Source organism: Pseudomonas cremoricolorata DSM 17059 = NBRC 16634 (genome assembly GCF_000425745.1).
GTDB classification, from domain to species: Bacteria; Pseudomonadota; Gammaproteobacteria; order Pseudomonadales; family Pseudomonadaceae; genus Aquipseudomonas; species Aquipseudomonas cremoricolorata.
In genome coordinates this window covers 1-56,427 of record NZ_AUEA01000010.1, presented here as the reverse complement: position 1 = coordinate 56,427, position 56,427 = coordinate 1, and the positions used below count along the sequence as shown (strand labels likewise).

61 protein-coding genes, 4 tRNA genes and 1 rRNA gene (1 of these 66 only partly in view) are annotated in these 56,427 nt (G+C 56.4%); 3 read left to right on the top strand and 63 right to left on the bottom strand.

Annotated features, from left to right (window positions below; translation table 11 throughout):
• The 7 genes from H618_RS0112815 to H618_RS0112775 form a co-directional block, all read right to left on the bottom strand.
• Positions 1-1,214, bottom strand: partial view of a 3'-5' exonuclease gene (locus H618_RS0112815; RefSeq protein ID WP_028695433.1) — the 5' portion only. 1,075 nt of this gene lie to the left of the window's left edge; the window shows 1,214 of its 2,289 coding nt (coding positions 1-1,214); its start codon is at positions 1,212-1,214; its stop codon lies beyond the left edge, outside the window.
• Between the two features lie 873 nt (positions 1,215-2,087).
• Entirely contained in the window at positions 2,088-3,962 is a 1,875-nt protein-coding gene (locus tag H618_RS0112800; protein WP_028695431.1) for a UvrD-helicase domain-containing protein, read from the bottom strand.
• Complete coding sequence (locus tag H618_RS0112795) at positions 3,959-6,268, bottom strand: AAA family ATPase (protein ID WP_028695430.1); 2,310 nt, start codon at positions 6,266-6,268, stop codon at positions 3,959-3,961. The genes H618_RS0112800 and H618_RS0112795 overlap by 4 nt, the downstream gene beginning before the upstream one ends.
• 353 nt (positions 6,269-6,621) lie before the next feature.
• A complete protein-coding gene (locus H618_RS0112790; protein WP_028695429.1) occupies positions 6,622-7,041 on the bottom strand; it encodes a DUF6957 family protein in 420 nt (139 codons plus the stop codon).
• A gap of 8 nt (positions 7,042-7,049) precedes the next feature.
• Positions 7,050-7,352 carry a hypothetical protein gene (locus tag H618_RS21670; protein ID WP_050577308.1) on the bottom strand — a complete coding sequence of 101 codons (303 nt, stop codon included), beginning with the start codon at positions 7,350-7,352 and terminating at the stop codon, positions 7,050-7,052.
• Complete coding sequence (locus tag H618_RS21665) at positions 7,345-7,677, bottom strand: hypothetical protein (RefSeq protein ID WP_050577307.1); 333 nt, start codon at positions 7,675-7,677, stop codon at positions 7,345-7,347. The genes H618_RS21670 and H618_RS21665 overlap by 8 nt, the downstream gene beginning before the upstream one ends.
• The gene (locus tag H618_RS0112775; protein WP_028695428.1) at positions 7,664-8,404 is read right to left on the bottom strand and encodes a metallophosphoesterase; all 741 of its coding nucleotides are present in this window, start codon (positions 8,402-8,404) and stop codon (positions 7,664-7,666) included. The genes H618_RS21665 and H618_RS0112775 overlap by 14 nt, the downstream gene beginning before the upstream one ends.
• A 200-nt stretch (positions 8,405-8,604) precedes the next feature.
• Between H618_RS0112775 and H618_RS21660 the strand changes: the two genes are divergently transcribed.
• Both H618_RS21660 and H618_RS23205 read left to right on the top strand, forming a co-directional pair.
• Entirely contained in the window at positions 8,605-9,123 is a 519-nt protein-coding gene (locus H618_RS21660; RefSeq protein WP_050577306.1) for a helix-turn-helix domain-containing protein, read from the top strand.
• A 14-nt stretch (positions 9,124-9,137) separates the two neighbouring features.
• On the top strand, positions 9,138-9,920 hold the full coding sequence (locus H618_RS23205) for a hypothetical protein (RefSeq protein WP_245586779.1): 783 nt from the start codon (positions 9,138-9,140) through the stop codon (positions 9,918-9,920).
• Positions 9,921-10,057: 137 nt separating this feature from the next.
• Here the strand turns inward: H618_RS23205 and H618_RS0112760 are convergent, their stop codons facing one another.
• The 6 genes from H618_RS0112760 to H618_RS0112730 all read right to left on the bottom strand — a co-directional run bounded on the left by H618_RS0112760 (position 10,058) and on the right by H618_RS0112730 (position 17,614).
• Positions 10,058-10,543 (bottom strand): hypothetical protein, encoded by a 486-nt coding sequence (locus tag H618_RS0112760; RefSeq protein ID WP_028695426.1) that lies wholly within the window; start codon positions 10,541-10,543, stop codon positions 10,058-10,060.
• Entirely contained in the window at positions 10,521-12,686 is a 2,166-nt protein-coding gene (locus H618_RS22775) for a hypothetical protein (protein WP_154660659.1), read from the bottom strand. Before H618_RS22775 ends, H618_RS0112760 begins: the two co-directional genes overlap by 23 nt.
• Entirely contained in the window at positions 12,683-14,284 is a 1,602-nt protein-coding gene (locus H618_RS0112745; protein ID WP_154660658.1) for a hypothetical protein, read from the bottom strand. The genes H618_RS22775 and H618_RS0112745 overlap by 4 nt, the downstream gene beginning before the upstream one ends.
• Positions 14,271-15,464, bottom strand: coding sequence for a site-specific integrase (locus H618_RS21655; protein WP_050577304.1), 1,194 nt, complete (start codon positions 15,462-15,464; stop codon positions 14,271-14,273). Before H618_RS21655 ends, H618_RS0112745 begins: the two co-directional genes overlap by 14 nt.
• A gap of 203 nt (positions 15,465-15,667) precedes the next feature.
• Entirely contained in the window at positions 15,668-16,210 is a 543-nt protein-coding gene (ssb, locus tag H618_RS0112735) for a single-stranded DNA-binding protein (protein ID WP_028695422.1), read from the bottom strand.
• Positions 16,211-16,219: 9 nt separating this feature from the next.
• A complete protein-coding gene (locus tag H618_RS0112730; RefSeq protein WP_028695421.1) occupies positions 16,220-17,614 on the bottom strand; it encodes an MFS transporter in 1,395 nt (464 codons plus the stop codon).
• A gap of 129 nt (positions 17,615-17,743) precedes the next feature.
• Between H618_RS0112730 and uvrA the strand changes: the two genes are divergently transcribed.
• Positions 17,744-20,578: an excinuclease ABC subunit UvrA gene (gene uvrA / locus H618_RS0112725; protein WP_028695420.1), complete on the top strand. Its 2,835-nt coding sequence runs from the start codon at positions 17,744-17,746 to the stop codon at positions 20,576-20,578.
• A 68-nt stretch (positions 20,579-20,646) separates the two neighbouring features.
• Here the strand turns inward: uvrA and bfr are convergent, their stop codons facing one another.
• The 50 genes from bfr to rrf form a co-directional block, all read right to left on the bottom strand.
• On the bottom strand, positions 20,647-21,111 hold the full coding sequence (gene bfr, locus H618_RS0112720) for a bacterioferritin (RefSeq protein ID WP_028695419.1): 465 nt from the start codon (positions 21,109-21,111) through the stop codon (positions 20,647-20,649).
• Between the two features lie 163 nt (positions 21,112-21,274).
• Complete coding sequence (locus H618_RS0112715) at positions 21,275-22,714, bottom strand: catalase (RefSeq protein WP_028695418.1); 1,440 nt, start codon at positions 22,712-22,714, stop codon at positions 21,275-21,277.
• Between the two features lie 171 nt (positions 22,715-22,885).
• On the bottom strand, positions 22,886-23,272 hold the full coding sequence (gene rplQ, locus H618_RS0112710) for a 50S ribosomal protein L17 (RefSeq protein WP_028695417.1): 387 nt from the start codon (positions 23,270-23,272) through the stop codon (positions 22,886-22,888).
• A gap of 42 nt (positions 23,273-23,314) precedes the next feature.
• A complete protein-coding gene (locus H618_RS0112705; protein ID WP_028695416.1) occupies positions 23,315-24,316 on the bottom strand; it encodes a DNA-directed RNA polymerase subunit alpha in 1,002 nt (333 codons plus the stop codon).
• A gap of 22 nt (positions 24,317-24,338) precedes the next feature.
• Positions 24,339-24,959, bottom strand: coding sequence for a 30S ribosomal protein S4 (gene rpsD / locus H618_RS0112700; protein ID WP_028695415.1), 621 nt, complete (start codon positions 24,957-24,959; stop codon positions 24,339-24,341).
• 15 nt (positions 24,960-24,974) lie between these two features.
• Entirely contained in the window at positions 24,975-25,364 is a 390-nt protein-coding gene (gene rpsK, locus H618_RS0112695) for a 30S ribosomal protein S11 (RefSeq protein ID WP_003255454.1), read from the bottom strand.
• 18 nt (positions 25,365-25,382) lie between these two features.
• Complete coding sequence (gene rpsM / locus H618_RS0112690) at positions 25,383-25,739, bottom strand: 30S ribosomal protein S13 (RefSeq protein ID WP_028695414.1); 357 nt, start codon at positions 25,737-25,739, stop codon at positions 25,383-25,385.
• A 130-nt stretch (positions 25,740-25,869) separates the two neighbouring features.
• Complete coding sequence (gene rpmJ / locus H618_RS0112685) at positions 25,870-25,986, bottom strand: 50S ribosomal protein L36 (RefSeq protein WP_002555468.1); 117 nt, start codon at positions 25,984-25,986, stop codon at positions 25,870-25,872.
• A gap of 27 nt (positions 25,987-26,013) precedes the next feature.
• Complete coding sequence (gene secY / locus H618_RS0112680; RefSeq protein ID WP_028695413.1) at positions 26,014-27,345, bottom strand: preprotein translocase subunit SecY; 1,332 nt, start codon at positions 27,343-27,345, stop codon at positions 26,014-26,016.
• Positions 27,346-27,780, bottom strand: coding sequence for a 50S ribosomal protein L15 (gene rplO / locus H618_RS0112675; protein WP_028695412.1), 435 nt, complete (start codon positions 27,778-27,780; stop codon positions 27,346-27,348).
• Positions 27,781-27,783: 3 nt separating this feature from the next.
• On the bottom strand, positions 27,784-27,960 hold the full coding sequence (gene rpmD / locus H618_RS0112670; protein WP_028690238.1) for a 50S ribosomal protein L30: 177 nt from the start codon (positions 27,958-27,960) through the stop codon (positions 27,784-27,786).
• Between the two features lie 2 nt (positions 27,961-27,962).
• Entirely contained in the window at positions 27,963-28,463 is a 501-nt protein-coding gene (rpsE, locus tag H618_RS0112665) for a 30S ribosomal protein S5 (protein ID WP_023382626.1), read from the bottom strand.
• Positions 28,464-28,466: 3 nt separating this feature from the next.
• Complete coding sequence (gene rplR, locus H618_RS0112660) at positions 28,467-28,817, bottom strand: 50S ribosomal protein L18 (protein ID WP_003255467.1); 351 nt, start codon at positions 28,815-28,817, stop codon at positions 28,467-28,469.
• Positions 28,818-28,827: 10 nt separating this feature from the next.
• Entirely contained in the window at positions 28,828-29,361 is a 534-nt protein-coding gene (rplF, locus tag H618_RS0112655) for a 50S ribosomal protein L6 (protein ID WP_003255469.1), read from the bottom strand.
• A 12-nt stretch (positions 29,362-29,373) separates the two neighbouring features.
• On the bottom strand, positions 29,374-29,766 hold the full coding sequence (gene rpsH, locus H618_RS0112650) for a 30S ribosomal protein S8 (RefSeq protein ID WP_028695411.1): 393 nt from the start codon (positions 29,764-29,766) through the stop codon (positions 29,374-29,376).
• Between the two features lie 209 nt (positions 29,767-29,975).
• Positions 29,976-30,281, bottom strand: a complete 306-nt coding sequence (gene rpsN / locus H618_RS0112645) for a 30S ribosomal protein S14 (protein ID WP_028695410.1) — start codon at positions 30,279-30,281, stop codon at positions 29,976-29,978.
• A gap of 13 nt (positions 30,282-30,294) precedes the next feature.
• Positions 30,295-30,834, bottom strand: a complete 540-nt coding sequence (gene rplE / locus H618_RS0112640) for a 50S ribosomal protein L5 (RefSeq protein WP_023535025.1) — start codon at positions 30,832-30,834, stop codon at positions 30,295-30,297.
• A gap of 20 nt (positions 30,835-30,854) precedes the next feature.
• The gene (gene rplX, locus H618_RS0112635; RefSeq protein WP_028695409.1) at positions 30,855-31,169 is read right to left on the bottom strand and encodes a 50S ribosomal protein L24; all 315 of its coding nucleotides are present in this window, start codon (positions 31,167-31,169) and stop codon (positions 30,855-30,857) included.
• Positions 31,170-31,180: 11 nt separating this feature from the next.
• Positions 31,181-31,549, bottom strand: coding sequence for a 50S ribosomal protein L14 (gene rplN / locus H618_RS0112630; protein ID WP_008089810.1), 369 nt, complete (start codon positions 31,547-31,549; stop codon positions 31,181-31,183).
• 23 nt (positions 31,550-31,572) lie between these two features.
• Positions 31,573-31,839: a 30S ribosomal protein S17 gene (rpsQ, locus tag H618_RS0112625; protein ID WP_023534981.1), complete on the bottom strand. Its 267-nt coding sequence runs from the start codon at positions 31,837-31,839 to the stop codon at positions 31,573-31,575.
• Positions 31,840-31,841: 2 nt separating this feature from the next.
• Positions 31,842-32,033, bottom strand: a complete 192-nt coding sequence (rpmC, locus tag H618_RS0112620) for a 50S ribosomal protein L29 (RefSeq protein WP_002555481.1) — start codon at positions 32,031-32,033, stop codon at positions 31,842-31,844.
• Positions 32,033-32,446, bottom strand: a complete 414-nt coding sequence (gene rplP / locus H618_RS0112615) for a 50S ribosomal protein L16 (RefSeq protein WP_009397508.1) — start codon at positions 32,444-32,446, stop codon at positions 32,033-32,035. The genes rpmC and rplP overlap by 1 nt, the downstream gene beginning before the upstream one ends.
• A gap of 12 nt (positions 32,447-32,458) precedes the next feature.
• Entirely contained in the window at positions 32,459-33,145 is a 687-nt protein-coding gene (gene rpsC, locus H618_RS0112610; protein ID WP_003255481.1) for a 30S ribosomal protein S3, read from the bottom strand.
• Positions 33,146-33,158: 13 nt separating this feature from the next.
• On the bottom strand, positions 33,159-33,491 hold the full coding sequence (rplV, locus tag H618_RS0112605) for a 50S ribosomal protein L22 (protein ID WP_003103908.1): 333 nt from the start codon (positions 33,489-33,491) through the stop codon (positions 33,159-33,161).
• Positions 33,492-33,502: 11 nt separating this feature from the next.
• On the bottom strand, positions 33,503-33,778 hold the full coding sequence (gene rpsS, locus H618_RS0112600; protein WP_003255482.1) for a 30S ribosomal protein S19: 276 nt from the start codon (positions 33,776-33,778) through the stop codon (positions 33,503-33,505).
• A 16-nt stretch (positions 33,779-33,794) separates the two neighbouring features.
• Positions 33,795-34,619, bottom strand: coding sequence for a 50S ribosomal protein L2 (gene rplB / locus H618_RS0112595; protein ID WP_028695408.1), 825 nt, complete (start codon positions 34,617-34,619; stop codon positions 33,795-33,797).
• Between the two features lie 14 nt (positions 34,620-34,633).
• Positions 34,634-34,933, bottom strand: a complete 300-nt coding sequence (gene rplW, locus H618_RS0112590; RefSeq protein WP_003255484.1) for a 50S ribosomal protein L23 — start codon at positions 34,931-34,933, stop codon at positions 34,634-34,636.
• Positions 34,930-35,532, bottom strand: coding sequence for a 50S ribosomal protein L4 (gene rplD, locus H618_RS0112585; protein ID WP_009397517.1), 603 nt, complete (start codon positions 35,530-35,532; stop codon positions 34,930-34,932). The genes rplW and rplD overlap by 4 nt, the downstream gene beginning before the upstream one ends.
• A gap of 12 nt (positions 35,533-35,544) precedes the next feature.
• Positions 35,545-36,180: a 50S ribosomal protein L3 gene (gene rplC / locus H618_RS0112580; protein ID WP_028695407.1), complete on the bottom strand. Its 636-nt coding sequence runs from the start codon at positions 36,178-36,180 to the stop codon at positions 35,545-35,547.
• Between the two features lie 80 nt (positions 36,181-36,260).
• Positions 36,261-36,572, bottom strand: coding sequence for a 30S ribosomal protein S10 (gene rpsJ / locus H618_RS0112575; protein WP_003186070.1), 312 nt, complete (start codon positions 36,570-36,572; stop codon positions 36,261-36,263).
• Between the two features lie 141 nt (positions 36,573-36,713).
• Positions 36,714-37,907 (bottom strand): elongation factor Tu, encoded by a 1,194-nt coding sequence (tuf, locus tag H618_RS0112570; protein ID WP_016484647.1) that lies wholly within the window; start codon positions 37,905-37,907, stop codon positions 36,714-36,716.
• 27 nt (positions 37,908-37,934) lie between these two features.
• Positions 37,935-40,079: an elongation factor G gene (gene fusA, locus H618_RS0112565; protein WP_028695406.1), complete on the bottom strand. Its 2,145-nt coding sequence runs from the start codon at positions 40,077-40,079 to the stop codon at positions 37,935-37,937.
• 30 nt (positions 40,080-40,109) lie between these two features.
• Entirely contained in the window at positions 40,110-40,580 is a 471-nt protein-coding gene (gene rpsG / locus H618_RS0112560; RefSeq protein ID WP_003246741.1) for a 30S ribosomal protein S7, read from the bottom strand.
• Between the two features lie 106 nt (positions 40,581-40,686).
• Complete coding sequence (gene rpsL / locus H618_RS0112555) at positions 40,687-41,058, bottom strand: 30S ribosomal protein S12 (RefSeq protein WP_003257088.1); 372 nt, start codon at positions 41,056-41,058, stop codon at positions 40,687-40,689.
• Positions 41,059-41,267: 209 nt separating this feature from the next.
• Positions 41,268-45,467, bottom strand: coding sequence for a DNA-directed RNA polymerase subunit beta' (gene rpoC, locus H618_RS0112550; RefSeq protein ID WP_028695405.1), 4,200 nt, complete (start codon positions 45,465-45,467; stop codon positions 41,268-41,270).
• 64 nt (positions 45,468-45,531) lie between these two features.
• Positions 45,532-49,605: a DNA-directed RNA polymerase subunit beta gene (gene rpoB / locus H618_RS0112545; protein ID WP_028695404.1), complete on the bottom strand. Its 4,074-nt coding sequence runs from the start codon at positions 49,603-49,605 to the stop codon at positions 45,532-45,534.
• 220 nt (positions 49,606-49,825) lie between these two features.
• Complete coding sequence (gene rplL, locus H618_RS0112540) at positions 49,826-50,191, bottom strand: 50S ribosomal protein L7/L12 (protein WP_028695403.1); 366 nt, start codon at positions 50,189-50,191, stop codon at positions 49,826-49,828.
• Positions 50,192-50,269: 78 nt separating this feature from the next.
• On the bottom strand, positions 50,270-50,770 hold the full coding sequence (rplJ, locus tag H618_RS0112535; RefSeq protein WP_028695402.1) for a 50S ribosomal protein L10: 501 nt from the start codon (positions 50,768-50,770) through the stop codon (positions 50,270-50,272).
• 201 nt (positions 50,771-50,971) lie between these two features.
• Positions 50,972-51,667: a 50S ribosomal protein L1 gene (gene rplA / locus H618_RS0112530; RefSeq protein ID WP_028695401.1), complete on the bottom strand. Its 696-nt coding sequence runs from the start codon at positions 51,665-51,667 to the stop codon at positions 50,972-50,974.
• Positions 51,667-52,098 carry a 50S ribosomal protein L11 gene (rplK, locus tag H618_RS0112525; RefSeq protein ID WP_028633698.1) on the bottom strand — a complete coding sequence of 144 codons (432 nt, stop codon included), beginning with the start codon at positions 52,096-52,098 and terminating at the stop codon, positions 51,667-51,669. The genes rplA and rplK overlap by 1 nt, the downstream gene beginning before the upstream one ends.
• Before the next feature lie 117 nt (positions 52,099-52,215).
• Positions 52,216-52,749, bottom strand: a complete 534-nt coding sequence (gene nusG, locus H618_RS0112520) for a transcription termination/antitermination protein NusG (RefSeq protein ID WP_028695400.1) — start codon at positions 52,747-52,749, stop codon at positions 52,216-52,218.
• A gap of 9 nt (positions 52,750-52,758) precedes the next feature.
• Positions 52,759-53,127: a preprotein translocase subunit SecE gene (gene secE / locus H618_RS0112515; protein ID WP_028695399.1), complete on the bottom strand. Its 369-nt coding sequence runs from the start codon at positions 53,125-53,127 to the stop codon at positions 52,759-52,761.
• 44 nt (positions 53,128-53,171) lie between these two features.
• A tRNA-Trp gene (locus H618_RS0112510) sits at positions 53,172-53,247 on the bottom strand.
• 191 nt (positions 53,248-53,438) lie between these two features.
• A tRNA-Thr gene (locus tag H618_RS0112500) sits at positions 53,439-53,514 on the bottom strand.
• A gap of 24 nt (positions 53,515-53,538) precedes the next feature.
• Positions 53,539-53,612, bottom strand: a tRNA-Gly gene (locus H618_RS0112495).
• A gap of 22 nt (positions 53,613-53,634) precedes the next feature.
• Positions 53,635-53,719: transfer RNA gene (locus H618_RS0112490), tRNA-Tyr, on the bottom strand.
• A gap of 143 nt (positions 53,720-53,862) precedes the next feature.
• Positions 53,863-54,288 carry a hypothetical protein gene (locus H618_RS0112485; protein ID WP_028695398.1) on the bottom strand — a complete coding sequence of 142 codons (426 nt, stop codon included), beginning with the start codon at positions 54,286-54,288 and terminating at the stop codon, positions 53,863-53,865.
• Between the two features lie 7 nt (positions 54,289-54,295).
• Positions 54,296-55,045, bottom strand: a complete 750-nt coding sequence (locus H618_RS0112480; RefSeq protein WP_028695397.1) for a pantothenate kinase — start codon at positions 55,043-55,045, stop codon at positions 54,296-54,298.
• Complete coding sequence (gene birA, locus H618_RS0112475) at positions 55,035-55,994, bottom strand: bifunctional biotin--[acetyl-CoA-carboxylase] ligase/biotin operon repressor BirA (RefSeq protein ID WP_028695396.1); 960 nt, start codon at positions 55,992-55,994, stop codon at positions 55,035-55,037. Before birA ends, H618_RS0112480 begins: the two co-directional genes overlap by 11 nt.
• 156 nt (positions 55,995-56,150) lie before the next feature.
• A 5S ribosomal RNA gene (rrf, locus tag H618_RS0112470) occupies positions 56,151-56,266 on the bottom strand.
• Positions 56,267-56,427: the final 161 nt, after the last annotated feature.

Here is a 56,427-nt window from a genome sequence, read left to right as displayed (position 1 = left end):
TCCCGCAGGAAATGCCTGAGATCATGTGCCGAAAGTCGACCAAGTGCAGAAACACCAGTATTGAACTCAGGTACGGCCTTGATAACAGCAGCCAGCGCAGCGTCGGTGTAAGACTCAACTGGCCTGCGGGTTGGATCTGGTTTCAAATCATTGACAAGATCACGCGCCAACGCCTGGATAGTCGTGACATGGATCAGCGAACGCTCCGGGCCGCACAGGGATGTGACAAGCGAGTTCAGAAGCTTGCGCATGCTGTCAGTCAGCGTCACCACCAGCACGTATTCGCCATATTTCTTGGCCAAGTACTGAGCACGGTGCACCAAGACGCAGGTTTTGCCACTCCCGGATACCCCCCTAAGGCGCGAAGGGCCAGCAAGGTCTGCGATTGCGATCTTTCGCTGTTCAGGATGCAGGTACAGCATCCACTCTTCCCGGTTGGAGGGCTCAGGCATGCCCTCTTCTTCCTTCCACGTATAGAAGGTTTCAGCATTAACCGGCGAACTGACACCTTCGAGCAGGTCAGCAGCACTGACCTCATGGGCTTGCTTAGCGTCCAGGCGCAACCGCTGCCGAGCCCCTTCGTGATCGCCATGATCAGCCATGCCCAGCACATCCGCAGCCAGCACAGCAGACTCGAAATCCTGCTGCTTTTCCACTTTTTCGAGAATGCTGTTTGCAGCCTCACCCCAGTCACCTTTGGTCACACCCAGCAGAATCTGAATGGTCTCACTCTGAAGCGTCGAGCCTTTGAAATCCTCGCTGGTAAAAGTCGACAGCAACGGCTCATCCAGGACGTGCTCAGGTGTGTCCATGGCAACGTCGATGATCGGTGGACGGATCGGCTCTTCCGCGCTGGACACCTGGATGAATTCGATCTTGCCGTCAGAATCCTTCCGCACCCATTTGTATTTGCGGTGCAGTTCCAGCCAGATATCAGATTCTGCATGGGATCCGACAAACAACATGATCAAGAAGTCTTCCGTACCGACCTTGTTCCGCTGAAGCACCAAACGGTAACCGTCACCGAGTTCGTACTTCTCGCAATCTAGGCGCGATTCACCGTTCTTCGTTCGTTCCAAGCGAATTTGGTCGCTTAGGCTTGCTTGGGTGCAAGCGGCTTCAGCACGTTGGGCTGCACTCTTGCCCACTTTGTCAGATTTGCTGAGGTCTCGAAGCATTTTCCGAAAGGAACGCGGGATGATGACTTGAGGCATAACCGTCCTTGATTAGAAGCTTGGATGCTAGGTTGTCCGGGCCTTCGCACGGGTCGCCAAACCGAGATAATGGCACATTGGAATGACGACTTCGAGCTTCATATCAACTTGGCGCTTTTGGAAAGTTCGCGGTCATTCTGTCCGGTCTACAGAGTGAATTTCTCAGAGCTAGCAGAGATGTCTAGAGGCCGTTGCAGCCCTTTAAAATACTGATTTAAAGTATGCGTCCGGCCCACCCGTCTTGCACGACTAAAGGCGTGTTTGCCGGCCCCTTACAGTTGATCGCAAGAGAGAGGCGTACCCTGGGTCAAGACACAGAGGACTCGGGCACGCAGCTCGACCAGCCCAAGCGGCACTCAGACTCTGCACCGACGCCAGAATCCACCTCAGCCCAACGACAAGTGTGATCCAACCTGCATGCTCGAACGCGTCCTCAGCTGCGGCCAAGAAGACCAGCGTTCAACTATCCTCGTCATCCTCCTCGGGCGTACATGTGATCGCACTGGGCCGCAAGCAGTGGGCATTCAAGGCTTTCTCTTGAACCGTACCCAGGGTCAGGACTTCACTGATCTCACGGGGTTCGCAGAGCACGTGCTGGCGTACAACCGACGCTGAGGTTGCCGGGCAAGCCGGGCTGGATGCCCGCAGCCACGAAACTAGAAAGGCCGATCACACCGGCACGATGGACACGAGCTCGAAATACCGAAACTTGCGTTTCTTCGCAGCCGCTCGCGCCTCCTGCTCGGCCAGAAAGGTGCTCAACGTGTCCCCATCGTGGGTGAAGACCTCGAAGGCCACGGTGAGTAGGCATGGCGGCCAATCGGCGGCGTTGCAAGGCTGAGCGCCTGTGTGCCGGCCCCCTCAAGAGCTGCTTTAAAGCACCACGATCTCTTCGGCTGTTAACCAGCCAGCGTCAATGACTGTAGCTTTCGCAATCTCAGGCTGTGCGCTGTAGACGACGATGGCCAAGCTCTGCTCTGCACGACTGCAGGTGACGTAAAGAAGCCTTTGCGTACGTGATAGCGAATTGTCGAGTCCCTCGCGCTCATTCTTCACGTCGCTCGGCGAAGCGGGTTTAACACCGAGCAATTTTTCATAGCTGAACAGAAAACCACCTGCTTCTTCGTCGTTTAGGATGACCATCACCCGAGGAAACTCTAAGCCTTTGACCCCCTGGTGGGTGCCGTAGGGCGAGAGGCCATTCGCGTAGCCACCAAAGGCCGCGATTTCGGAGTAACGACGCCCCAGAACAACCCGATAAGCATGGATTTCAAGTGCCTCACGATCCGTTGTTTCGGGTGCAGGGTCTGAAGTGGCACCTTGAGCCACTGCGGCAACGAGTCGATCGGGCAGCGTAAGCAAACCTGTGCTCTGGAGGATGTGGATCACCTCCTCAATCAACGGGTCGTTGCCTTCCAGCAGCCCGCAGAGAGAGTGGGTCGCCGCGCCAACAGATTCCAACAGTTTGAATTGCCCCTCTCCAGCCGCCTCCAGGTGCTTAGGATCAAGCAAAGGAGAGCGTAGCCGCACCGCCTCCATGAGCGTGAAATCATCTGAACGGGCTGCGGCGACGATTGGAGCGACCCCATCAAAGAAAACCCTGAGGATGGGTAACGTACCGTCCAACAGTGCAGTATTCAGATGTTCAACGGCATAGAGTGGCGCGAATACCCCTTCAAAACCCATGCGGCGGGCAGCCATCTTGTGCTCCAAGATCAGCGTCTTGCGGCCTTCCATGCCATTCGACCACTGAGCATCGCCCGTGATAGCTGCCATTTGATTAGCGATCCGGTCTTCCAAGCTGAAATCTTGCCCCGGTGCCTGCCGGATGCAGAACATACGCACAGCACCTTGGGCCGCTCCCTGCTTTGGTATCTGTTGATGATCATCCGCTCCCGCTCGGATTTTGTTGATCAAATCGACAACTCGGATCGGGCAACGACGATTGATACGTTTTTCGGGCCTGGCCCAGTCGCGCGGTATCGCCTCATAGAGCTTTGGCTTCCCGTCGTTGTAAATTCGCTGCATCGTGTCGCCGAGCAGGCCTAAGCAAAATCTTCCAGGAATCGCTGCCTGCGCTTCAAGAAATGCATCCATGAGCGGGCCGTACGTATCCTGGCTCTCATCGATGAGCAGCACCGGGTGCCGATCCGCCAAAACATCGAGCAAAGGTGGCTGGGGTAGAAACGCTGCGGCCATCTGAATGACTTCACTGTGGTTCAGCGATTGCCTACTTCGGTTATCTCCTGACGGGCTATAGGTGAATTCGTAAATTTCATCCAACGCCGCCAAGCGACGGGCTTTGCTATCCCGGCTCGCCTTGTTAGCCAGGTAGGTCTTGTTCACTGATTTCGCCCGACCGAGCTTGTCGTCCAACTCAGCGATATCGTCCGCAAGCTTGATACGTAACCATTCACGAATATCGTCGTTGAAGCCCTTGATCATCTTCCAAGAGAAAGCATGAATGGTTGAAACCTCAACCAGCGGATCGTGCTCAAGTCGGCGCGCGATCTCCTCACAGGCTGCGTTGGTGTACGTGATGATCGCGATTTGGCGGCCTTCAAAGGTGAGGCGCTGACGTTCGCGTTCCTTGAGTGATTTCACCGCTACGACGAGGGAGTGGGTCTTACCTGAGCCGGCGCCGGCATATAGGAAAAAGCTGCGTGGCGTCTCAAGATTCAAGCATTGCTTGATAATGTCATCCGCAGTGGGCGTGACTTCATCGGTGGTATCCTTTATGGCACTCATTCGGGCGTTACCTCGACACTGGCCGTCGGGATAATCAAGAGCTCCTTGCTCTTCTTCTTCAGCTTTTCCTCTAACCAGACGAGCCCTTCCCGGATGTACTCTGGAATAGCCACCTCGGCGAAGTCGGGATCCCCAAGCACCTGTAGTGCAAACTCCGCTTTGTCACCCGTCCTGAGCGCTTCAAACAAAGCCTTACCTAGGTCGTCTACCGTGGCAGACTCACGGAGCGCTTTGGCGAAAGACTTGGTCAGACCACGGCCTTTCTTGACTGCAAAGTGCTGCACATTGCTCAGCACCAGGCTGTCTTCAAACGTGTTGGGCAGCGCCTGGGCCTCAATTTCAGCCTTGGGGAGAACGACGCTGATGGGTGTCTGATACGCAATGCGGATCGCAAACAAGTCGTCTATCTGCTGCGATTTTTTCTCCGCATCGAGATCCAGCAAGGTGTCGACATCGTGCCCTATTCCCAGGGCGGTGACCCAGCCGCGCAGGGTGGGGTTATTGGTTTCTTGTTCGGCTTTGCGCTTGACGGGTACCGCTGATTTTTTCAGTCCGGCATCCAGATCCGTGATAACCAGCGTCACGATTCCCAATGCATCGACTAGTGGCCTGAGGCGATGTGCGTGACTGCCACCAATATCCAGAATGGTGATGTAGCAACGGTCAAGGAACGAAAATTGACTGCGTAGGAAATGCGGCAACATCATTCGCTCCGCAGCGCCTTCAACCAAGATCACTGCGTCAGCAAAGAAGAGATCGGCATGCTGCGCCCGCAGGTAACGAGTCACGAACTCCTTGGTTTGCCTGTGACGGTTTTTGTCGCCAAACACTGTGCTCAAGTTAGAGACGGTGGACACCGGGATAGGCACACCGGCCATTCCTGCGGGTAGCCTTCGGAAATACCGAAGGTTTGCATAGTCCGTCTCATGAGCAACATGGCTGGAGTGAGAGCTGACCACCAGTTGTGTTTTGAGCCTCGGGTATTTCTTGAGAAGCGGGTCATTACATAGGACGTGATACGCGTGCTTGATAAAGGCCTGCTGCACTTGAACATGAAGATGAGCCTCTGGCTCCTCAACCAGCACGAGGTGGATCGGCTCAATGCCGGCGTCGGACTGCTCCTCGGTATTTTTGTACTTCCTCAGCCACTCATCCCGAAATGCCATCAGCTGGAAAATCATCGAGATCAGGTTTTGGTAACCGAGACCATTGGATGTTTCGGGCAGACGCATGGGAGGAGCACCAGGTGCGCCTGCGACTGAATCCAACTCGAACAGCACCGCAGCTTCATGGTTCATGCCGTCCGTAGGGGAAAGCCTGGTTTCCACCCTGATCGCAGGGTCAGTAGTGTTCGGATAGCCCAGACCTGCGACCTCTACAAGGGCGGGAGCGAAACTGGAGGTTAGTCGGGAATCGAACGCCGACTGCGCAGCTTGAATGGCTGTCAGCGCTTCCAAATCTGAAATGTCAGGGCTGTCTCCGGGATCGAGATGCCGACTGTAGTAAGCACGCAGTTGCTCAGTTAGTTTTTTCCCTGAGCCACCTCGCCCCTCAGTGACGGACTCCTCGGCGCTATCACCGAAGCCACGCTGCGCATTGATCTCGTGCACGCGTATGAGATCGGTCAGCGGGTTGCTCTCCAGCGGAAGTGCATTAGCAGACAGTCCTTGCAGGCTGGCGTGACGAGTCTCGGGATCTGGGTCGCAGAGCTGCGCCGGGTCTAGACGGTACCAGCGTATGGTAAACATCGCCCCCAAGCGACGGTTAAGGTAGTCATGCAGGCTTTGCGGCCAAAGTGACAGCGTGGGCGGAGTTTTTCCTTTCTCGGTCTTGTTCGAGATCTCCTGCAACAGGGTTTTGACCCGGTTACGCTCTTTCCGGTAATCGGTAAAGAGTTTGGCCATGTCCTTGGGCTCAAGTCGAAAACGCATCCCGACACAGCCACCTTTCCAGGAAAAATTGGGAATCAAATCCTTGATGTAGTGCAGCTCCCCTTTCGAGGCTTCCACCCATAGATCGAGAGTGGGCAACCAATGCTTCCAATCGTTCGCAACTGGTGTCGCAAAGGTTTCGTCAACCTTTTCCCACTCGACACCAATCTCATTGATGGCCGTGAGGTGAGCAAGTGTCAAATCTTGGAGGCGGAAAGCGCTAGCTTTCGAGAGCAGGAATTTTCGCAACGCCAACATTGCAGAGGATTTACCACTGTTGTTAGCGCCGACCAACAGGGTGGTGGTGCTGGCCAGGTCGATTCGAACGGACAGGAGCTTGCGGAAATTCGCGATCTCTAGGTACTGGATCTGCATAGCCTCTTCCTTGTGACGGCTTAAGGTATTTCACCGGGCTGATAGATCCTGAAACTCTAGCCCAGCACCTGCTGCGCTCCAATAGACGTAGTCAGTTTTTGCCACTACGTTCTGGACAAGCGTCCCATCATCGCGTTTGCGGGCGGTGATAGAAAAACTCCGGCCATCCTGGCGGATCTTCGTGGCAGGTGGATCCCAGGCTTTGGGAGGGAATGTGCACAGAGATCCGTCCAAGTAAGCGATGCCAATCTGAACGTCTCGTTGAGCCGGGATCAGGTTTCCGTTGAGAGAATCTCAAGGATCCTGAGAGCAGGGGGTCAGTCTAGAAGTCAGTGGCGGCTAGGCGCACCCACTTATTCAATCGATCCCATTCCGGTTGGAAGTCTGATAATTGAGGAAAGTGTGGCGCGCCGACGCTGGCCCGGGCCAATGAGGACATAGACAGAGTCTTTGGTCTCAAAAAAACGCTCTTCTACGAAGGAATGCAGGGGTGCAGTCCGGGCCCAGCCACCAACGGGGTACCGCCCAAGGGTGTCGTGCACCATGTCGAGAAACACGAGCATAATGGGCTTTTGCCCCATACCGGCCATGCCGTCACGTACCAGATCGGGCATCTCTAGATCGAAGAGCACCCAGTCCTGAACCACGCAGTACGGTTTCCCGGGGAACCTCTCGGCTACTTGTGCTGCGGCCTCCTCGGGGGATACATCCAGCCCTTGCATAGCCAGAGCCGGCCCGCGCAGCATCTCTGCCAATAGCTTCAGCTTTTCCATGTGCACCTTCAATGTTCAATCCGTTGGGCGAGATCCAGAGGGAGCTCTTCAGGGCTTTGCGGCACCAGGACGTAAGCGCTACCAGTTGAGGTAAGCGCGACGGAGTACCCACCTTGGTCGACAAACTCAACGATCATGGAAGTACGAATGCGCCGGCCATCCTTGAAGCGGTTTTTCTGATCGAAGTAGACGATCCCCGTCAGCATGAAACCCTCGACCTCAGGACAGAACAAAAACGCAGTTATCCCGATATTGAAATGCGCACGTTTGGCATCCGTGACTTGAATGGGGACTCGGTCTCTATCAGGCATCAGCTTCGTTCTCTGCGCTGGAATCATCAGCGTCGATTGAGGATACGAGGACGTAGTAGTCACCCCCGCTCTCGCTTTGCAAAAGGGAGAAACCTTGCGCTCGGCGGATGGGTCGGACGGGCGGAGTGAGGACAGTCTCACCATCTCTAATCTGGCCAGAGCAATCGAAGTAAGCATGCGCCGAGTAGTGGCCGCCGATCCGGCCTGCTCCGCAAAGGTAGGCGTCGATCGCGACACCCCAGTCAACGGCTTTCGCATCCAAAACCGCCTGAGGCACAGTAGTTGAGGCCCCCTGTTTCACATCAAACTTTTCAGCGACGCTCATCTAAATCCAACACCTTGTAGGGGTCAAAACCTGTCTGTTCATCCGGGTAGCCGAGCGGGTTGGAAACCAGCCTGCAGCCGCCTAACTCAACATCGATCGCGTGGTGCGTATGCCCGAAAATCCACACGTCACTGCGCGCGACAAGTGAGTGCCAGTTGTTGCAATACGAGGCAGTGATTGGCCCTTCGTTCTCATGTCCACCGACTTCAACGAGCGGCGCGTGATGAGTGATCACCACTGTTTGCCCATTGAATGGTTTCTCCAGTTCGGCAGCTAGCCATGCGTGGGATTGACGACTGCGGCCAGCGACTTCGTCGGTGCGCAGCTTGTGGAAATTCGAACCGGCGCGGATCACTCGGAAGTCGTTCATCGTGTTCCTGGCAGCAGCGCTAGCCGCCGATACATCACCCACGGCGCTGAAGTCTGTCCATCCCGTACAAGCCAAGAATCGAATGCCGCCCTTGATGAAAACATCGTTCTCCACCACATGCACATGGCTCTCAGCCGCCTGCCGCGCTTTCTCCAACGCCCGATCAAAATGGCCGCCGTAGAATTCATGGTTGCCCAAGACGTAGAGCACCTCGCCGGAAAACGCCTGGTTCGCCCATTTTACGCCCCGCTCGCGCGTGTGAATGTCCCCTGCAAGCACGACAAGATCAGCGTCCGAAACCGCCGGCTCGAATGGCTTGAATTCGAGGTGCAGATCAGACAAGACGCTAATCTTCATTCCAAGCTCCAGTCTCTATTTAGCTATAAATTGATGTATCCAACACTCGCTGACGCAAGGCGGCACCGGCCTGCCTGGTGGTCATGCGATAGTGGGCACATCGTGCGGGTGAGCATCTTAGCTGAACCAGACCGTTAATGTCAGCATGCACCGTTTATCGGCCTAGCTGGCTGTGGCTCTATCCTCGCTTTTGGACGCTTATGTCACTCAAGATCGAGATAGCAGCAGCGCTTCGCGGTATTCGCCAGGAGCGGCAACTGAGCTATGAAAATTTGGCCGGTGGCTCGCTGCGCACGACCATCGGTGCCCTTGAACGCGCCAAGGCTGGCGTGACACTCGACAAGCTCCATGAGATTGCCGCAGTACTCGATTTCGACCTCGTGACGCTTGTGGCTCTGTGCGTGGGCCTAAAGGACGGCAAGGAGCCTAAGACTGTATTAGAGGCGGCCATGCAGGAGCTTCAGGCGTTCGAGGCATCAGGTGGTGCTGTCCTCGTCCACGATCAGCTCAAGGACGGCCAACTGTCTTCTCGATCGGTCGGCAAGCCGAAGAAGGTGCGTAATCAGGATGCTGTACTGGCACTGAAGGCGCAGGGGAAAACGCCTGCTGAGGTTGTGGAGATTCTGGGGTTGTCGCGTACGACGGTGAGCAGGTACTGGCGCTCCGAAGGTTCGGCAGGTTCGTCAGTCTTGGGGGAAAAGGCAGGCAGCCAGCCATAGTCAGGAGAGTCACGGTGACGGATTCAGATCAGTACATGTCTGAGAACGAGTTTAGGGACATGATGCTGGGTCAAGTGCACCCGGTGATCCTGAGCAGTGAGCACCTTGACGAGCACTATTCTCATGGAGGCATTGGGACTGCCTTTGTACTGGAATACTGCGGCGAGCTCTTTGTCGTAACAGCTCTTCACGTTCTCAAGAACCAGTTCGCCGCCCATGACGAATTGCGGATCTTGCTGCGCAACGCCCCGCTCTCCATCCTGTTCGACCTCCGCGCAGTATTCCGGGATGAGTCAGATCCCGACCCGGATTCAGACCTGGTGATTTTGCGAATCGTGAAATCTCAGCACACCGAGTTGTATGCGGCAGGGCTCGTCAGTCTTAACGCTGCTGAGTGCGCTTTTATCGAGGATTACAGCCGCGCTGAAAGCTTTGACGTGTTTGGCTACCCAGAGGCCGGACGATCTTACGACTACGAAGCGAACGTTCTGGGAGCCCAGTTACATTGGCTAAAGGGGGAACTGACAGCGCCTGCGGTACAAGGCCTTTGTACCCTCCAAATCAGAGGCCATCGCCCGAACGATTTCAACGGCATGAGTGGTTCGGTGGTGATCGCCGACGTTGATGGCCTCATGAGGTTCGCTGGCCTGGTCACGCTGGCAAGTAATGAGCGTGGGATATTGAACTTCATTCCTGCAGAGAAAATAACGCACCATTTAGATGAAATGATACGCATGGAACTGGCGGAAATTATAGTGCCTGACGATTCGGGCTCTGTGGATGAGGGACGCCCCTAGGAGAATGCGGGAGTCAGGCATTTGATCACCTAGGGTTCGGTGGACTTGAGTGAAATGCTGGACGGATCAGGTGTCAGCGGCAAAGATCTCCACAGATGCCCAACGGGCTGAACAGTGCTGGTAGAAACTGACTGGTATTACTCCTCCCTACGTGAAGCCACAGGAGGTATTACGCCCTCAAACGGGCGTAACAAATTGTCGACCTGTCTGGAGGTCATGCCTTTGCTCTCCAAAGGGATTACCTTATCAACATCTACCATTTGAATCCCTCGCTGACGAATATTATAAGCAATTCGATACCACCGACGATTCCACAGGGCTTCTTGGCTTTCTAATTGTTTTACTCGCTCACGCAATGCCAATAACTCGTCCCTCAGAGACTCGTCAGTATTTTCTGGCAAAGGTATCTCTTGCCCAGAAGAACGATAACCCTTGCCCTGCCGAACTATTTTTTTGGCAACATCATATGCCCCTTTGATGTCGTCTCTCGCCTGCAGTGCCTGGCGAGTGAAACCGGAAAACTCCTCAACGTCTCGCCAAGTCAGTTTCGCGTCAGAAGTCACGGAAGACAGGAACTGCAACACCCGCTCGACGTCCGACTCACTCATTTTCCGGTACTTCATTAGAGACCTCCTTCACCGGAATGTATTTAACCTCAGACCTATCCCTGTAACACGCCTCAGGGAGTGCACCGTAAAGCTCAACCACATAGTCATGAAACTTCACGCGATTTTCAATGTAATGACTATAGCCGACACGTACGCCTTTCTGTATTTCTTCGAACGCAACACCATCCAGCTGGCCGGTATTAATAAAATCTTCAATATCCTCATCTTCGAAAGAGACCCCCATCTCTGCAAGCTGCATTTGCTGCAAATGAAGCTTGGAATAAACATGTTTCTGCCATTGCCCATAAATTGAAACACCTTCAGAAACGGCTACAAACAACGTGAAGAAACTGTGAGCCATCTGGTGCTTTATCTCGCGAACAACCGAATCAGACGCCCCAACATCTTTTTCATCTGCACTAGGAATCACATAGATATATTTTTCGCACCCAGTGTCGCAGTCGAGATGCCGCGGACAGCCGCCTTGGTTCCACTGGTGCACGCAATGCCCGTTGCCGAGATCATGAACTGCCTTCACAGCTGATTTGAGAAAGGCCTCTCGCCTTTCAACAGGGACACGCATAGCCCGCTCAGCGATCACACCACCAGCCTGTCCAAGTTTTATTTGCTCTCGGATTTTTAAAGCCTTCTGCTCAGGTGTTATATGCTGATACGAAGCGGTATCTCGCCGATTTTTTCGGCCAAAAAACTCGGTCTGCATCAAATCAGGCAAATTCCCTTTATCCAATGCATCATTTAATGTGTGCCGAAAGTCATGAGATGTAAAGCGATCAGTAAGTGAAGCTCCTGCGTACTCATCAGCAAAACGGTGTATCTTCTTGAGAAAGTTTGAAAATGAAATGGCCGTTACCGTATTCACAACCCACTTTGCATAATGACCAGATGATGTACCCCTAAAGTTAAGCAAAAGCATATCCTTTAAAAAGTACTCCACACCATCCGCCACATATAATGGCGCAACAAAGACCGGATCATAATGAGAAGCACAATATTTAATCACGTCTTTTTTAAAAACGCTCCTCCTCCCAGCTAGCACCTCAGAGTGATTTCTAAAACAGCCACTACTGTCAAACATATTAGATGGCATTCCCATTTCGAGGAGACGCTCATAATAAAGTGGCTCATCGGGATCGACATCCGCAAGAAACCGAAGATCCGGCCCATTGACACGACACATTTCTTCTGCAACCGCGTAATACTCGGCGCTATTTTGCTCGACCTCTTCCAAGACACTTTCAACCAGCGGCACGACCCGCGAAATCAGTGGCACACGTTTCATGACGTACTGCGCACTACCTCTTTGCCCTTTTAGCACTAGATACTTGAAGTAAACACCACTTGAATCAACCTCAAGCTTTTGCCTGGGCAGCAAGGTAATCTCAGTTAACCGTCGCCCAGTACAGACCAGCAGCGTTATCACCAGGAGATAGATACGATATTTGTGACCAAATGGAACAGCTCGAATGAGCGCGCCAAGCGTTTGATAGGTGGACAGTGCTAACACACGACTAGACTTTTCGACTTTTACAGCAGGATCATCCAGCCTAATAGCTGATCGCCCCCCATGCGAATCTGGGCGCTTCATACCGGCGTATCGATAGTCACTCAAATGTGCCTTTGAAAGGCCATATTGTGAGCACCTATTAACGATTTCGTGCATGAGATTAAGGCGCTTATACACCTCAGATTCAGATGACGAACTATTTGAAATTGCTCGTGCTGCAGAGTCCAGAACTTCAGGAGTAAGCCTTTCCAACGGACGACCGGCAGCCGCGTTGCAAACGAAACCGAAAACAGTCAGAAACGTTCTATGGGACGAGACGCTCTTGTGTTGCTCTACCTCTCGTCTAACCACCATGAGCTTCGCGACATCCTCCCAGTCCTTCGGCAGAGGGCCGCCGCTCAAACAGACTGGATATGTGAAATCCAGCCTTACCGACCTGGTATTCTGGCCACGCTTCTTAAAGAGGGCCGCCGACAGCATCCAAGCTGACTTTTCCCACTCCACTTCCTCACCGAGTAGTACTGCCTGCCCCTTGGCCAGCTCAATCTGGCGTGCCAAATTCTTTTCCGGGCTAGAAGACTTATCAGGGTTGATAGTTGCCCGTGATTTTCGCCGCCCATATCGCCTGTTCATGCAACCACCCCCTGCTCCTCGCACATACGCACGACTTGACTGACCGCGTAGATAACATCCATGCGATGAGGCGCCCCTGGGCTGTTCTCACCGTTCCGCTGGTGAACTGCCAACAGCTTGTTAAGCAAGTAGCTATGCACAGGAGACTTATAGGGCCTGAACTTTGGACAGAGGTAGCAGGAAAGCGGAGGACTCAGCGTACACAGCTCCGATAGCCCGCAGCCCCCCGTTGCGATTGATGAACCTGGAAGGTCGGGATCTTGAGCTCGAACCTCACGATCAGACGCGATCAGTTTGGCAACCTGGCTGGGCTCGGCAGGTTTATGCCCCCTGAATACATCAACGTACTCCGCATACACCAAAGCTGCGGCCTTATCCAAATGCGGGAGCATCTTTGCAGCAGCATCGAAGTAGACATCCACATTTTGAGTATCGGTATGATCCAAAAATGCGGCGAGCTCCCGCCTAGTAGCCCCCAGTGCCGCGTACATCGTCGCAGATGTGTACCTGAACCGCCGGGTAGTCAGCCGCATACGCTCCCCGGTTAGAGGAGATATGAGATTCATTCGCTCAGCAAAATCCTGCAACAAGCGACAAAACTGACTGCTGTACATTTCGTAGGCTGAGCTGTATTCACCCCGCATCAGCCGGGTGCTATTAGGTTCCACTAGCCGGAATAATGATCGGTCACACTTAATAGGCTTGCCATTTACTTCTACGGTACTTGGCAACCCCTTATTCTGCTCAATAAGCTCAGTCACATAACGAACGTTTTCGCCTGAAATCGGCTCCTCAATAAAATCATGGCGGGCTGATCTAAACCCTTTCTTGATCCTTGGCATATTCAACACGAACCAAGGCTCGCTGGGGCTGTCGGCCAAATCGACCAAGTCCTGCTCCCACAAGGCCCGGTAGTTTGCGCTATTTCGCCCGTACGTCATAGACAGTGCTACTGCGGCGCGCTGTTGATAGTGCTCGAATTTAGTGCCCTTATCTCGCGACAAGGCATTGGCTATCAGAGGAACTTCAAAGGTTGAATGGAGAGCACCCTCCTCTTCGTCACTTGAACGAACAGCAGCCCCCTTGATATTCCCTGGAATTGAAAGCTGGTCTAACTCATGTGCATAGATTGGGCAGAACCCAAGTTCGGGATAGTACTCTGCCGCCCAAACATAAAAGCTAATCAACCGATAGGCTCTATGGAGCTTAAATTCAGCCCGCAGTTTCAACAACACATGATTTACCTGAGAAATCAAGGCCTCCTTGAAAATCTCAGGATGAACACAGGATGCTGACTTATTCAGAAAGTCACGAGGAGCCAACTCAGTAAATATGGATCTCCATGAATTATTACCTTCCATGCTGGACGTGGTTCTGGCGCGATAAATTAGATACTTTGTAGCCGCCCAACTCAAAATTGGGGAACAATGCCCCTCTAGTATCAGAACACCTCGCTCCGACTCAATCGGGAGATAACAACGCCCATTTGTTATCCTGGCCTCACGACCTTCTCGGGTGATAAATTTTTCAGGTATGGCCTCCCAGTCATTGTCCTGGATCAGAAGCCTGAGGTAATCAGTAGGCTCAGAATGGGACATCAGGGGCACTCCTAGAGGAAGCCATCTTCAGATGGTATTGCTTGAGGATTTCTCGACCTGCTTCCTGATAATCAATGTAAGTGTCCTGGGAGCCAGGGGCTGTATCACCGCGCAGATCCATCAGAATCTGCGTGATCTCGTCTTCAGGATGCCCCGCCTTTCGCAGATCCGTGTAGATCTGGTCGGTGAAGGTGTGTCGCAGTGCCTTGGTTGTCAGGTGCGGCGGGAGGGACTTGGGATAGCGGCTACGAAGACCGCTGCAGAGCTTTTGGAGCGCATCACTCGTCAAGGGCGAGCCCTCGTCGCTCAGCAGCAGGAATGGGGTGTCGGACGCCTTACCATGGCGCATGCACTTCTCGCGATGATCCATGATGTAGTCATCAAGCAGCATAGCGATACGAGGCGAGTCGAGCGGCAGCACCCGTCCAGCACGCTTCACGGACGGAGGTCTTTCACGAGGATCAGCTAAAGAGGGGCCTCGGCGGATAACGCGGATGGACGTGATGGAGCCAAATTCAATGTCACTGACTCTCAGGCTCAAAAGCTCACCAACACGCAGCCCCAAGAACAACATCAGCGTGATCGCAAGAAAGTTTCGCAGCTTTACCGTTCTGTCACGTCCGAAATCCGACCCGCCGTCTGGATCTAAAACATCCTGTAAGAACTGTGCCTGCTTGGCGGTCAGCCTCTTCTTTTTCTTGGAGGACGGCTCATTGTTCTGGCGAGCACTTAACAGATACTTAATAACAAAGTTTCTGTTTTCATTAATTAGATCTCGTTTGGCGTCAGACAACTCCTCCGTACTAACGACAACGTCAAAACACCAGCCGATATGATTAATAGCTGTTCCAATTCGCTTGTTCGCGGTATCTGGCGTCACCGCCAACTTGACGACCGTGGACTGCTGCTGTCGAGGGCGCCGAAGACACTCGACCAGACTACTGACTTCCGCCTCACTGAACCGCTTAGCCGAACGTATCCGTTCAAATAGGTCGATGCCTGCATGCTGAAACCAGCCATACATCACCGCTAGCTCGTTCATGTTACGGCTCAGCGAGTTGTAAGAAAGGTGCCGACGGACAAGCATCCATTCGCACGGGCCAGGGACAGGCAGGCCTTGCTCATCCAAGAGCATGGGCAACCGTTCTCCCGACTGCAAACGAACTGTCTCGACAACCATGCACCGACCTCCAATGTTTACATTTGGTTTAGTCGGCATCCCTAGCTTGTCAAAACCGTTTGTCCGCTTTCCTGAAGCTGCTTTACAAAATGCAGTGCAAAAAAAACCTGAGAATCTTTACAGAATCTCAGGCTTTCTTGTCCTATCTACTTGTATTTAAACAGCTTATGAAAAAACCTTTACAAAATAGACTTTATTCCGCCCTAGAACGGAATATCGTCATCGAAGCTGTCGAAGTCTGCCGCTGGCTGCTGCTGTTGCGCCGGCTGCTGGGCTGGACGCTGAGCCTGTTGCGGACGCGGGGCTTGCTGGCGAGGAGCCTGGTTGTATTGCTGCTGACCGTGATCCTGATTGTAGGAATCGCCGTTGTCACGCGGGGCCTGGGCGTTGCCACCGCCACCGCCGCTACCGCCCAACAGCTGCATGGTGCCGTTGATGTCGACGATGATCTCGGTGGTATAACGCTTGACGCCGTCCTTTTCCCACTCGCGGGTTTGCAGCTTGCCTTCGATGTAGCACTGCGAGCCTTTGCGCAGGTATTGACCGGCGATCTCGGCAACCTTGCCGAACAGCGACACGTTGTGCCACTCGGTGCGCTCGACCTTCTGCCCGGACTGCTTGTCGGTCCACTGCTCGCTGGTGGCCAGACGCAGGTTGGTCACGGCGTTACCGTTGGGCAGGTAGCGGGTTTGAGGATCCACGCCACAGGTCCCGACCAGAATGACTTTGTTAACCCCACGGGCCATAACGTTCTCCTAGGCTTCGCACGCCGCCGAGGGTGGGTTCACCAGCCGCTCGAGGGTCGCACGATCCAAAATTTTCGTATCCAGTTTGATGTAGATGGCAGCTTCGTCCGCCACCACCACGGCGTCGGTCACACCCGGCACGGCCATGAGGCGCTCGGCCAGCCCGGCATCACGGGTTGCCTCTGGCGTCAGCGGCATGCGCAGACTGGTGACATAAGGCGGTTCGTTCATGCCCAGCGCGCTGATCAACCACACGGCGCACAATACCGCACAGCCGATGAAAACCCCGTTCAGGCCACCATGCTGGAACAACCAGCCACCGAGAATGCCCCCCAGTGCAGCGCCAAGGAACTGGCTGGTGGAATACACCCCCATCGCCGTGCCTTTGCCACCTGCAGGTGACACCTTGCTGACCAGTGAAGGCAAGGACGCCTCCAGCAGGTTGAACGCCGTGAAGAATATCACGGTGCCAATCACCAGTCCGCGCAAGTTGTCAGCCCACTGCCAGAAAAACACTTCAACCAGCAGCAGCACACTCACCGCGCCAAGCAACACGCGCTTCATCTTGCGCTTCTTCTCGCCGTAGATGATGAAGGGCACCATTGCAAAAAATGAAACGAGCAACGCGGTCAGGTATACCCACCAGTGTTGCTCTTTAGGCAGCCCGCCGCGCTCGACGAACGCCAGCGGCAGGGCAATGAAGCTGGCCATGAGGATGGCATGGAGGATGAAAATGCTCACGTCCAGGCGCAGAAGGTCCGGATGGCGCAAGGTCGGGCCCAGGGCCTGGCGCGCGACGCCTGACTCGCGATGCTGCAGGGCGGTGTGTGCGTTGGGTACGACGAAGGCCACGATGCCCAGACCGATCACGGCAAGTCCTGCGGTGGCGAGGAAAAGACCTGACAAGCCGAAGGCACTTGTCAGCAACGGCCCGACGACCATCGCCACTGCGAACGACAGACCGATGCTCATGCCGATCATCGCCATGGCTTTGGTCCGATGCTGCTCACGGGTCAGATCCGACAACAACGCCATGACCGCCGCCGAGATCGCCCCGGCACCTTGCAGGATGCGCCCGGCAATCACACCCCAGATCGAATCGGCCTGGGCCGCCAGGATGCTGCCCAGGGCGAAGACCAGCAGCCCGAGGTAGATGACCGGACGCCGGCCGACGCGGTCGGAAATCATCCCGAATGGAATCTGCAGCACCGCCTGGGTCAGTCCGTAGGCACCGATCGCCAGGCCAATCAACGCAGGCGTTGCGCCAGCCAGGTCCATCCCATAGGTCGCCAGCACCGGCAGCACCATGAACATGCCCAGCATGCGAAAGGCAAAGACCAGGGCAAGGCCGCCTGCGGCGCGCGTTTCAGTGCCACTCATGCGGTCGCTATGGGTGTCGTGCATGGATAAACCTCGTGTGAACCGGCGGCGATTCTATCAGTCGGACGGCTTATGGGCATACACGCGACGCTTTGCCGCGTAATGGCACGGCGCCGTATACTTCTTCGTTTGTGCCCGCCAAGCGAGGCTGCAGTGGACAAGATCCTGATCCGTGGGGCGCGTACCCACAACCTGAAGAACATCGACCTGACCCTCCCGCGTGACAAACTGATCGTCATCACCGGCCTGTCCGGTTCGGGCAAGTCCTCCCTCGCCTTCGACACCCTCTATGCAGAGGGTCAGCGCCGCTACGTCGAGTCGCTGTCGGCCTACGCCCGGCAGTTCCTGTCGATGATGGAAAAACCTGATGTAGACACCATCGAAGGCCTCTCGCCGGCCATTTCCATCGAGCAGAAATCGACCTCGCACAACCCACGCTCGACCGTTGGCACCATCACCGAGATCTACGACTACCTGCGCCTGCTGTACGCCCGCGTCGGTACCCCGCGCTGCCCCGACCACGACATTCCACTCGAGGCACAGACTGTCAGCCAGATGGTCGACCTGGTGCTCGAGCGCCCAGAAGGCAGCAAGCTGATGCTGCTGGCGCCGGTGATCCGCGAGCGCAAGGGCGAGCACTTGGCCGTGTTCGACGAGCTGCGCGCGCAAGGCTTCGTCCGCGCGCGCATCAACGGCCGGCTGTACGAGATGGACGAGCTGCCCAAGCTCGACAAGCAGAAGAAGCACAGCATCGATGTGGTGGTTGATCGCTTCAAGGTTCGCGCCGACCTTCAGCAGCGTCTGGCCGAATCCTTCGAAACCGCACTGAAGCTGGCCGACGGGCTTGCCCTGGTGGCACCGATGGACGACGAGCAAGGCGAAGAAACCATTTTCTCCGCCCGCTTCGCCTGCCCAGTGTGCGGTCACTCGATCAGCGAACTCGAGCCCAAGCTCTTTTCCTTCAACAACCCGGCGGGTGCCTGCCCGACCTGCGACGGCCTGGGGGTCAAGCAATTCTTCGACGTCAAACGCCTGGTCAACAACGAGCTGACGCTGGCCGAAGGCGCGATACGTGGCTGGGACCGGCGCAACGTCTACTACTTCCAGATGCTCGGCTCGCTGGCCCAGCAATTCGGCTTCAGCCTGGATAAGCCGTTCGGCGAACTGTCTGCCGACCACCAGAAAGTCATCCTCCACGGCAGCGGCAAGAACAACGTCGATTTCAAATACCTGAACGACCGCGGCGATATCGTCAAGCGCTCGCACCCGTTCGAGGGCATCGTGCCCAACCTTGAACGCCGCTATCGGGAGACCGAGTCGAACACCGTACGTGAGGAGCTGGCCAAGTTCCTCGGCACCCAGCCCTGCCCTGACTGCCGCGGCACGCGTTTGCGCCGCGAAGCGCGTCACGTGTGGGTCGGGGAAAAGACCTTGCCGGCGGTGACCAACATGCCGATCGGCGACGCCAGTGGGTATTTCGCCGATCTGACCTTGACCGGTCGCCGGGGAGAAATCGCCGCCAAGATCCTCAAGGAAATCTGCGAACGCCTGCAGTTTCTGGTCAATGTCGGCCTGGATTACCTGACCCTGGATCGCAGTGCCGAGACGCTGTCGGGCGGCGAAGCCCAGCGCATTCGTCTGGCCAGCCAGATCGGCGCCGGCCTGGTCGGGGTCATGTACATCCTCGATGAACCGTCGATCGGCCTGCACCAGCGCGATAACGACCGTCTGCTGGGCACCCTCAACCACCTGCGCGATCTCGGTAACACAGTGATCGTCGTCGAGCACGATGAGGACGCCATCCGGCTTGCCGATTACGTGGTCGACATCGGTCCTGGCGCGGGCGTCCACGGCGGCCAGATCGTTGCCGAGGGCACGCCTGACGAGGTCATGGCACACCCTGATTCGCTGACGGGCAAATACCTGTCGGGCCGCAAGAAGATCGTCGTGCCGGCCAAGCGTACCCCGCGCAACAAGAAGCTCTCGCTCAAGCTCAAAGGCGCGCGCGGCAATAACTTGCAGAACGTCGATCTGGAAGTACCCATCGGTCTGCTGACCTGCGTGACCGGGGTTTCCGGTTCAGGCAAGTCGACGCTGATCAACAACACGCTGTATCCCTTGGCCGCCGCGGCGCTCAACGGCACCACCAGCCTGGAGGCCGCTGCCCACACGAGCATGGACGGGCTGCAGCACCTGGATAAAGTGGTCGATATCGATCAAAGCCCGATCGGTCGCACCCCGCGCTCCAACCCGGCCACCTACACCGGCATCTTCACCCCTATTCGCGAGTTGTTCTCCGGCGTGCCGGAAGCGCGTTCGCGCGGGTATGGCCCGGGGCGCTTCTCGTTCAACGTCAAGGGCGGTCGCTGCGAGGCCTGCCAGGGCGATGGTCTGATCAAGGTCGAGATGCACTTCCTGCCCGATATCTACGTGCCGTGCGACGTGTGCAAGAGCAAGCGCTACAACCGCGAGACGCTGGAGATCAAGTACAAGGGCAAGAACATCCACGAGGTGCTGGAGATGACCATCGAGGATGCTCGGGAATTCTTCGATGCGGTTCCGGCGCTGGCGCGCAAGCTGCAAACGCTGATGGATGTGGGTTTGTCTTACATCAAGCTGGGACAGTCGGCCACTACCCTGTCGGGCGGTGAGGCGCAGCGGGTCAAGCTGTCGCGCGAGCTGTCCAAACGCGATACGGGCAAGACGCTGTACATCCTCGATGAGCCGACCACAGGTCTGCACTTTGCCGACATTCAGCAGTTGCTCGACGTGTTGCACCGTCTGCGCGATCACGGCAATACCGTGGTGGTGATCGAGCACAACCTGGATGTCATCAAAACCGCCGACTGGCTGGTCGATCTGGGCCCTGAGGGTGGTTCCAAAGGTGGTCAGATCATCGCCTGCGGCACGCCTGAAGAGCTGGCCAAGCATAAGCAGTCGTATACCGGCCACTATCTCAAGCCTCTGCTGGAACGCGACCGCGAATAGGTTTTTTCGAGGCATTGAAAAGCCCCGCCAGTTCGCACTGGCGGGGCTTTTGTTACAACGGATGCTTTTTACATCTGCGATTGCAGGTAGTTCTGCAGACCGATGGACTTGATCAGGCCTTGCTGTTTTTCCAACCAGTAGGTGTGATCTTCCTCGGTATCGGCCAGCTGCGCACGAAGAATGTCGCGGCTGATGTAGTCCTTGTGCAGCTCACACAGCTCGATGCCTTTGCACAGTGCTGCGCGGACTTTGTACTCCAGGCGCAGGTCCGAGGCGATCATCTCTGGCACGGTGGTGCCGACATCGAGATCATCCGGACGCATGCGCGGCGTACCCTCAAGCATGAGGATACGGCGCATCAGGGCGTCAGCGTGCTGAGCCTCTTCTTCCATTTCGTGATTGATACGTTCATAGAGCTTGCTCAGGCCCCAGTCTTCGTACATGCGCGAGTGAATGAAGTATTGATCACGTGCTGCCAGCTCGCCCGTCAGCAACGTGTTGAGATAATCGATAACGTCCGGGTGACCTAACATCGACGTGGTGCTCCCTCAGTGATAGCGGTAATGCGCATAGTGTGAACCAGGGCATCGAGCAGGTCACTGAAAAAAGACCAAAACATGCAAAAAAGCGAGCAAACAGAAGTGATATTCATTGAAAAACCGCCCAAATGAGGGCGGTTCTTCTTAGCATTACGACTTAGCTGAAATTACCACCCAAGGCTTTTGCAACTCCGGCCCCATAGTGTGGATCGGCCTCGTGGAAGTACTGCAACTGCCGTTGGATGACATCCTCACTGACACCCTGCATCGCACCGGCAATGTTGCTCACCAGCAGCGCTTGCTGCTCAGGGCTCATCAGACGGAACAACGCGCCGGCGTGGCTGAAATAATCGCCATCGATGCGGTGGTCATGGCGATCAGCCGTACCGTGCAGCGCGAGCGATGGCTCGGCGTGTTGCGGCGATTGCTTGGGCGCATCCTGGTAGCTGTTGGGCTCGTAATTCGGTGCAGCACCGTAGGCACCCATCGCCATCGAACCATCACGCTGATAGCTGTTGACCGGGCTGCGCGATGCGTTCACAGGCAATTGCTGGTGATTGGTACCCACGCGGTAGCGATGCGCATCGGCATAGGCGAAAACCCGGCCCTGTAGCATGCGATCTGGCGACAAGCCGACTCCCGGCACCATGTTACTGGGCCCGAACGTGGCCTGCTCGACTTCAGCGAAGTAGTTGAGCGGGTTGCGGTTGAGCTCCAGCACGCCGACTTCGATCAACGGAAACTCTTTCTGCGACCAGGTCTTGGTGACATCGAACGGGTTCTCCGAACGCTGCGCAGCCTGCTCTTCGCTCATCACCTGAATGCACGCCGTCCACTTGGGGAAGTCGCCACGCTCAATGGCTTCGAACAGGTCACGCTGCGCGTAATCAGGGTCACTGCCTGCCAGGCGAGCGGCTTGTTCACCTGAAAGATTCTTGATGCCTTGCTGGGTCTTGAAATGCCATTTGACCCACGTACGCTGGCCTTGTGCATTGATCAGGCTGTACGTGTGGCTGCCAAAGCCGTGCATATGCCGGTAACCGTCCGGAAGACCGCGGTCCGAGAACAGGATGGTGACCTGATGCAGCGCTTCAGGCGAGTGCGACCAGAAGTCCCACATCATCTGGGCATTCTTCAGGTTGGTCTGCGGATGGCGCTTCTGCGTGTGAATAAAGTCGGGAAACTTCAATGGATCACGTATGAAGAACACCGGCGTGTTATTCCCCACGATGTCCCAGTTGCCTTCCTCGGTGTAGAACTTGAGGGCGAACCCGCGCGGATCGCGTTCGGTGTCCGCAGAGCCACGCTCGCCACCTACCGTGGAGAAACGCAGGAAGGTTTCGGTCTGCTTGCCAATATGGCCGAAGAGCCGGGCACTGGTGTAGCGAGTGATATCCGCAGTGACGGTGAATGTGCCATAGGCACCTGAACCTTTGGCATGAACACGGCGCTCAGGAATGTTTTCACGATTGAAGTGAGCCAGCTTCTCGATGAGGTGGAAATCATCGAGCAACAGCGGGCCGCGTGCACCCGCCGAACGGGAATTCTGATTGTCGCTTACGGGGGCACCGCTTGCGGTAGTGAGGATCTTGGTCATGGGCTCTCCTTATCGAACGGCTTTGCCGGCTTGTCGGCTTGGAGAGGATTATGCAAAGACATGCCTGCTAGATCTAATTGATTGACCCTGGGCTTTCGATAGACGAAACACATAACTGCAGGCATAAAAAAACCGGGCACTAGGCCCGGTTCTTTTTTGCAGACTGACGTCTTATTCAGCAGCTTCTACAGCGCCGCCGACAGGACGATCAACCAGCTCGACGTACGCCATAGGCGCGTTGTCGCCAGCGCGGAAACCGCACTTCAGGATACGCAGGTAGCCACCCTGGCGGGTTGCATAGCGCTTGCCCAGGTCGTTGAACAGTTTGCCAACGATAGCTTTCGAACGAGTGCGGTCGAAGGCCAGACGACGGTTAGCAACGCTGTCTTCCTTGGCCAGAGTGATCAGCGGCTCGGCAACGCGGCGCAGTTCTTTGGCTTTCGGCAGGGTAGTTTTGATCAGCTCGTGCTCGAACAGCGACACCGCCATGTTCTGGAACATAGCTTTGCGGTGAGAGCTGGTACGGCTCAGGTGACGTCCACTTTTACGATGACGCATGATTCATTCCTTACCAAACACTACGTTCGGTGATTACGACGATCAGGCAGTCGCCTTGTCGTCTTTCTTAAGGCTTGCAGGCGGCCAGTTGTCGAGGCGCATGCCGAGAGACAAACCACGGGAAGCCAGGACGTCCTTGATTTCAGTCAGGGACTTCTTGCCCAGGTTCGGAGTCTTCAACAACTCTACTTCGGTACGCTGAATCAGGTCGCCGATGTAGTAGATGTTCTCCGCCTTCAGGCAGTTGGCCGAACGTACGGTCAGTTCCAGGTCGTCTACCGGGCGCAGCAGGATCGGATCGATCTCGTCTTCCTGCTCAACCACTACCGGCTCACTGTCACCTTTGAGGTCGACGAACGCAGCCAACTGCTGTTGCAGAATGGTTGCAGCGCGGCGGATAGCCTCTTCAGGGTCCAGAGTACCGTTGGTTTCCAGATCAATGACCAGCTTGTCCAGGTTGGTACGCTGTTCAACACGGGCGTTTTCGACCACATAGGCGATACGACGCACAGGGCTGAACGAAGCGTCCAACTGCAAACGGCCAATGCTGCGGCTCTCGTCTTCATCACTCTGACGGGAGTCGGCTGGCTCGTAACCGCGACCACGAGCTACGGTGAGCTTCATGTTCAAGGCGCCATTCGACGCCAGGTTAGCGATTACGTGATCGGGGTTGACGATCTCGACATCATGATCCAGCTGAATATCGGCAGCGGTAACCACCCCCGAACCCTTTTTCGACAAGGTCAGCGTAACTTCGTCACGACCGTGCAGCTTGATGGCCAGACCTTTCAGGTTCAACAGGATTTCAATGACATCTTCCTGTACACCTTCGATCGCGGAGTACTCATGGAGTACGCCCTCGATCTCGGCCTCGACCACTGCACAGCCAGGCATAGAGGACAACAGGATGCGACGCAGCGCGTTGCCCAGGGTATGGCCGAAACCACGCTCGAGAGGCTCGAGCGTAATCTTGGCGCGGGTTGGACTGACAACCTGCACATCGATGTGGCGGGGTGTCAGGAACTCATTTACCGAAATCTGCATGGATGCACCTATTTTCTAGCCCTTACTTGGAGTAGAGCTCGACAATCAGGTTTTCGTTGATGTCGGCGGACAGGTCGCTGCGAGCAGGAACGTTCTTGAAAACGCCCGACTTTTTGGCAGCATCCACGTCAACCCACTCAACGCGGCCACGCTGGGCGCACAGTTCAAGGGCTTGAACAATGCGCAGCTGGCTCAGCGACTTCTCGCGAACCGAGACCACGTCACCCGGACGAACTTGGTAGGATGGAATGTTTACGGTTTTACCGTTGACGCTGATCGCTTTGTGCGAAACCAGCTGACGAGATTCGGAACGGGTAGAACCGAAGCCCATACGGTAAACGACGTTATCCAGACGGCATTCGAGCAGTTGCAGCAGGTTCTCACCGGTGGCACCTTTTTTCGAGGCTGCCGCTTGGTAGTAACCGCGGAACTGACGCTCCAGAACACCGTAGATACGACGAACTTTCTGTTTCTCGCGCAGCTGGGTACCGTAGTCGGACTGACGGCCACGGCGCTGGCCGTGGATACCTGGGGCTGCTTCGATGTTGCACTTCGATTCCAGAGCGCGAACGCCGCTCTTCAGGAACAGGTCAGTGCCTTCACGGCGAGACAGTTTGCATTTTGGACCAATGTAACGTGCCATTTATCTGTCTCCTGATTACACGCGGCGCTTCTTCGGCGGACGGCACCCGTTATGCGGGATTGGCGTCACGTCGGTGATGCTGGCGATCTTGTAGCCGCAGCTGTTCAAAGCACGAACGGCGGACTCACGACCTGGACCTGGACCCTTGACGTTGACGTCGAGGTTCTTAAGACCGTATTCCAGCGCAGCTTGACCAGCACGTTCGGCAGCGATCTGAGCAGCGAACGGGGTGGATTTGCGCGAACCACGGAAACCGGAACCACCGGAGGTCGCCCAGGACAAAGCATTGCCCTGACGGTCGGTGATGGTCACGATAGTGTTGTTGAAAGACGCGTGGATGTGGGCGATGCCATCAACCACTGTCTTTTTGACTTTCTTACGAGGACGAGCAGCAGGTTTTGCCATGTCTATATTCCTGGGCGATTACTTGCGGATCGGCTTACGCGGGCCCTTACGGGTGCGTGCGTTGGTCTTGGTGCGCTGACCGCGAACCGGCAGACCTTTACGATGGCGCAGACCGCGGTAGCAGCCCAGGTCCATCAAGCGTTTGATCTTCATGTTGATGTCACGACGCAGGTCACCTTCGGTGGTGAACTTCGCGACTTCGCCACGCAGAACTTCGATTTGCTCGTCGCTCAGATCTTTGATCTTTGCGGCGGGGTTGACGCCAGCGTCTGCACAGATTTTCTGCGCAGTAGTGCGACCGACACCATAGATGTAGGTCAGCGAGATAACAGTATGCTTGTTATCTGGAATGTTTACGCCTGCAATACGGGCCATTCAGTGGGACTCCAATTGACAGCTACCTACGCCCCGGAAGCCAAGAAATAGGGCGCGAGATAATATCGCTGTAGAAACGATTAATCAACCCAGCAGCACACTAGCTGCTGGGTTTACAGCGCAATCACACTCAGCCTTGGCGCTGCTTGTGACGCGGTTCCGCGCTGCAGATCACTCGTACGACGCCTTCGCGACGAATAATCTTGCAGTTGCGGCACAGCTTTTTCACCGATGCACGAACTTTCATTACCGACTCCTCGACCTTAGGGGCTAATCAGCGCAGCAGACTGCTGCCGCCATAGCCTTTCAGGTTGGCTTTCTTCATCAGGGATTCGTACTGGTGCGAAACGAGGTGCGATTGTACTTGGGACATGAAGTCCATCACAACCACTACCACAATCAGCAACGAGGTCCCGCCAAGGTAGAACGGCACGTTTGCAGCCACCACCAGGAACTGGGGCAGAAGGCACACGGCCATCATGTATAGAGCACCGAACATGGTCAAACGGGTCAGGACGCCATCAATGTAGCGTGCCGACTGCTCACCAGGACGGATACCCGGAATAAAGGCACCGGACTTCTTCAGGTTTTCCGCTACGTCTTTCGGATTGAACATCAGCGCTGTGTAGAAGAAGCAGAAGAAAATGATCCCTGCACTAAACAGCAAGATGTTCAACGGCTGACCAGGAGCGATCGACTGCGAGATGTCCTGCAGCCAGCCCATACCTTCGGACTGACCGAACCAGGCACCCAGCGAAGCCGGGAACAGCAGAATGCTGCTGGCGAAAATGGCTGGGATAACCCCTGCCATGTTCACCTTGAGCGGCAAGTGGCTGGTCTGCGCAGCGAAGACCTTGCGGCCCTGCTGACGCTTGGCGTAATGAACGGCGATACGCCGCTGACCACGCTCAATGAACACCACGAAACCGATGATCGCTACTGCCAGCAACCCGATTGCGACCAAGGCGAAAATGTTGATATCGCCGGTACGCGCAGACTCGAAAGACTGCCCGATTGCTCTCGGAAGACCGGCAACGATACCTGCGAAGATCAACATCGAGATACCGTTGCCCACACCGCGCTCGGTGATCTGCTCACCCAGCCACATCATGAACATTGCGCCGGCCACGAAAGTGGACACCGCAACGACATGGAAGCCGAGGCCTACAGAAAACGCCACGCCCTGGTTAGCCAGGCCAATGGACATGCCAATGGCCTGGACCAACGCCAGGATTACAGTGAGGTAGCGGGTGTACTGGCTAATCTTGCGACGGCCAGCTTCACCTTCCTTCTTCAACTGCTCCAGCTGTGGGCTGACTGCGGTCATGAGCTGCATGATGATCGATGCCGAAATGTACGGCATGATCCCCAGTGCAAAGATGCTCATGCGCTCCAGCGCACCACCGGAAAACATGTTGAACAAGCTAAGAATGGTCCCCTCATTCTGCCGAAACAGATCCGCGAGACGGTCAGGATTGATGCCGGGAACCGGGATATGCGCGCCGATCCGGTAGACGATGATCGCCAAGAACAGAAAGCGCAGACGAGCCCAGAGTTCCGACATCCCGCCCTTACCGAGCGAAGAGAGAGCACCTTGCTTAGCCATTTATTCCTCGAATTTGCCGCCAGCTGCTTCGATAGCCGCACGCGCACCTTTGGTGGCTGCGATACCCTTGATGGTGACTGCACGAGTGACTTCGCCAGACAGCATGATTTTCACACGCTGTACGTTCTGGTTGATCACGTTGGCATCCTTCAAGGACTGCACGGAGACGACGTCGCCTTCCACTTTGGCCAGCTCGGACAGACGCACTTCAGCGCGATCCATGGCTTTCAGGGAAACGAAACCGAACTTCGGCAGACGACGGTGCAACGGCTGTTGACCACCCTCGAAGCCTGGAGCAATGGTGCCACCGGAACGGGAGGTCTGACCTTTGTGGCCACGGCCGCCAGTCTTACCCAGACCGCTACCGATACCACGACCCGGACGATGCTTCTCGCGACGGGAACCCGGCGCTGGACTCAGATCATTGAGTTTCATCGATTAACCCTCGACCTTCAGCATGTAGTAAGCCTTGTTGATCATCCCGCGGTTCTCGGGAGTATCCTGGACTTCTACAGTGTGACCGATGCGACGCAGACCCAAGCCTTTAACACACAGTTTGTGGTTAGGCAGACGGCCGGCGGTGCTTTTGATCAGCGTTACTTTTACGGTTGCCATGATCAGATGATCTCCTCGACGCTCTTGCCGCGCTTGGCAGCAATGGATTCAGGAGATTGCATGGCTTTCAGACCCTTGAAGGTGGCGTAAACCACGTTCACTGGGTTGGTCGAACCGTAGCACTTGGCCAGAACGTTCTGGACACCAGCAACTTCCAGTACGGCACGCATTGCGCCGCCGGCGATGATACCAGTACCTTCCGAGGCAGGCTGCATGTAGACCTTCGAGGCGCCGTGGGCAGCCTTGGTGGCGTACTGCAGGGTGGTGCCCTTCAGATCAACCTGGATCATGTTGCGACGAGCAGCTTCCATGGCTTTCTGGATCGCAGCAGGAACTTCGCGCGATTTGCCACGGCCAAAACCAACACGGCCTTTGCCATCACCTACCACGGTCAGCGCGGTGAAGGTGAAGATACGGCCGCCTTTGACGGTTTTAGCTACGCGGTTAACCTGAACCAGCTTCTCGATGTAGCCTTCGTCGCGCTTTTGATCGTTATTTGCCATAACTTAGAACTCCAGCCCGCCTTCACGAGCAGCATCAGCCAGCGCTTTGACGCGGCCGTGGTACTTGAAGCCGGAACGGTCAAAGGCAACTTGAGATACACCGGCGGCTTTCGCACGCTCAGCGACCAGCTTGCCAACCTTAGTGGCCGCGTCGATGTTGCCGGTGGCGCCATCACGCAGGTCTTTGTCCAAGGTAGAGGCGCTTGCCAGAACCTTGCTGCCGTCGGCCGAAATGACCTGGGCATAGATGTGCTGCGACGAACGGAACACGCAGAGGCGCACGACTTCGAGTTCGTGCATTTTCAGGCGTGCTTTGCGAGCGCGACGCAGTCGAATAACTTTTTTGTCGGTCATTTGCTAGGCCCTACTTCTTCTTGGCTTCTTTACGACGGACGACTTCGTCCGCGTAACGCACACCTTTGCCTTTGTACGGCTCTGGCGGACGGAAGTCGCGGATTTCAGCGGCCACCTGACCCACCAGCTGCTTGTCGATACCCTTGATCAGGATGTCGGTCTGGCTTGGGGTTTCAGCGGTGATGCCGGCTGGAAGTTCGTAGTCAACTGGGTGAGAGAAGCCCAGGGCCAGGTTCAGGACGGTGCCTTTGGCCTGTGCCTTGTAACCAACACCGACCAGCTGGAGCTTACGCTCGAAGCCTTGGCTTACGCCTTGGACCATGTTGTTCACCAGAGCGCGGGTAGTACCGGCCATGGCGCGAGCTTGCTGGTCACCATTGCGAGCGACGAAACGCAGCTCACCAGACTCTTCGGTAACTTCAACAGACGAGTGAACGTTCAGTTCGAGAGTGCCCTTGGCACCCTTCACCGAAAGCTGCTGGCCGGCGAATTTGACTTCGACGCCTGATGGCAGCTTAACGGGGTTCTTAGCGACGCGAGACATGCCTATCCCCCCTTAGAACACAGTGCAAAGCACTTCGCCGCCAACACCGGCAGCCCGCGCAGCACGATCCGTCATCACACCTTTGTTGGTGGAGACGATGGATACGCCCAGACCGCCACGAACTTTCGGCAGGTCAGAAACGGATTTGTACTGGCGCAGGCCTGGACGGCTGGAGCGCTTCAGTTCCTCGATGACCGGACGGCCTTCGAAGTACTTCAGTTCAAGGGAGAGAGAAGGCTTGGCCTCACCGGTGACTTGGTAGCCAGCGATGTAACCTTCGTCCTTCAGAACTTTGGCAACCGCAACCTTCAACGTCGAAGAAGGCATGCTCACGACTGACTTCTCAGCCATCTGGGCATTACGGATGCGAGTTAGCATGTCCGCTAACGGGTCCTGCATACTCATGGGCTAGATGCTCCTGATACAAGAATTATTAGCCTTGCGGCTATCACAACCACCTGAGCGGACAGGGCAAAAGACCCGGGCCCAGGTGAGCCGGTCATTCTAGACACAAGACAAAAACGAAACAAGCCCCACGAGGGGGCTTGTTTCGCTGCAGGTTTACCGGCGGTCGGAAGGTTGCCCCTCCGGCGCCTTGGTACAACCTCGCGGGATTACCAGCTGGCCTTGACCAGACCTGGTACATCACCACGCATTGCAGCTTCGCGCAGCTTGTTACGACCCAGACCGAACTTACGGTAGACACCGTGAGGACGACCGGTCAGACGGCAGCGGTTACGCAGACGCGCGGCGCTGGCATCACGAGGCTGCTTCTGCAGAGCGACAACGGCGGCAAAACGCTCTTCAGGAGAAGCGTTCAGGTCGACGATGGTCGCTTTCAGCGCAGCACGCTTCTTGGCGAATTTAGCGACCATGAGCTGACGCTTCAGCTCGCGGTTTTTCATGCTCTTCTTGGCCATTTTCCTACTCCAATCAGTTGCGGAACGGGAATTTGAATGCACGCAGCAGAGCGCGGCCTTCGTCATCCGAACGAGCAGTGGTGGTCAGGGTAATGTCCAAACCGCGCAGAGCATCGATCTTGTCGTAATCGATTTCCGGGAAGATGATCTGCTCTTTCACGCCCATGCTGTAGTTGCCACGACCATCGAAGGACTTGGCATTCAGGCCGCGGAAGTCGCGGACCCGCGGCAGGGAGATCGCCAGCAGGCGGTCCAGGAACTCGTACATCTTGTCGCTACGCAGGGTCACTTTGACACCGATCGGCCATCCTTCGCGGACTTTGAAGCCAGCGATGGATTTACGAGCGAAAGTCACAACCGGCTTTTGGCCAGTGATCTTTTCCAGGTCGGCCACAGCGTGCTCGATGACTTTCTTGTCGCCGATCGCTTCGCCCAGACCCATGTTCAGGGTGATCTTGGTAACGCGAGGAACTTCCATCACGTTCGAAAGCTTAAGTTCGTCCTTAAGCTTGGGAGCGATTTCGTTCCGGTAAATCTCTTTCAGTCGTGCCATGGTCTTCTACCTAGCAGTGTTCAAGCATCAACCGCTTTTTGGGTCGACTTGAAGACACGAATTTTCTTACCGTCTTCTACTTTGAAACCAACGCGATCAGCCTTGTTGGTTTCACCGTTGAAGATGGCAACGTTGGAAGCGTGCAGAGGCGCTTCTTTTTCGACGATACCGCCCTGAACGCCCGCCATCGGGTTAGGCTTGGTATGACGCTTGACCAGGTTCAGACCGCTAACGACCAGACGGTCGTCAGCGAGAACCTTCAGCACCTTACCGCGCTTACCTTTGTCTTTGCCGGCGATCACGATGATCTCGTCGTCACGACGAATCTTTTGCATGTCGGATCTCCTTAGAGCACTTCAGGGGCGAGCGAAACGATCTTCATGAACTTCTCGGTACGAAGTTCACGGGTCACTGGCCCGAAGATGCGAGTGCCGATCGGCTCTTGCTTGGTGTTCAGCAGAACAGCAGCATTACCGTCGAAACGAATGATGGAACCGTCAGCGCGACGTACACCGTGACGGGTACGAACGACAACGGCGGTCATCACTTGGCCTTTTTTGACCTTACCGCGAGGAATTGCTTCCTTGACGGTAACCTTGATGATGTCACCGATGCCAGCGTAACGGCGGTGCGAACCACCGAGTACCTTGATGCACATGACGCGACGAGCGCCGCTGTTATCGGCCACATCGAGCATGGATTGAGTCTGAATCATAAAATTTCTCCGACCCCTAGCCCTTAGACTTCAACAGCGCGTTCGAGGACTTCAACCAGTGCCCAGGACTTGGTCTTGGCCAGCGGACGGGTTTCGGTAATGGAAACCTTGTCGCCGATTTTGCACTGGTTGGTTTCGTCGTGCGCGTGCAGCTTAGTCGAACGCTTAACGTATTTACCGTAGATCGGGTGCTTGACGCGACGCTCGATCAGAACGGTGATGGTCTTGTCCATTTTGTCGCTGACGACACGGCCAGTCAGCGTACGGACGGTTTTTTCAGCTTCAGCCATGATCACTTACCTGCCTGCTGGTTGAGCACAGTTTTCACGCGAGCGATGTCACGCTTAACTTGCGAGAGCAGGTGCGACTGCCCCAACTGGCCAGTTGCTTTCTGCATGCGCAGATTGAACTGGTCGCGCAGCAGGCCGAGCAGTTGCTCGTTCAGCTGCTGTGCCGATTTTTCACGAAGTTCATTCGCTTTCATCACATCACCGTCCGCTTAACAAAGGAGGTGGCGAGAGGCAGCTTTGCAGCAGCCAGAGCAAATGCTTCGCGCGCCAGCTCTTCAGAAACACCCTCGATCTCGTACAGGACTTTGCCTGGCTGGATCTGGGCAACCCAGTACTCCACGGAACCCTTACCTTTACCCATACGCACCTCGAGAGGCTTCTTGGTAACCGGCTTGTCCGGGAATACACGGATCCAGATCTTGCCGCCACGTTTTACGTGACGGGTCAGCGCACGACGCGCCGACTCGATCTGACGGGCGGTAAGACGACCGCGAGCAACAGCTTTCAGAGCGAACTCGCCGAAGCTGACTTTGCTACCGCGCAGTGCCAGACCACGGTTGTGGCCAGTCATCTGCTTGCGGAATTTTGTACGCTTAGGTTGCAACATTTGGCGTACCCCTTACTTAGCAGCTTTTTTACGAGGCGCTGGTGCTTGAGGCTTCAGCTCTTCTTGGCGACCACCAATTACTTCGCCTTTGAAGATCCAAACCTTCACACCGATCACACCGTAGGTGGTGTGAGCTTCGTAGGTGTTGTAGTCGATATCGGCACGCAGGGTGTGCAGAGGCACACGACCTTCGCGATACCACTCGGTACGTGCGATCTCGGCACCGCCGAGACGACCGCTCACCTGGATCTTGATGCCCTTGGCACCAATACGCATGGCGTTCTGCACGGCGCGCTTCATGGCGCGACGGAACATAACGCGGCGCTCCAGCTGCTGAGCTACGCTTTGCGCAACCAGCATGGCGTCGAGTTCCGGCTTGCGGATCTCTTCGATGTTGATGTGCACAGGCACACCCATCTGCTTGGTCAGGTCCTGACGCAGCTTCTCTACATCCTCACCCTTCTTGCCGATAACGATACCGGGACGAGCGGTGTGGATGGTGATGCGTGCAGTTTGTGCCGGACGATGAATATCGATACGGCTCACGGACGCGCTTTTTAGTTTGTCTTGGAGGTACTCACGCGTTTTCAGATCCTTCAACAGGTAATCTGCGTAAGTCGCACCGTCTGCATACCAGACGGAGGTGTGCTCCTTGACGATTCCCAGGCGAATGCCAGTGGGATGTACTTTCTGACCCATCTGATCGACTCCGTTACTTGTCCGCAACCTTGACAGTGATATGGCAAGACCGCTTGACGATGCGATCAGCGCGGCCTTTGGCACGCGGCATGATGCGCTTCAGCGAACGCCCTTCGTTGACGAAAACGGTGGAGACCTTAAGGTCATCAACGTCTGCGCCTTCGTTGTGTTCGGCGTTGGCAACGGCCGACTCGAGGACTTTCTTCATGATTTCAGCGGCTTTTTTGCTGCTGAAGGCCAACAGGTTGAGCGCTTCGCCCACCTTCTTCCCGCGGATCTGGTCGGCGACCAAGCGGGCTTTCTGGGCGGAGATTCGAGCGCCCGACAACTTAGCGGCTACTTCCATTTCCTTACCCCTTAACGCTTGGCTTTCTTGTCAGCCACGTGCCCACGATAAGTGCGGGTACCGGCGAACTCGCCCAGTTTGTGGCCGACCATGTCTTCGTTCACGAGAACGGGGACGTGTTGGCGACCGTTGTGTACCGCGATGGTCAGACCGACCATTTGTGGCAGGATCATGGAACGGCGCGACCAGGTTTTAACTGGCTTGCGATCGTTCTTCTCCACCGCCACTTCGACCTTCTTCAACAGGTGAAGATCGATAAAAGGACCTTTTTTCAGAGAACGTGGCACTGTCGTATCCCTCTAGTTACTTGCGACGACGGACGATCATATTGTCGGTACGCTTATTACCACGGGTTTTCGCACCCTTGGTTGGGAAGCCCCATGGCGATACCGGATGACGACCACCGGAGGTACGACCTTCACCACCACCATGCGGGTGGTCAACCGGGTTCATGGCAACACCACGAACGGTTGGGCGAACGCCACGCCAGCGTTTGGCACCTGCTTTACCCAGCGAACGCAGGCTGTGCTCGGAGTTCGAGACTTCGCCCAGGGTCGCACGGCATTCAGCCAGTACTTTACGCATCTCACCAGAACGAAGACGCAGGGTCACGTACACGCCTTCACGAGCGATCAGCTGAGCCGAAGCACCAGCGGAACGAGCGATCTGGGCGCCTTTGCCCGGCTTCAGTTCGACACCATGAATGGTGCTACCAACTGGAATGTTACGCAGCTGCAGCGAGTTACCGGCCTTGATTGGGGCCAGGGAACCTGCGATCAGCTGGTCGCCAGCGCTCACACCTTTCGGTGCGATGATGTAGCGACGCTCGCCGTCTGCATAGCACAGCAGGGCGATGTGAGCAGTACGGTTTGGATCGTATTCGATACGCTCGACAGTGGCCGGAATGCCATCTTTGTCGTTGCGACGGAAGTCGACCATACGGTAGTGCTGCTTATGACCACCACCAACGTGACGCGTGGTGATGCGGCCATTGTTGTTACGACCACCAGACTTCGATTTCTTCTCGAGCAGCGGTGCGTGAGGAGCGCCTTTGTGCAGCTCCTTGTTGACCACCTTGACCACGAAACGGCGGCCAGGGGAAGTCGGTTTGCATTTAACGATTGCCATGATGCACCCCTTCCTTACTCAGCACTGCTGCTGAAATCGAGATCTTGGCCTGGCTGAAGGGAGACGATCGCCTTCTTCCAGTCATTACGCTTGCCCAGACCACGTGCGGTACGCTTGGTTTTACCCAGAACGTTGACAGTCGACACGTTTTCAACTTTTACGTTGAACAGGCCTTCGACAGCTTTCTTGATTTCCAGCTTGGTTGCATCGGTAGCAACCTTGAATACGAACTGGCCTTTCTTCTCAGCCAGAACGGTAGCCTTCTCGGAAACGTGCGGGCCAAGGAGGACTTTGAATACGCGTTCCTGGTTCATCCCAGCAGCTCCTCGAATTTCTTCACGGCCGAGACAGTGATCAACACTTTCTCGTATGCGATCAGACTGACCGGATCGGAACCTTGTACGTCACGAACATCGACGTGCGGCAGGTTACGAGCAGCCAGGTACAGGTTCTGATCAACAGCGTCGGAAACGATCAGTACGTCGTTCAGACCCATGCCGTTCAGCTTGTTCAGCAGATCTTTGGTTTTCGGTGCTTCGACAGCGAAGTCCTGAACCACGACCAGACGGTCGCTACGCACGAGCTCGGAGAGGATGGAGCGCAGAGCTGCGCGGTACATCTTCTTGTTGAGCTTCTGCGAGTGATCTTGAGGGCGAGCTGCGAAGGTGACACCACCGCCACGCCAGATCGGACCACGAGTGGTACCAGCACGAGCACGGCCAGTACCCTTCTGACGCCATGGGCGCTTACCGCCACCTGCTACGTCGGAACGGGTCTTCTGTTGCTTGGTGCCCTGACGGCCGCCGGCCATGTAGGCCACGACTGCTTGGTGAACCAGCGTCTCGTTGAATTCGCCACCGAAAGTCAGTTCGGAAACTTCGATCGCCTGAGCGTCATTTACATTGAGTTGCATGTCAGTTTCCCCTTAACCGCGAGCCTTGACAGCTGGACGTACAACCACGTCGCCGCCAGTAGCGCCTGGAACGGCACCCTTGACGAGCAGCAGATTGCGCTCAGCGTCTACGCGAACAACTTCCAGGGACTGAACAGTCACGCGCTCGGCGCCCATGTGACCGGACATTTTCTTGCCCTTGAACACACGACCAGGAGTCTGGCACTGGCCGATGGAGCCTGGGACACGGTGCGACACGGAGTTACCGTGGGTGTTGTCCTGACCACGGAAGTTCCAGCGCTTGATGGTACCGGCGAAGCCTTTACCTTTGGACTGACCAGTAACGTCTACCAGCTGGCCTGCAGTGAAGAGTTCAGCTTTGATCGAGTCGCCAGCCTGGAAATCGCCTTCTTCAAGACGGAACTCCCAGACACCGCGACCAGCGGCAACGTTTGCTTTAGCGAAGTGACCTGCCTGAGCAGCGGTCACGCGCGAGGCGCGACGCTCGCCGACAGTGACTTGCACTGCACGGTAGCCATCGGTTTCTTCAGTCTTGAACTGGGTGACGCGATTCGGCTCGATCTCAATGACCGTGACCGGAATGGAGACACCTTCTTCGGTGAAAACGCGGGTCATACCGCATTTACGACCGACTACACCAATAGTCATGTTGTAACCTCATGAGTGTACGGGGCTTTCACCCGCTATGGCCGCCCATTTCAGAGCGTTACACGGACAAGACCGGAGTCTTAGCCGAGGCTGATCTGTACTTCCACACCTGCCGCAAGATCGAGCTTCATCAGCGCGTCAACGGTTTTATCCGTTGGCTGGACGATGTCCAGAACACGCTTATGAGTGCGAATCTCGTACTGGTCACGCGCGTCTTTGTTGACGTGCGGGGAGACCAGAACGGTGAAACGCTCTTTACGGGTAGGCAGTGGAATTGGACCACGCACTTGTGCACCAGTACGTTTCGCGGTTTCCACGATTTCCTGGGTGGATTGGTCGATCAGGCGATGGTCGAAAGCCTTCAACCTGATACGGATTTGCTGATTTTGCATTGGATTTCAGACTCCAGGCTGTTCCCAACGGACGCACTACGCCCGCTAAAAGGAGGCGTGATTCTATAGATGCCCCCATTTAGTGTCAACCCAATAAAAAAAGCCCCCGCTGAGCGGGGGCCTTTTCAACCGGTCGAGTGATTACTCGATGATTTTGGCTACGACGCCGGCGCCGACGGTACGACCGCCTTCACGGATGGCGAAGCGCAGACCGTCTTCCATCGCGATGGTCTTGATCAGAGTGACAGTCATCTGGATGTTGTCACCTGGCATTACCATTTCAACGCCTTCCGGCAGTTCGCAGTTACCGGTCACGTCAGTGGTACGGAAGTAGAACTGAGGACGGTAGCCTTTGAAGAACGGAGTGTGACGACCGCCTTCTTCTTTCGACAGAACGTAGACTTCTGCAGTGAACTTGGTGTGCGGCTTGACCGAACCTGGCTTGACCAGAACCTGACCACGCTCAACGTCGTCACGCTTGGTACCACGCAGCAGAACGCCGCAGTTCTCGCCAGCACGACCTTCGTCCAGCAGCTTGCGGAACATCTCAACACCGGTGCAGGTGGTGGTGGTGGTGTCACGCAGACCAACGATTTCCAGCGGATCTTGAACGCGAACGATACCGCGCTCGATACGGCCGGTAACAACGGTACCGCGACCCGAGATCGAGAACACGTCTTCGATCGGCATCAGGAACGGCTTGTCGATAGCACGCTCAGGCTCTGGGATGTAGCTGTCCAGAGTCTCGACCAGCTTCTTGACAGCGCTGGTGCCCATTTCGTTGTCGTCTTTGCCTTCCAGCGCCATACGAGCCGAACCGATGATGATCGGAGTGTCGTCGCCTGGGAAGTCATAGGTGGACAGCAGGTCGCGAACTTCCATCTCGACCAGTTCCAGCAGCTCAGCGTCGTCTACCAGGTCAGCCTTGTTCAGGAAGACCACGATGTACGGAACGCCAACCTGACGGGACAGCAGGATGTGCTCACGGGTTTGTGGCATCGGACCATCAGCGGCCGAGCAGACCAGGATCGCGCCGTCCATCTGGGCAGCACCGGTGATCATGTTCTTCACGTAGTCAGCGTGACCTGGGCAGTCGACGTGAGCGTAGTGACGAATGTTCGAGTTGTACTCGACGTGAGCGGTGTTGATGGTGATACCGCGCGCTTTTTCTTCCGGAGCCGAGTCGATCTTGTCGAACTCAACGACTGCCGAACCGAAAACTTCGGAGCAGACGCGAGTCAGAGCTGCGGTCAGAGTGGTCTTACCGTGGTCAACGTGGCCGATGGTGCCGACGTTGACGTGGGGAAGGGAACGATCAAATTTTTCTTTAGCCACGACAGTGAACCTCTTGCCTAAAGGGGATTAGCCTTGTTTTTTAACGAGTGCTTCGACGATGTTCGACGGAGCTTCGGCGTATTTGGAGAATTCCATGGAGTAGCTTGCGCGACCCTGAGACATGGAACGTACGTCGGTCGCATAACCGAACATCTCTCCGAGCGGAACTTCAGCGCGGACTACACGGCCAGAGACCGATTCATCCATACCCTGTACCAGACCACGACGACGGTTCAGGTCACCCATCACGTCACCCAGGTAGTCTTCCGGGGTTACAACTTCGACCTTCATGATCGGCTCGAGGACCACACCACCGCCCTTCTGGGCCAGTTGCTTGGTCGCCATCGAAGCAGCGATCTTGAACGCCATTTCGTTGGAGTCGACGTCGTGGTACGAACCGTCGAATACCGTGGCCTTGAGGCCGATCAGAGGATAACCGGCAACAACGCCGTTTTTCATCTGCTCTTCGATACCTTTCTGGATCGGGGCAATGAATTCCTTAGGAATTACACCACCAACGACTTCGTTCTTGAATTCCAGACCTTCGGTGATGTTGCCTTTCGCGTCGACTTCCGGCTCCGAGAAACGGATCCAGCAGTGACCGAACTGACCACGACCACCCGACTGACGAACGAATTTGCCTTCGATCTCAACGTTGGACTTGGTGATCTTCTCGCGGTACGAAACCTGCGGCTTGCCGATGTTGGCTTCGACGTTGAATTCGCGCTTCATGCGGTCAACGAGGATGTCCAGGTGCAGCTCACCCATACCGGAGATGATGGTCTGGCCAGTCTCTTCGTCGGTCTTGACGCGGAACGACGGGTCTTCCTGGGCCAGCTTGCCCAGTGCGATGCCCATCTTCTCCTGGTCAGCCTTGGTTTTCGGCTCTACGGAGAGCGAAATCACCGGCTCAGGGAAGTCCATGCGCTCGAGGATGATTGGCTTGTCGGCGTTGCACAGGGTTTCGCCCGTGGTCACGTCTTTCATGCCGATCAGGGCCGCGATGTCGCCAGCGCGAACTTCCTTGATCTCTTCACGCTGGTTGGCGTGCATCTGCACCATACGACCAACGCGCTCTTTCTTGCCTTTGACCGAGTTGATGACCGAGTCACCAGAGCTCAGAACGCCGGAGTAGACGCGAACGAAGGTCAGAGTGCCGACGAACGGGTCAGTCGCGATCTTGAACGCCAGAGCGGAGAACGGCTCATCGTCATCTGCATGACGCTCGTCCTTGCGAACGGCCGGGTCTTCTTTGTCCAGGTCCTTGTCGTCCGGGTTGATACCCTGGATTGCAGGGATCTCGGTCGGAGCAGGCAGGAACTCGATAACGGCGTCGAGAACCAGGGGAACACCCTTGTTCTTGAACGACGAACCGCAGACAGCCGGAACGATCTCGCTGGCCAGGGTGCGCGCACGCAGGCCTGCCTTGATCTCTTCGACGGTCAGCTCACCTTCTTCAAGGTACTTGTTCATCAGTTCTTCGTTGGCTTCAGCGGCGGCTTCAACCATGTTGTTGCGCCATTCTTCAGCCAGCTCCAGCATATCGGCAGGAATTTCTTCCTCGCGATAGGTGGTGCCTTTGTCGTCTTCGTTCCAGTAGATAGCCTTCATCTTGATCAGGTCGACCTGACCCTGGAAGTTATCTTCCGAACCGATGGCCAGCTGAATCGGAACCGGGGTGTGACCCAAGCGGTTCTTGATCTGACCTACGACACGCAGGAAGTTGGCACCGGCACGGTCCATCTTGTTCACGTAGACGATACGTGGAACGCCGTACTTGTTGGCTTGACGCCATACGGTTTCGGACTGCGGCTCAACGCCGGAGGTGCCGCAGAATACGACGACAGCGCCGTCGAGTACGCGCAGCGAACGCTCTACTTCAATGGTGAAGTCAACGTGGCCGGGGGTATCGATGACGTTAACGCGGTAGTTGTCGTACTGACCAACAGAACCCTTCCAGAAGGTGGTAACCGCAGCGGAGGTAATGGTAATACCCCGCTCCTGCTCCTGCACCATCCAGTCGGTGGTCGCGGCGCCGTCGTGCACCTCACCCATCTTGTGGCTCAAACCTGTGTAGAACAGGATCCGCTCGGTAGTAGTGGTCTTGCCCGCGTCAACGTGCGCGCAAATACCGATGTTACGGTAGCGGTTGATTGCTGTAGTACGAGCCATAAAGCCCTCGCGAATAGATTGATGCTTGAATTAGAAGCGGTAGTGCGAGAACGCTTTGTTGGCTTCGGCCATACGGTGCACGTCTTCACGCTTCTTGACTGCAGCACCCTTGCCTTCGGCAGCATCCAGCAGTTCACCGGCCAAACGCAGAGCCATGGACTTCTCGCCGCGCTTGCGGGCGTAGTCTACGAGCCAGCGCATTGCCAGAGCGTTACGACGGGATGGACGAACTTCAACCGGGACCTGGTAAGTGGCACCGCCTACACGGCGGGACTTGACTTCGACCAGCGGAGCGATGGCGTCGAGAGCTTTCTCGAAGATTTCCAGGGGGTCGCTGTTCTTGCGAGCTTTGACGGTATCCAGAGCGCCGTAAACGATGCGCTCGGCTACGGCCTTCTTGCCGCTTTCCATCACGTGGTTCATGAACTTGGCGAGAATCTGCGATCCGTACTTAGGATCGTCGAGAATCTCACGTTTTGCTGCTACACGACGTCTTGGCATGATAAGCCCTCAAACGGTCTTCAGGTTAGCCCGGGACTCGGTCTCTCGACCCCTGCCCGACCTTACTCTTATCGACTCAAATAAATGGATGTCTGCAAACGACCGATTACTTCGGACGCTTGGTACCGTACTTCGAACGACCCTGGTTACGGCCTTTAACGCCCGAAGTATCCAGAGAGCCGCGAACGGTGTGGTAACGAACACCTGGCAAGTCTTTTACACGGCCGCCACGGATCAGGACGACGCTGTGCTCTTGCAGGTTGTGGCCTTCACCACCGATGTACGAGGAAACCTCGAAACCGTTGGTCAGACGCACACGGCATACTTTACGCAGTGCCGAGTTAGGTTTTTTCGGCGTGGTGGTGTACACACGAGTGCACACGCCACGACGCTGCGGGCAGTTCTGCAGCGCAGGTACGTCGGATTTCTCGACGGTACGCTTGCGCGGCTGACGTACCAGCTGGTTGATAGTTGCCATCTACTAGCTCCACTGATTGTCTTGCGACGCTATTGTCTTGCAAGAAAGCCAAAAATTGGCGAGACGGAGCCTCACCAAATTTAAGGGTACAAAAGTCTAAAGAGGATCTTGCACCCAGTCAAGACAAAGGCCCCGCCCCTCCCCACCAGTCATCGGTGACAATGTGTGTCACCGATGCCGGCGGGAAGGGCCGAGGCCCTGCCCTGTACTTAGTTGCCGCTGGAGTTCAGCGCTTCGGTCAATGCAGCTTCGACCTCACTGGCGCTCACACGCAGCGGCTTGTCGGCATCACGGCGACGCTTGCGCTCGCTGTGGTAGGCCAGACCGGTACCGGCCGGGATCAGACGACCCACGACCACGTTCTCTTTCAGGCCGCGCAGGTAGTCACGCTTGCCGGTAACGGCCGCTTCGGTCAGTACCCGCGTGGTTTCCTGGAAGGAAGCCGCGGAGATGAACGATTCGGTCGACAGCGACGCTTTGGTGATACCCAGCAGAACGCGAGAGAACTTGGCGATGAACTTGTCTTCGCCGGACAGCTTCTCGTTTTCCACGAGCACGTGAGTCAGTTCCATCTGGTCGCCCTTGATGAAGCTGGAATCACCCGACTCGGCAATTTCGACCTTGCGCAGCATCTGCCGCAGGATGGTCTCGATGTGCTTGTCGTTGATCTTCACGCCTTGCAGGCGGTAAACGTCCTGGATCTCGTTGACGATGTACTTGGCCAGGGCGCTGACGCCCAGCAAGCGCAGGATGTCGTGCGGATCGCTCGGGCCGTCGGAGATAACTTCGCCGCGGTTGACCTGCTCACCTTCGAACACGTTCAGGTGGCGCCACTTCGGAATCAGCTCTTCGTACGGATCGCTACCGTCGGTTGGCGTGATGACCAGGCGACGCTTGCCCTTGGTTTCCTTGCCGAAAGCGATGGTGCCGCTGACTTCTGCAAGGATCGACGCTTCTTTCGGACGACGCGCTTCGAACAAGTCGGCAACACGTGGCAGACCACCGGTGATGTCACGGGTCTTGGACGTTTCCTGAGGAATACGCGCCAGAACGTCACCCACTGCAATCTGCGCACCGTCAGCAACGCCGACCAATGCGTTGGCGGGCAGGAAGTACTGAGCCGGTACGTCGGTACCTGGCAGGTACAGATCCTTGCCGTTGGCGTCGACCATCTTGATCGCCGGACGGATTTCCTTGCCGGAGGCAGGGCGATCCTTGACGTCCAGAACTTCAATGTTGGTCAAGCCAGTCAACTCGTCGGTCTGACGCTTGATGGTGATGTTTTCTTCCATGCCCACGAAGGTCACGGTACCTTTCAGCTCGGTAACGATCGGGTGGGTGTGCGGGTCCCACTTGGCGACGATTGCGCCAGCGTCGACCTTGTCACCTTCCTTGACCGAAATCACCGCACCGTAAGGCAGCTTGTAACGCTCGCGCTCACGACCGAATTCGTCGGCAATCGCCAGTTCGCCCGAACGGGAGACGGCGACCAGGTTGCCATCGGCACGCTCGACCTGTTTGAGGTTGTGCAGACGTACCACACCACCATTCTTCACCTGGACGCTGTCGGCAGCCGAGGTCCGGCTCGCCGCACCACCAATGTGGAAGGTACGCATGGTCAGCTGGGTACCCGGCTCACCGATGGACTGGGCGGCGATGACGCCGACCGCTTCACCGATGTTGACCTGATGACCGCGTGCCAGGTCACGACCGTAGCACTTGGCGCAGATGCCGTAGCGGGTTTCACAGCTGATCGGCGAGCGAACGACGACTTCGTCGATGCTGTTCAGCTCGATGAACTCGACCCACTGCTCATCCACCAGGGTACCGGCCGGAACGATTACGTCCTCGGTGCCAGGCTTGAACACGTCACGGGCGATTACACGGCCCAGTACGCGCTCACCGAGCGGCTCGACCACGTCGCCACCTTCGATGTGCGGCGTCATGTGCAGACCATGCTCGGTACCGCAGTCGATCTCGGTCACTACCAGGTCTTGTGCCACGTCTACGAGACGACGGGTCAGGTAACCGGAGTTCGCGGTCTTCAATGCGGTATCCGCCAGACCCTTACGAGCACCGTGAGTCGAGATGAAGTACTGCAGTACGCTCAGACCTTCACGGAAGTTCGCGGTGATCGGCGTCTCGATGATGGAGCCGTCCGGCTTGGCCATCAGACCACGCATACCGGCCAGCTGACGGATCTGGGCTGCGGAACCCCGCGCACCCGAGTCAGCCATCATGTACATCGAGTTGAACGACTCTTGATCGACTTCATTACCTTCGCGGTCGATGACTTTCTCTTTCGAGAGGTTGGCCATCATCGCCTTGGAAACTTCATCGTTCGCCTTCGACCACAAGTCGATGACCTTGTTGTACTTCTCGCCCTGGGTAACCAGGCCGGAGGCGTACTGACTCTCGATTTCCTTCACTTCGTCGGTAGCGGTACCGATGATGCGGGCTTTTTCATCGGGGATAACGAAGTCGTTGACGCCGATTGAAACGCCGGAAATGGTCGAGTAGGCAAAGCCGGTGTACATCAACTGGTCGGCGAAGATGACGGTCTCTTTCAGACCAACCACGCGATAGCACTGGTTGATCAGCTTGGAGATGGCCTTTTTCTTCATCGGCTGGTTGACCACGTCGTACGGCAGACCTGCCGGAACGACCTGGAACAGCAACGCACGGCCGACAGTGGTGTCGACGATACGGGTGTTCTTGACCACCGAACCATCACGCTCTTTCACGGTTTCGTTGATACGAACCTTGATCTTGGCGTGCAGTGCAGCTTCGCCGGCGCGGAATACGCGGTCGACTTCCTGCAGGTCGGCGAACACACGACCTTCGCCCTTGGCGTTGATCGCTTCGCGGGTCATGTAGTACAGACCCAGAACGACGTCCTGCGAAGGAACGATGATTGGCTCACCGTTGGCTGGCGACAGGATGTTGTTGGTCGACATCATCAGCGCACGCGCTTCGAGCTGGGCTTCCAGCGTCAGCGGTACGTGAACGGCCATCTGGTCACCGTCGAAGTCGGCGTTGTACGCGGCGCAGACCAGCGGGTGCAGCTGAATGGCCTTACCTTCGATCAGAACCGGCTCGAACGCCTGGATACCCAGACGGTGCAGGGTCGGCGCACGGTTGAGCAGTACGGGGTGTTCGCGGATGACCTCGGCGAGAACGTCCCACACTTCCGGCAGCTCGCGCTCGACCATCTTCTTGGCAGCCTTGATGGTGGTCGCCAGACCACGCATTTCCAGCTTGCCGAAAATGAACGGCTTGAACAGTTCGAGGGCCATCTTCTTCGGCAGACCGCACTGGTGCAGACGCAGGGTCGGGCCTACGGTAATAACGGAACGACCGGAGTAGTCAACGCGCTTACCGAGCAAGTTCTGACGGAAACGACCTTGCTTACCTTTGATCATGTCAGCCAGGGACTTCAGCGGACGCTTGTTCGAGCCAGTGATGGCGCGACCGCGACGGCCGTTGTCGAGCAGGGCGTCGACCGCCTCCTGCAGCATGCGCTTTTCGTTGCGCACGATGATGTCCGGCGCCGACAGATCGAGCAGGCGCTTGAGGCGGTTGTTACGGTTGATCACCCGACGATACAAGTCGTTCAGGTCGGAGGTCGCGAAGCGGCCGCCATCGAGCGGAACCAGCGGACGCAGGTCTGGCGGCAGAACCGGCAGAACGGTCAGCACCATCCACTCAGGCAGGTTGCCCGAACCTTCGAAGGCTTCCATCAGCTTGAGGCGTTTGGACAGCTTCTTGATCTTGGTTTCCGAGTTGGTCTGCGGAATCTCTTCGCGCAGGCGGCCGATCTCGTGCTCCAGGTCGATCGCGTGCAGCAGCTCGCGGACAGCCTCGGCACCCATGCGGGCATCGAAATCGTCACCGAACTCTTCAAGCGCTTCGAAGTACTGCTCATCGTTGAGCAGCTGGCCTTTTTCCAGGGTGGTCATGCCTGGGTCGATAACGACGTAGCTCTCGAAGTAGAGCACGCGCTCGATATCGCGCAGGGTCATGTCCATCAGCAGGCCGATACGGGACGGCAGCGACTTCAGGAACCAGATGTGGGCAACCGGAGACGCCAGCTCGATGTGCGCCATGCGCTCACGACGAACTTTGGCCAGCGCGACTTCAACGCCGCACTTCTCACAGATCACACCACGGTGCTTGAGGCGCTTGTACTTGCCGCACAGGCACTCGTAGTCCTTGACCGGGCCAAAGATCTTGGCGCAGAAAAGGCCGTCACGCTCAGGCTTGAACGTACGGTAGTTGATGGTTTCCGGCTTTTTGACTTCACCGAACGACCACGAACGGATCATTTCAGGCGACGCCAGACCGATACGGATGGCGTCGAACTCTTCGACTTGACCCTGGTTTTTCAGCAAATTCAGTAGGTCTTTCAAGGCCTTTCCTCCTGGCGGAGCAGGAAGCGGGCATCAGCTGCACCGCTCCCCTTCGCGTCACGTGTTATTCGGTTTCCAGATCGATATCGATACCGAGCGAACGGATCTCTTTGATCAACACGTTGAAGGACTCGGGCATGCCCGGCTCCATACGGTGATCGCCATCCACGATGTTCTTGTACATCTTGGTACGGCCGTTCACGTCGTCCGACTTCACTGTGAGCATTTCCTGCAGGGTGTAGGCCGCGCCGTAAGCTTCCAGCGCCCACACCTCCATCTCCCCGAAACGCTGACCACCGAACTGCGCCTTACCACCCAGCGGCTGCTGGGTAACCAGGCTGTAAGAACCAGTGGAACGCGCGTGCATCTTGTCGTCCACCAAGTGGTTCAGCTTGAGCATGTACATGTAACCAACGGTCACTGGACGCTCGAACTTGTTCCCGGTACGGCCATCGAACAGCACCATCTGGCCGCTTTCTGGCATGTCTGCCAGTTTCAGCATGGCCTTGATCTCGGTTTCCTTGGCACCGTCGAAGACCGGCGTTGCCATCGGCACGCCCTTCTTCAGGTTGTGCGCCAGAGCGAGGATCTCTTCATCCGAGAACTCGTCGAGGTTTTCCTGACGACCACCGATCTCGTTGTAGACCTCGGTCAGGAAGCCACGCAGCTCTGCGGCCTTGCGCTGCTCTTCGATCATGCGGTCGATCTTCTCGCCCAGACCCTTGGCCGCGAGGCCCAGGTGGGTTTCGAGAATCTGCCCGACGTTCATACGCGATGGTACGCCCAACGGGTTGAGCACGACATCGACCGGCGTACCGTTGGCGTCATGCGGCATGTCTTCGACAGGCATGATCACCGAGACCACACCCTTGTTACCGTGACGACCAGCCATCTTGTCACCCGGCTGGATGCGACGGCGGATAGCCAGGTAGACCTTGACGATCTTCAGCACGCCCGGAGCCAGGTCATCGCCCTGCTGCAGCTTGCGCTTCTTGTCTTCGAACTTGTCGTCCAGCAGACGGCGACGATCGACGATGTAGGCCTGAGCTTTTTCCAGCTGTTCGTTCAGGGCGTCTTCTGCCATGCGCAGCTTGAACCACTGACCGTGCTCGAGGCCGTCGAGGACTTCATCGCTGATCACGGTGCCTTTCTTCAGGCCAGCACCACCATCGACGACCTGACCGTTCAGAGCCGAACGCAGACGCTCGAAGGTCGCGCCCTCTACGATACGGAACTCTTCGTTGAGATCCTTGCGGATCTCGTCCAGCTGGCTCTTCTCGATGGACAGGGCACGGCTGTCGCGCTCTACACCATCGCGGGTGAAGACCTGAACGTCGATGACCGTACCTTTGGTGCCGGTCGGCACACGCAGGGAGGTGTCTTTGACGTCGCTGGCTTTCTCACCAAAGATGGCGCGCAGCAGTTTTTCTTCCGGAGTCAGCTGGGTCTCGCCCTTGGGGGTGACCTTGCCAACCAGGATGTCGCCAGCGCCAACCTCGGCACCCACGTAAACGATACCGGCTTCGTCCAGCTTGTTCAGTGCAGCTTCACCCACGTTCGGGATGTCTGCAGTGATTTCCTCTGGGCCAAGCTTGGTATCACGGGCCACACAGGTCAGTTCCTGAATGTGGATCGTGGTGAAGCGGTCTTCCTGAACCACACGCTCCGACAGGCAGATGGAGTCTTCGAAGTTGAAGCCGTTCCATGCCATGAAGGCGATGCGCATGTTCTGACCCAGTGCCAGTTCACCCATGTCGGTGGACGGACCGTCGGCCATGATGTCGCTGCGCTTGACCACATCACCCTTGCTGACCAGCGGACGCTGGTTGATGCAGGTGTTCTGGTTCGAGCGGGTGTACTTGGTCAGGTTGTAGATATCTACACCTGCCTCGCCGGTTTCCACTTCGTCATCGGCAACGCGAACGACGATACGGCTGGCGTCGACCGAGTCGATCACACCACCACGGCGAGCGACCACACAGACGCCGGAGTCACGGGCGACGTTGCGCTCCATGCCGGTACCTACCAACGGCTTGTCAGCGCGCAGGGTCGGAACCGCCTGACGCTGCATGTTCGAACCCATCAACGCACGGTTGGCGTCGTCGTGCTCGAGGAACGGAATCAGCGACGCTGCGACCGAAACGACCTGCTTCGGCGAAACGTCCATCAAGGTGACGTCTTCCGGCGCCTTGACGGTGAATTCGTTCAGGTGACGAACTGCAACCAGCTCATCGATCAGTTGCTTGTTCTCGTTCATCGCGGCCGAAGCCTGGGCGATGACGTGATCAGCTTCTTCGATGGCCGACAGGAACACGATGTCGTCGCTGACGACGCCTTCCTTCACCACGCGGTACGGGCTCTCCAGGAAGCCGTACTGGTTGGTGCGGGCATAGGCGGCCAGGGAGTTGATCAGACCGATGTTCGGACCTTCAGGGGTCTCGATCGGGCATACGCGGCCGTAGTGAGTCGGGTGGACGTCACGTACTTCGAAGCCGGCACGCTCACGGGTCAGACCACCAGGGCCAAGTGCCGAAACGCGGCGCTTGTGGGTGATCTCCGACAGCGGGTTGTTCTGGTCCATGAACTGCGAAAGCTGGCTGGAACCGAAGAACTCTTTCACCGCCGCCGCGACCGGCTTGGCGTTGATCAGGTCCTGCGGCATCAGGCCTTCGCTTTCAGCCATCGACAGACGTTCCTTGACCGCACGCTCGACGCGCACCAGGCCAACACGGAACTGGTTCTCGGCCATCTCGCCGACGCAACGTACGCGACGGTTACCGAGGTGGTCGATGTCATCGACGATGCCTTTGCCGTTACGGATATCGACCAGAGTCTTCAGGACTTCGACGATATCTTCCTTGCTCAGCACGCCCGAACCTTCGATCTCGGTACGACCGATACGGCGGTTGAACTTCATGCGGCCAACGGCGGACAGGTCGTACCGCTCGGCGCTGAAGAACAGGTTGTTGAACAGGGTCTCGGCGGCATCCTTGGTCGGCGGCTCGCCAGGACGCATCATGCGATAGATTTCGACCAGGGCTTCCAGCTGGTTGCCGGTGGTGTCGATCTTCAGCGTGTCGGCGATGAACGGACCGCAGTCGATGTCGTTGGTGTACAACGTTTCGATGCGCACGACCTGAGCCTTGGCCACCTTGACCAGCAGGTCGGTGGTCAGCTCGGTGTTGCACTCGGCGAGGATCTCGCCAGTGGCCGGATGCACGATGGCTTTGGCGGTGGTGCGGCCCAGGACATATTCCATCGGCACCGCGAGCTCTTTCACGCCGGCTTTTTCAAGCTGGTTGATGTGACGGGCGGTGATACGACGGCCTTGCTCGACGATGACCTTGCCGGTTTCGTCATGGATATCCATGACGGCCACTTCGCCACGCAGACGCTGCGGCACCAGTTCCAGGCTGAGTTGCTCGCCGGAAACGTGGAACACGTTGGTGGTGTAGAAGGTGTTGAGGATTTCTTCAGTGGTGTAACCCAGCGCGCGCAGCAACACGGAGGCAGGCAGTTTGCGGCGACGGTCGATACGGACGAACACGCAGTCTTTCGGGTCGAACTCGAAGTCCAACCACGAACCGCGGTAAGGAATGATACGCGCGGAGTACAGCAGTTTGCCGGAGCTGTGAGTCTTGCCGCGGTCGTGGTCGAAGAACACGCCTGGCGAACGGTGCAGCTGGGAAACGATCACACGCTCGGTACCGTTGATAACGAAGGTACCGTTTTCAGTCATCAGGGGGATTTCACCCATGTAGACTTCTTGCTCTTTGATGTCCTTGATCGCTTTGTTCGACGATTCTTTGTCGAAAATGATCAGGCGCACTTTCACCCGCAGCGGGACTGCGAAAGTCACACCACGAAGGACGCACTCCTTGACATCGAAGGCCGGCTCACCCAGGCGATAGCCCACGTACTCCAAGGCAGCATTGCCGGAGTAGCTGATGATCGGGAATACCGATTTGAAGGCCGCGTGCAGACCGACATCGCGGAACTGCTCCTTGGATGCTCCCGCTTGCAGGAATTCTCGATACGAATCCAGCTGGATGGCCAGGAGGTAAGGCACATCCATGACGTCCGGCAACTTGCTAAAGTCCTTGCGGATACGTTTTTTCTCAGTGTATGAGTAAGCCATCAGCGTTCCCCAGCTTGGTCACCTGCTTGTTTGGCTTCTCCCGGCGGGAGCAGCCAGAAAATCGTGCAAACCCCATGGTTTGCGTCACCCACTATGGGTGTGTACAGCACGTCATCGGGGTCGAAACAATCGCCCGCCAATAACGGAAAAAGGCCGGTGGCCTAAGCCACCAGCCGTCAGCCTCGCGCTTAACGCTCAGGCTGGAGTCGCACAGTCGAGATTACTTCAGCTCGACTTTAGCGCCTGCTTCTTCCAGCTTCTTCTTGGCGTCTTCAGCAGCTTCTTTCGAAACGCCTTCAGCGACAACCTGAGGAGCGCCGTCTACTTTCTCTTTGGCTTCTTTCAGGCCCAGACCGGTCAGTTCACGAACTGCCTTGATCACGTTGACCTTCTTGTCACCAGCTTCCAGCAGAACGACGTTGAACTCGGTTTGCTCTTCAACAACGGCAGCGGCAGCAGCTGGGCCAGCGGCGGCAACGGCAGCGGTAACGCCGAAGGTTTCTTCCATAGCTTTGATCAGCTCAACAACTTCCAGAACGGTTTTCTGGCCGATTGCTTCGATGATTTGCTCGTTAGTCAGGGACATGACTTGAATCCTGTATTGGGGTGGCAGCCTACGCAGCCATCAAATTAAACGTATGATTTTGAAAGACAGTGCGCGGCCTCAGGCAGCAGCAGCTTCTTTCTGGTCGCGAACGGCCGCCAGAGTACGAGCCAGCTTGCTGGTAGCGCCTTGAATCACGCTCATCAGCTTCGCGATAGCTTCGTCACGGGTCGGCAAGGTAGCCAGCACGTCGATCTGGTTAGCGGCAATGAAATTGCCGTCAAACGCAGCTGCCTTGATCTCGAACTTGTCCTGACCCTTGGCGAACTCTTTGAACAGACGGGCAGCAGCGCCCGGGTGTTCGTTGGAGAACGCAATCAGGGTAGGGCCAGTGAGGGCGTCGTTGAGGATACTGAATTCAGTATCGGCAACAGCGCGCTTGAGCAAGGTGTTACGTACGACACGTACATAGACACCAGCCTCACGGGCCTCTTTACGGAGTCCGGTCATTGCGCTTACAGTCACGCCACGGGCATCAGCCACGACAGCAGACAGAGCGACTTTGGCAGCCTCGTTGACTTCAGCGACGATGGCCTTCTTGTCTTCGAGTTTAATTGCCACGGGTTTACTCCTGGTTTTAACCGTTTCATCTGGCCGAGGCCGGATGTCGTTTTGGTGTCTGATTCGATAACGAACCGGGAGCACCATCTGCGTAGGCTGGAGGTTTAAGACTTGCGCCGCCTACGGTCTTGGACAGCCCCCGCCAGGCAGGGACCCCAATCTCTTCCAACCCGTGCAGACATGCCGCACGGGTGATATTTCTTATACGTCCAGCGAGCTCTGATCGATGACCAGACCTGGGCCCATAGTGGTGCTCAGGGTAACGCGCTTGACGTAGATACCTTTCGAAGAAGCTGGCTTGATACGCTTCAGGTCAGCGATCAGGGCTTCAACGTTTTCCTTCAGCTTGCCAGCTTCAAAGCCGATCTTGCCAACGGAAGTGTGGATGATACCGTTCTTGTCGGTACGGTAGCGAACCTGACCAGCCTTGGCGTTCTTGACGGCGCCGGCTACGTCTGGGGTCACGGTACCCACTTTCGGGTTAGGCATCAGGCCGCGAGGACCCAGAACCTGACCCAGCTGACCTACGACACGCATTGCATCAGGCGATGCGATGACGACGTCATAGTTCAGGTCGCCGCCTTTCATTTCAGCGGCCAGATCGTCCATACCTACACGGTCAGCGCCGGCAGCCAGGGCGGCCTCGGCAGCAGGACCCTGGGTGAAGACAGCGACGCGAACGGTCTTGCCAGTGCCGTGTGGCAGTACGGTTGCACTGCGAACGACCTGGTCGGATTTACGCGGGTCAACACCCAGATTGACGGCGATATCGAACGACTCGACGAACTTGGCAGCCGGCAGCGAAGCGAGCAGGGTTGCTGCTTCTTCGAAGTTGTAGGCCTTGCCTGCTTCGATTTTCTCGGCGATAGCCTTTTGGCGCTTGGTCAGCTTAGCCATTACACACCCTCCACGTTCAAGCCCATGCTGCGGGCAGAGCCAGCGATGGTGCGTACAGCTGCGTCCAGGTCAGCAGAAGTCAGATCAGCCTGTTTGGTCTTGGCGATCTCTTCCAGCTGAGCGCGGGTAACGGTACCAACCTTGACGGTGTTCGGGCGAGCCGAACCACTGGTCAGGCCAGCAGCTTTCTTCAGCAGAACCGAGGCAGGAGTGCTCTTGGTCTCGAAGGTGAAGCTACGGTCACTGTAGACAGTGATGATCACAGGAGTTGGCAGACCGGCTTCCTGACCCTGGGTACGGGCGTTGAAGGCCTTGCAGAACTCCATGATGTTCACGCCGTGTTGGCCCAGTGCAGGACCGACGGGTGGGCTTGGGTTGGCCTGGCCGGCCTTAACTTGCAGCTTGATGTAAGCCTGAATCTTCTTAGCCATGAGCTACTCCAAAATCGGGTACGAACGCCTAATGGCTCCCCGGATGACTTGCGTTTTATCCCAGTGACGACAAAACCCCGCAGCACATGGCTGCGGGGTATGGGGTGCTGCGTTCCGCTAGACCTTTTCGACCTGGCTGAACTCGAGCTCCACCGGGGTGGAGCGACCGAAAATGAGGACCGCAACCTGCAGCCGGCTCTTCTCGTAATTTGCTTCTTCTACGACGCCGTTGAAATCAGCGAACGGACCGTCAGTAACACGAACCGTTTCACCTGGCTCGAACAACGTCTTGGGTTTCGGCTTGTCTGTGCCATCAGCGACGCGACGCAGAATGGCCTCAGCTTCTTTATCGGTGATCGGCGCAGGCTTATCTGCAGTACCACCGATGAAGCCCATGACACGAGGCGTGTTCTTGACAAGATGCCAAGTCTCTTCGTTCATTTCCATCTGGACCAGAACGTATCCAGGGAAGAACTTACGCTCGCTCTTACGCTTCTGACCGTTGCGCATCTCGACGACTTCCTCGGTCGGAACCAGGATTTCGCCAAACACGTCTTCGATGCCAGCAAGCTTGACGCGCTCACTCAGGGAGCGCATGACATACTTCTCGTAACCCGAGTAAGCATGCACAACGTACCAACGCTTAGCCACGGGACACCCTTAGCCAACAATCAAGGAAACCAACCAGCCGAGCAGGGAATCGAGCCCCCACAGCAGCAGCGCCATTACCAGCACAACCACCACGACGATTAGCGTGGTCTGCATGGTTTCTTGGCGGGTCGGCCACACGACTTTACGGATCTCGGCGCGAGCTTCCTTCGCCAGCGTAAAGAACGACCTGCCCTTCGCGGTCTGCAGAGCAACGAAGCCCGCGACAGCAGCCAGAGCAAGCAGTGCAAGAACGCGATACAGGATAGGCGCTGCGGAATAGTACTGGTTACCCACCACACCTACGACCACCAAAGCTACAACAGCCAGCCACTTGAACAGATCGAAACGTGTTTCTTGGGCTTCAGTTTTGGGAGTCATCGAGGAAGATCCTGTAAGAAGAAAGCCAATCACACCGAGGTGAATGGCAGGTCAGGAGGGAATCGAACCCCCAACCTACGGTTTTGGAGACCGTCGCTCTGCCAATTGAGCTACTGACCTTTAACGCTGTATCAGGCCGCGCATTATGCAGACCTGACCTTGAGAAATCAACCACTTGTTCAAGCAATTCGCCTGACCCAACACGGGGAGCAGGACCTGCCGAACAGCGATCAACCCGACACCCATCAGGACGCAAACAGACATTCCTGACAGAACAAAGGCAGATATTTTCATATCTGCCTTTGTTTGCATGGAGCTCTTGAGCGGACTTGAACCGCTGACCTCACCCTTACCAAGGGTGTGCTCTACCAACTGAGCTACAAGAGCAGTACACATTGAAAACAACAAACTTGGAGCGGGTAGCGGGAATCGAACCCGCATCATCAGCTTGGAAGGCTGAGGTTCTACCACTAAACTATACCCGCGGAGCTTGCAGCTCTCGCAAAATGGTGGAGGGGGAAGGATTCGAACCTTCGAAGTCGAAGACGTCAGATTTACAGTCTGATCCCTTTGGCCGCTCGGGAACCCCTCCTGAGCGTGGGCGGCATTTTCAACTCTTGCCGTCCCGCTGTCAAGCTTTTTCTCATTTAAATCCTGAGGTTAGCTCATTCGACAGCAACTTGCAGCTGGACCACTAGGTGGTGTTCCCTGCGAAGCGGGCGCCATTCTATCAAGCTATTCAGCCGTTGCAACCCCTTCGCATAAAATAATTTTATGTTTTAAGTCTTTGAAATCCTTGGAAAGACTCTGCAGCAGCGACTGGTCCAGCAAGCGCTCGCTCTGCGCATCGATCTTCAACCAAAAGCCCTCGACACCTGGCAACCGCCTCTCTATCAACTGGCTGGATATATCCAGACTTACGAGCCGCTGGCGCAATTGCTGGACACGCTCGTTTGAGCTCAGGCCGCCCAACACCAGGCACTCATCACGGCGCACCACCGGAAGCGATGAGCCTGTCTCGCGCACCAGGCGGATTTCTTGTTGGCCACCTTTGTAGAGAGAAAGCGGTGTCACATCTTTGATCTTCAGGGGCGCTTCCTGTTGGCGCCACGTGAAGTAAAAGATGTTGAGCACGACCAGAAGCAAGAACAACCAGCGCATAAGGACCTCAATTCAAAGGGCAAGCCATTGCCAGCCCTACAAACACCAAGTCTGGCACTATGCGCCCCTGCGGCGCTGCGTCCTTCACCAAAGGCGCATCTCCCCCGGTAAGGAAGAGAGTAAACTCTTCGCCCCAAAGCGCTTTGGCCTGGTCGATCTGTGAGCGAGCAAATCCTTGCAGCATCATCACACACCCGCGTTCCACAGCTTCCACCGTCGAACGCCCAGGCTCCAGACTGGCAAGGGCACGCTCGGCGGATGCATCGTCATAGCGTATACGCCGGGTATGGGTGCGCAATTGGGTGCGCATCAGTGGCATACCCGGGCAGATGTATCCACCCAAATGCTGACCATCCGCTGCAACGAAGTCGGCCTTCGCCGCGGTACCAAAGTCGATGACCAGGCAGGCCCCTCCTGCCAGGTGATAACCGCCCAACGCCGCGAGCCAGCGATCCATACCTAGACGCTGGTAGTCATCATAGCCATTGCGGACGCCGGCCATTTCTTGAGCAGGCTGGGCGAACAGAGGAGTGATACTGAACGCGCGCTCGAGTTGTGCGCAGAGCGATGCGGTTTCTTCCTCGCTACGGACACTGACGATTCGGCAACCCGATAACCGCGGAGCCGCAAGGTTTCGAACCGCCTCGAGCAAGGCCTGATCCGAGTCGACAATTCCCCCGCCCACAATGGATGCATCGGCAGCGAAAATCACCCGCCACTTTATAAAGCTGTTACCGCAGTCGAGCTCAAGAATCATCACGCAACCTCAAACTGAGCTCACCACCGCTGAAGCTCTTCTCGATACCATTGAGGTCGAGTCGCAAGCCACCATGAGCGTCCACTCCTTTCACCACTCCGTCGATTCGGCTCGTTCCAGCAATCAGTGACACGGTGCGCCCCTGCCAAAGGTGAGCCCGCTCCCACTCGGCCTGAAAGACTGCAAAGCCGTGCGCTTGGTGTTTTTTCAATTCACGCTCAAGCTCGCCACTGAGTAACGCTACCAAGTGGTTGCGGTCGACCGTGGCGCCCGTTTCGCAGCGCATTGATGTCCAGGGCTGATCGACCTGGTCGGTGGCCTGCATGTTCACGTTCACGCCAATGCCCAGTACCACGTGGCAAACATCCGCAGGATCCCCTACCAACTCCAGGAGAATACCTGCGATCTTACGATCAGCAACCAGCACATCATTAGGCCATTTGAGGCCCGCTTGTTTGACGCCCAGAACGTGCAACACGCGCATGACAGTCAGCCCTACTACAAGGCTGAGCCCTTCGAGTTGGCGCATTCCGCCCTCGATGCGCAGCACTGCGCTGTAATAGAGGTTCTCGGCAAACGGGCTGACCCATTGCCGACCGCGACGCCCGCGCCCAGCATTCTGGCGCTCTGCGAGTACTACAAATGGGGTGGACTGGCCTCGAGCGGCCATTCTCAGGCCCTCGGCGTTGGTCGAGTCGATCTCGTCGTGGATGAACACAGGCCAGGGCGCATGAGAAGCATCGCTCACGATCGTCTGCGCACTCAGCAAGTGCAGGGGCTCGGAAAGTTTGTATCCCTTACCACGGACCTTGAAGATCGTAAGGTTCAACTCGCTTTCCAGGTTCTGCAGTTGCTTCCATACGGCGCTCCGGCTAATACCGAGGGCCGCCCCCAGGTCTTCACCAGAATGAAAACGGCCGTCTCTAAGAAGGCTCAACAACTTCAGCATGCCAATCTCGACTCGGAATGAGGGTCGCATGATAGCCACGCACCGATTGATTGCATAGAACTGCGAGACCGCCCTATTCAAGCACGGGCGTTTCCCAGCGGCCCAAAAAGACAAAACCCCTACCTGCTCGCGCAGATAGGGGTTTTGCGAAATGAATCTTGACGATGACCTACTCTCACATGGGGAAACCCCACACTACCATCGGCGATGCATCGTTTCACTGCTGAGTTCGGGATGGGATCAGGTGGTTCCAATGCTCTATGGTCGTCAAGAAATTCGGTAGCCGGTGCGTTCTGTGAACGTGCCAGCGAATTCGGATATGTGATGTTCGTGAGCTGCGAATCTTCGGGTTCAGCGTCTTCACCACCACAATCTGCGTTGCAGATTGCTTGGGTGTTATATGGTCAAGCCTCACGGGCAATTAGTATGGGTT

Bases quoted from the DNA above. Each gene is read 5' to 3' on its own strand.
- H618_RS0112800 (WP_028695431.1), bottom strand. From the start codon at position 3,962: ATGAGTGCCATAAAGGATACCACCGATGAAGTCACGCCCACTGCGGAT.
- H618_RS0112795 (WP_028695430.1), bottom strand. From the start codon at position 6,268: ATGCAGATCCAGTACCTAGAGATCGCGAATTTCCGCAAGCTCCTGTCC.
- H618_RS0112790 (WP_028695429.1), bottom strand. From the start codon at position 7,041: ATGGAAAAGCTGAAGCTATTGGCAGAGATGCTGCGCGGGCCGGCTCTG.
- H618_RS21670 (WP_050577308.1), bottom strand. From the start codon at position 7,352: ATGCCTGATAGAGACCGAGTCCCCATTCAAGTCACGGATGCCAAACGT.
- H618_RS21665 (WP_050577307.1), bottom strand. From the start codon at position 7,677: ATGAGCGTCGCTGAAAAGTTTGATGTGAAACAGGGGGCCTCAACTACT.
- H618_RS0112775 (WP_028695428.1), bottom strand. From the start codon at position 8,404: ATGAAGATTAGCGTCTTGTCTGATCTGCACCTCGAATTCAAGCCATTC.
- H618_RS21660 (WP_050577306.1), top strand. From the start codon at position 8,605: ATGTCACTCAAGATCGAGATAGCAGCAGCGCTTCGCGGTATTCGCCAG.
- H618_RS0112760 (WP_028695426.1), bottom strand. From the start codon at position 10,543: ATGAAGTACCGGAAAATGAGTGAGTCGGACGTCGAGCGGGTGTTGCAG.
- H618_RS22775 (WP_154660659.1), bottom strand. From the start codon at position 12,686: ATGAACAGGCGATATGGGCGGCGAAAATCACGGGCAACTATCAACCCT.
- H618_RS0112745 (WP_154660658.1), bottom strand. From the start codon at position 14,284: ATGTCCCATTCTGAGCCTACTGATTACCTCAGGCTTCTGATCCAGGAC.
- H618_RS21655 (WP_050577304.1), bottom strand. From the start codon at position 15,464: ATGGTTGTCGAGACAGTTCGTTTGCAGTCGGGAGAACGGTTGCCCATG.
- ssb (WP_028695422.1), bottom strand. From the start codon at position 16,210: ATGGCCCGTGGGGTTAACAAAGTCATTCTGGTCGGGACCTGTGGCGTG.
- H618_RS0112730 (WP_028695421.1), bottom strand. From the start codon at position 17,614: ATGCACGACACCCATAGCGACCGCATGAGTGGCACTGAAACGCGCGCC.
- bfr (WP_028695419.1), bottom strand. From the start codon at position 21,111: ATGTTAGGTCACCCGGACGTTATCGATTATCTCAACACGTTGCTGACG.
- H618_RS0112715 (WP_028695418.1), bottom strand. From the start codon at position 22,714: ATGACCAAGATCCTCACTACCGCAAGCGGTGCCCCCGTAAGCGACAAT.
- rplQ (WP_028695417.1), bottom strand. From the start codon at position 23,272: ATGCGTCATCGTAAAAGTGGACGTCACCTGAGCCGTACCAGCTCTCAC.
- H618_RS0112705 (WP_028695416.1), bottom strand. From the start codon at position 24,316: ATGCAGATTTCGGTAAATGAGTTCCTGACACCCCGCCACATCGATGTG.
- rpsD (WP_028695415.1), bottom strand. From the start codon at position 24,959: ATGGCACGTTACATTGGTCCAAAATGCAAACTGTCTCGCCGTGAAGGC.
- rpsK (WP_003255454.1), bottom strand. From the start codon at position 25,364: ATGGCAAAACCTGCTGCTCGTCCTCGTAAGAAAGTCAAAAAGACAGTG.
- rpsM (WP_028695414.1), bottom strand. From the start codon at position 25,739: ATGGCCCGTATTGCAGGCGTAAACATTCCAGATAACAAGCATACTGTT.
- rpmJ (WP_002555468.1), bottom strand. From the start codon at position 25,986: ATGAAAGTTCGTGCATCGGTGAAAAAGCTGTGCCGCAACTGCAAGATT.
- secY (WP_028695413.1), bottom strand. From the start codon at position 27,345: ATGGCTAAGCAAGGTGCTCTCTCTTCGCTCGGTAAGGGCGGGATGTCG.
- rplO (WP_028695412.1), bottom strand. From the start codon at position 27,780: ATGAAACTCAATGATCTGAGTCCAGCGCCGGGTTCCCGTCGCGAGAAG.
- rpmD (WP_028690238.1), bottom strand. From the start codon at position 27,960: ATGGCAACCGTAAAAGTAACGCTGATCAAAAGCACCGCCGGCCGTCTG.
- rpsE (WP_023382626.1), bottom strand. From the start codon at position 28,463: ATGGCAAATAACGATCAAAAGCGCGACGAAGGCTACATCGAGAAGCTG.
- rplR (WP_003255467.1), bottom strand. From the start codon at position 28,817: ATGACCGACAAAAAAGTTATTCGACTGCGTCGCGCTCGCAAAGCACGC.
- rplF (WP_003255469.1), bottom strand. From the start codon at position 29,361: ATGTCTCGCGTCGCTAAGAACCCCGTTAAGCTGCCATCAGGCGTCGAA.
- rpsH (WP_028695411.1), bottom strand. From the start codon at position 29,766: ATGAGTATGCAGGACCCGTTAGCGGACATGCTAACTCGCATCCGTAAT.
- rpsN (WP_028695410.1), bottom strand. From the start codon at position 30,281: ATGGCCAAGAAGAGCATGAAAAACCGCGAGCTGAAGCGTCAGCTCATG.
- rplE (WP_023535025.1), bottom strand. From the start codon at position 30,834: ATGGCACGACTGAAAGAGATTTACCGGAACGAAATCGCTCCCAAGCTT.
- rplX (WP_028695409.1), bottom strand. From the start codon at position 31,169: ATGCAAAAGATTCGTCGTGACGACGAGATCATCGTGATCGCCGGCAAA.
- rplN (WP_008089810.1), bottom strand. From the start codon at position 31,549: ATGATTCAGACTCAATCCATGCTCGATGTGGCCGATAACAGCGGCGCT.
- rpsQ (WP_023534981.1), bottom strand. From the start codon at position 31,839: ATGGCTGAAGCTGAAAAAACCGTCCGTACGCTGACTGGCCGTGTCGTC.
- rpmC (WP_002555481.1), bottom strand. From the start codon at position 32,033: ATGAAAGCGAATGAACTTCGTGAAAAATCGGCACAGCAGCTGAACGAG.
- rplP (WP_009397508.1), bottom strand. From the start codon at position 32,446: ATGTTGCAACCTAAGCGTACAAAATTCCGCAAGCAGATGACTGGCCAC.
- rpsC (WP_003255481.1), bottom strand. From the start codon at position 33,145: ATGGGTCAGAAAGTACATCCCACTGGCATTCGCCTGGGAATCGTCAAG.
- rplV (WP_003103908.1), bottom strand. From the start codon at position 33,491: ATGGAAGTAGCCGCTAAGTTGTCGGGCGCTCGAATCTCCGCCCAGAAA.
- rplB (WP_028695408.1), bottom strand. From the start codon at position 34,619: ATGGCAATCGTTAAATGCAAACCGACTTCCCCTGGCCGCCGTTTCGTG.
- rplW (WP_003255484.1), bottom strand. From the start codon at position 34,933: ATGAACCAGGAACGCGTATTCAAAGTCCTCCTTGGCCCGCACGTTTCC.
- rplD (WP_009397517.1), bottom strand. From the start codon at position 35,532: ATGCAACTCAATGTAAATGACGCTCAGGCGATCGAAGTTTCCGAACTG.
- rplC (WP_028695407.1), bottom strand. From the start codon at position 36,180: ATGACTATTGGTGTAGTCGGTCGTAAATGCGGTATGACCCGCGTTTTC.
- rpsJ (WP_003186070.1), bottom strand. From the start codon at position 36,572: ATGCAAAATCAGCAAATCCGTATCAGGTTGAAGGCTTTCGACCATCGC.
- fusA (WP_028695406.1), bottom strand. From the start codon at position 40,079: ATGGCTCGTACTACAGCAATCAACCGCTACCGTAACATCGGTATTTGC.
- rpsG (WP_003246741.1), bottom strand. From the start codon at position 40,580: ATGCCAAGACGTCGTGTAGCAGCAAAACGTGAGATTCTCGACGATCCT.
- rpsL (WP_003257088.1), bottom strand. From the start codon at position 41,058: ATGGCAACTATCAACCAGCTGGTACGTCAGCCGCGCAAGCGTACCGTC.
- rpoB (WP_028695404.1), bottom strand. From the start codon at position 49,605: ATGGCTTACTCATACACTGAGAAAAAACGTATCCGCAAGGACTTTAGC.
- rplL (WP_028695403.1), bottom strand. From the start codon at position 50,191: ATGTCCCTGACTAACGAGCAAATCATCGAAGCAATCGGCCAGAAAACC.
- rplA (WP_028695401.1), bottom strand. From the start codon at position 51,667: ATGGCTAAGCTGACCAAGCGCCAAAAGGCTATCGCCGAGAAAATCGAA.
- rplK (WP_028633698.1), bottom strand. From the start codon at position 52,098: ATGGCTAAGAAGATTCAGGCTTACATCAAGCTGCAAGTTAAGGCCGGC.
- secE (WP_028695399.1), bottom strand. From the start codon at position 53,127: ATGACTCCCAAAACTGAAGCCCAAGAAACACGTTTCGATCTGTTCAAG.
- H618_RS0112485 (WP_028695398.1), bottom strand. From the start codon at position 54,288: ATGCGCTGGTTGTTCTTGCTTCTGGTCGTGCTCAACATCTTTTACTTC.
- H618_RS0112480 (WP_028695397.1), bottom strand. From the start codon at position 55,045: ATGATTCTTGAGCTCGACTGCGGTAACAGCTTTATAAAGTGGCGGGTG.
- birA (WP_028695396.1), bottom strand. From the start codon at position 55,994: ATGCTGAAGTTGTTGAGCCTTCTTAGAGACGGCCGTTTTCATTCTGGT.